Below are 45,638 nucleotides of genomic sequence, written 5' to 3' on the forward strand. Positions count from 1 at the left end.
GGCGAAGCCAATATCGCCTCCGTAAGCGCAAAGAGCGGTTGCATCTCGTTGAAGGCCTGTTGGTGGCCATCCTTGACATCGACGAGGTCATTCAAGTCATCCGCGCATCCGACGACACCGAGCAGGCGCGCGCGCGTTTGATGGAGGTCTTCGACCTTTCCCAGTTACAGGCCGAGTACATACTTGAGTTGCGATTGCGCCGGTTGACGAAGTTCTCTCGCATCGAACTCGAAGCGGAACGTGACAGCCTCCTCGCCGAGATCGCTGAGTTGGAAAAGCTGCTTGGTAGCGATGCACTGATTCGCGCTCAGGTAGCGCGTGAGCTCGAGGCGGCCGCAGACACCTACGGCACACCGCGTCGAACTGTTCTTCTCAACGGCGGGCCGGTACAGCCGCGCTCGCGCGCAGCCGCGGCAGCCGCCGAACTACAAATCGCTGACGCACCGTGCCGGGTTTTCCTGTCTGCGAGCGGGCGAATGGTGCGCGCGGAGCTCAGCCCCGACGCGGCCGCGGGTGGAGTGGTACCGCCAGCGCGTCGGTCGAAGCACGACGCTATCCTCGCGAGTGTCGACACCACTGCGCGCGGCGATATCGGCGCGATCACCACTCACGGTCGCCTGGTGCGCTTCACCCCCGTTGACCTGCCCTCCGTTCCGGGAAACTCGGTGCAGCTCAGCGCAGGAATGCGTGCCGACCAGTATCTGGGGTTGACTGGTGGTGAACATGTCGTATCGATCGTTCCGCTCGCTGATTCCCATGCGATTGCCATCGGCACAGCCATGGGGACGGTGAAGCGAGTAGCCGCGACCGAGCTCGGTGCCAAGCACGACATTGAGATCATCGCGTTGCGCGATGGCGACCGCGTCGTCGGTGCTGCTCCCGCGGCGGACGGCGACGAACTGGTTTTCGTAGCCAGCGACGCGCAACTGTTGCGCTTCGATGCATCCTCAGTGAGGTCACAGGGCCGAGCTGCCGGTGGCATGGCGGGAATTCGCCTCAGCGAGGGCGCAACCGTGATCATGTTCTCGGTTGTCGGAGCCGCTGCCTTCGATGCGGTGGTGGTCACGGTGGCCGGTGCGACCTCTGCGATTGCGGGTACCGATCCCGGCAGCGCCAAGGTATCGGTGTTCAGTGAGTTCCCCGCGAAAGGCCGCGCGACCGGCGGCGTACGCGCACAGCGATTGTTGCGCGGCGAAGACGCCCTCACCCTCGCTTGGGTCGGCTCCGACCCGCGCGCAATTGCCCCTGATGGAGCGGCGCGTTCGCTGCCCGAATCTGGCGCGAAGCGTGATGCATCGGGAATACCACTCGACGGCGTGATCGCCTACGTCGGTACGGGAGTGCGCTGAAGCGGAGTCAGGCGTCGATTCTGCCACGCTCCAACCGGCCGGATGCATCGATGATGAACTCGCGGCGAGGCGCAACCTCGTTGCCCATCAAGAGCTCAAAGACCGTTGATGAGGCCTCAGCGTCATCGACTCTCACGCGACGGAGCAGTCGACCCGAGCGATCCATGGTTGTCGTGGCCAACTGTTCAGCATCCATCTCACCGAGCCCCTTGTAGCGCTGGATCGGTTCTTGCCAGCGCTTGTTGCTTTTGGTGAGCTTCGCCAGGAGCGTTTGAAGTTCCTTTTCGGAGTATGTGTAGATGGTTTCGTTGGGCTTCGAGCCAGGATGCATCACGATGACCCGGTGCAACGGCGGCACGGCGGCAAACACGCGTCCTTCCTCAATGAGCGGTCGCATGTAGCGGAAGAAGAGCGTGAGCAGAAGTGTGCGAATGTGGGCGCCGTCAACATCGGCGTCACTCATGAGGATGATCTTGCCGTACCGGGCTGTAGTGAGATCGAATGAACGGCCAGAACCCGCGCCGATGACCTGAATGATCGACGCGCATTCGGTGTTTGAGAGCATGTCGCTGATTGAGGCCTTTTGGACATTGAGGATCTTGCCTCTGATCGGCAGCAGCGCCTGGTACTCGCTGTTTCGCGCCAGCTTTGCCGTACCGAGCGCCGAGTCACCCTCGACAATGAACAGTTCAGATTCCGCCACGTCACTGGAGCGACAATCGACGAGCTTCGCTGGCAGAGACGATGACTCGAGCGCGTTCTTGCGGCGTTGGGTCTCTTTGTGCGCTCGCGCGGAAACGCGAGCTTTCATCTCTGAGACAACCTTCTCGAGCAGCTGCGAGGCTTGGGCCTTGTCATCCCGTTTCGTCGAAGTGAACCGCGCGGTGAGCTCACGTGTCACGACGTTTGCGACGATCTGGCGCACCGCGGGGGTGCCGAGCACCTCTTTCGTCTGACCTTCGAACTGCGGTTCGGGGATGCGCACGGTCAGCACAGCGCTGAGACCGGCGAGAATATCGTCCTTCTCGAGTTTGTCGTTGCCCACCTTGAGCTTGCGAGCGTTCTGTTCCACTTGGGTGCGCAGAACCTTCATCAGTCCGGCCTCAAAACCCTGTTGGTGAGTACCGCCCTTAGGCGTGGCGATGATGTTCACGAACGAGCGCGACGTCGTCTCGTAGCCGATCCCCCACCGCACCGCGATATCGACTTCGCATTCGCGCTCCACCTCGGTGGGCACCATTGCGCCGCTCGGCTGCAACACCGGCACTGTTTCTTTGAACGTGCCCGTTCCGCTCAACCGCCAAGTATCGGTCACCGCGGTGTCGGGGGCCAAGAACTCGGCGAACTCCGAAATGCCGCCATCGTAGCGATAGCTCGTCTCGATCGGCTCGTCGCTACGCGCATCACGGATGACGATCTCTAGCCCCGGCACGAGAAATGCGGTCTGGCGTGCGCGCTGTTCCAACTCAGTCAGCGTGAACGCTGCATCTTTGGTGAAGATCTGGCGGTCGGCCCAGTAGCGAATCCGAGTTCCTGTGACGCCCTTGGGCGCACGACCCTTCATCCGCAACTCCGACGCATTCTGGAACGGCGCGAACGGGGAATCTGGTGCGTCGCCGTCGAAGTTTCCAGGTTCGCCGCGGTGGAACGACATTGCCCATGTCTTGCCCGCGCGATCTACCTCGACGTCGAGACGTTCCGAGAGCGCGTTCACAACAGATGCGCCGACGCCGTGCAATCCGCCAGAGGCAGCGTACGAGCCACCACCAAACTTGCCGCCGGCGTGAAGCTTCGTGAACACCACTTCCACTCCGCTCAAACCCGTGCGTGGCTCGATGTCGACGGGAATACCTCGAGCGCGGTCGCGAACTTCGACGCTCCCGTCGTCGTGCAAAATGATCTCGATATGGGACCCATGGCCGCCGAGAGCCTCATCCACAGAGTTGTCGATGATCTCCCATAGGCAGTGCATGAGACCGCGCGAGTCAGTCGAACCGATGTACATGCCAGGCCGCTTGCGGACGGCTTCAAGGCCTTCAAGTATCTGGAGGTGATGGGCGGAGTACTCGGAAGTCACAATCATCGAGCCTATCCGCGGCGAGCAGCAGGATGCCGCAGACACGCTCCGATGCGTCTTCGGCGTACGCGCTGAGCGAAATAAACCGGTTTCTGGGCGATTGCGGGCATCCCCCAAGCCAGGGCGTGGTTGTATTTCATGACAGCTACATCGCTCTACGCATACGAGGAGGCACCGAGATGACTACGCTATCGACCCCAGAGGCCGCCGTCCTCGAACACCGCCTGACCGCGTCGGACCGCTGTGATTCATGCGGCGCGCAGGCCTACATTGCCGCCGAGGTCAATGGCAGTGAGTTGCTTTTCTGCGCTCACCACGGTCGCAAGTACGAAGAGAAGCTTCGCGCGATCGCCACGTCATGGCACGACGAGACAGCGCGCTTGCACGAGGCGGTTTAGCGCTTCTCGCCCCTCGAGTACATCCGCGGGATAAGCGGCGAAACACGAAGAGCGATCTCTTCGCCGATCGTGTTGATTGCTTCGGCAAGATCCGTGGGAGATGCTTCTTGGAGATCACCAGGACCATAGATGCGAACGGTATCGCCGACTCCCGCGTCGGGCCACCTCGCAACGAATGACTGAGTATCTCCGACCCTCAGCAGTTCATGTGAGCCGTTTGCCGTGCCGACCTGAACCCGGCCCGCGAGCAGCGATGGAAGGCCGTCAAGGCTTCCGACCTCCACGGTGACCTCGTGCTCATCGACGGCGGTGACTTCAGCCTCAAGCCGTGAGGCAACCGTGAGTCCGAGCGACTTTTCGGAGGGCCCACCTGCCGAACGGATGCCGTAGCAGAAGGCTCCTACCCTGACGAGGTCGTATCGAAACTCGGGTCTTGCGAAAGATGCGGCGCTGGCAGCAAGATGGCGCACGCCAATCGTGAGTCCAGCCGCAGCCGCTTGTGAGAGGGCGTTGTCGTAGATCATCCGCGCGGCGTCGTCTTCGTCGTCGGATGCTTCGGCGATGTGACTCCACACCCCGATCACCTCGATCGATCCGGATCGTTGCAACTCTGCGGCACGCGCGACGAATCCTGGCCAGTTCTCAGGCCGTATGCCATTGCGATGAAGGCCCGTGTCGATCTTCAGATGTACGCGTGCCACCTGACGCGCTGACGCCGCTGCCTGGGCTACGTCTTCCAGCAGCGCTTCATCGCCGATACCTACCTCGAGTTGCTCGCTGATGATGCCGGCGACATCTGCCTGCGAGGCAGCCATCCAAACGAAGATGCGGACGCCATTACCCAACTCGGCTCGAACAGCACGTCCCGTGGTCACATCGAATGCGCCAAACCAGGTAATGCCCTCTTTCGCCGCCCGTCGAACCACAGCAGTGACACCGTGGCCGTACGCGTCATCCTTAACTACCAACATCACTTCAGCCGGACTGACCACCGCGCGAACTTCTCGGAGGTTGTTGGCGAAGGCATTCAAATCAACGTGCAGGGTTGCAGTCACAGGGAAAGCTCCCGACTCGCGCGCAACCCGACCATCGTGACAATCTCATTTACGCGCAGGCCGCTCGCGCGACTCCACTGCGTCAAGGATGGATCGCCGACATAAGGGTCGCCGAAGAACACGGCCCGATCTCCCCGCGCGACGCCGGCATCGCCGACGTCGACAACGCACACGTCCATGGCTACCCGCCCCACGACTGGATGGATGTCGGTGCCGATCCTCACGCCGATACTGCCCCCAAGGGAACGAATCACACCCTGCGCGTAGCCGCCCGTGACCAGAGCGATGTGCGTATCGCTCGTCGCGCGATAGAGGTAGCCGTACGACACGCCTTCACCACTGCGCAAGCGCTTTGTACTCAGCACTGTGCCGTGCAGGTGCAGCGCCGGGGTGCAAGCAGCGTCCCCACCGGGGAGCCCGAAGAGTGAATACGGATCCAGAACGTGAACTCCCTCTTCGCTTGGCAGGATTGCGGCTGCCGCGAGCACCTCGGCGACCATCGGCGCGCCATGGCCCCATGCATCCGCGCTCAACAGCGATGGCGAGTACGCACGGACGCCTGAAACGTACGCGCGTCGCGCGTTGTGCGCCAAGGCCTCGCGAGACACCCGCGCTGTTGGGCCGCTGGTGGACGCGCCATGCAGTGACACTCGTGCGTGCCCAGGGTTCGTCGAACTCACGCCGTCTAGACTATCCGGGTCCCCCCGTTTCTACCTCGGAGTATGCATGCCTTCTCAGCGCCTCGGTCTGAGCGACCGTCTTCGTTACCTTGTTGCTCGCGCGCGCCGCATCAATGTCGGCTCCGTGTTGGAACGCGCCAAGGAAGCGTCGGAACAGCACGGCAAATGGACCCCCCGCGTCGTGGTTGACATGCTTTGGTCTGCAGGATTCAAGAACGTTGGTTTCCAGGACTACATTGACTACGACTTCGCAATTCTGACGGGGGCAGAGCGAGCAACGTATATGACCCACCCCGTGTCGAACCAGCTGTCGCAGAAGTACGACCATCCCGACTACCGGTACATGTTTCAGGACAAGGTGGAGTTCAACCGTGTCTTCAGCGACTTTCTGCTTCGCGATTGGATGGTCGTCACCGACGGGAACGCTGACGAAGTGCAGGCTTTCGTGACCGCCCAAGAAACCGTGGTCACGAAAGAACCGGTGGGCCAGGCAGGAACCGGTGTTCATCGCTACCACGCGTCAGAGATCACCGACTGGGCGTCGTTTCATCGAGGACTGCTTGAACGCGGTGAACTCCTGATTGAAGAGGTGATTCGCCAACACTCCGATCTGGCCGCCGTGTGCCCCGGCACGGTCAATACGACACGAGTGACGGCATTTTTCGACGGCAACGAAACCCACATTCTTGCGATGGCGCAGAAGTTTGGTCGTGGCGCCGTCAGCGACCAAATGACCTTCGGCGGCTTCTACACGATGCTGGGCGAGAACGGTCATTCGATGGGCCCAGGCTACGACTCACACGCCCACGTGCATGCGAAGCATCCAGATAGTGATTTCGTGATCGCCGATTTTCAGCTCCCCATGGTCGAGGAAGTCAAGGCGTTTGTTGATCAGGTGGCGCGCGTCGTACCTCAGGTGCAGTACGTCGGTTGGGACATTGTTGTAACCCCTGACGGCCCGGTCCTCGTTGAAGGCAACTGGGGTGCGGGCGTGTACGAGAACAAGCCCAGCGTCACCGGAATCCGCACCGGCAACAAGGGCCGGTATCGAGCGGCGATCGGCTTCTAGACCACGACAGAAAACTCCTGCTGCGAAAGAGATTCGCAGCAGGAGTTCTTTGTACGGCGGCTAGACAGTGCGGATCACGCCGAGTGGTGTGGACTGATGTCCTTGACCGAGGGGGTTATCTTTCAAGATCGCCACAAGCCGCTTCTCAGCGGGCTTATCCAACGTGGAGCCGAGAATGTTGCCACCCAGATCATTGATATCAACGACCGCAACTTCGCAGACGTTGCCAATCAGTGTCTTGAGATGTTGAGCAACCTCATTTGGGCGTTCAGGCCCAAGCACAACAGCCTGGTTGTACGGCGGGATTGTGCCACTTGTTGGCCCATCAATGGCGCGCGCCTTATCGCCCGCGATGCGATAAAAGTCGCCCTTGCGACCGAACAGCTTTGTTACCGCTGAAACAGCCGCCGCAACGAGAATTCGGATGGTGCCGCATTCACGCAACGCCATTTCCATGGTCTCAGGCATGCCGAGACCGATGCCGTAGGGCGTGCGGGTTACGTACTTCGAGAGGAAGAGCGCGAGTTTGCGCGGCGTGATCTCGTCGATCGCAAACGAGCGTCCCTGCGTGATCGCGACGATCTTCTCGGTGACGAAGAGGATGTCGCCTTCGCGAACAACGCTCGTGGCGTACTCGGTGATGAACTCATCGAGATCGTCACCGGGCATGACAACCCGCGTGCGAATCGGAATGCGTGCGAATGACATCCCGTCGATGTCGACTGTGAGCGCCTTGCCGGCGTTAGCCTCACTCACTCGAGGTAGTCCCGCAATGACTGTGATCGGCTCGGGTGACGCAGCTTGGCCATTGTCTTCGATTCGATCTGGCGAATTCGCTCACGGGTGACACCGAAGGTGTCGCCGATCTGGTCAAGCGTCTTGGGCTGTCCATCGCCCAGACCGAAGCGCATGCGAATCACGCCAGCCTCACGTTCAGACAGGGAGTCGAGCAACGACTCAAGCTGACGCTGCAGCATGGTGAAGCCCACCGCATCGGCAGGAACGACCGCTTCGGTGTCTTCGATCAGATCACCGAACTCGCTGTCGCCGTCTTCACCAAGTGGCGTGTGCAGAGAGATCGGTTCGCGACCGTACTTCTGAACTTCGACGACCTTTTCAGGGGTCATATCCAGTTCGTGACTGAGCTCCTCGGGTGTGGGTTCGCGGCCAAGGTCCTGCAGCATCTGACGCTGCACACGTGCAAGCTTGTTGATGACTTCGACCATGTGCACGGGAATGCGAATCGTGCGGGCTTGGTCGGCCATTGCGCGGGTGATTGCCTGGCGGATCCACCACGTGGCGTACGTCGAGAACTTGAAGCCCTTGGTGTAGTCGAACTTCTCGACGGCGCGGATGAGCCCGAGGTTTCCCTCCTGGATCAGATCCAGGAACTGCATCCCGCGACCCGTGTAGCGCTTTGCCAATGACACGACAAGGCGGAGGTTGGCGCCGAGAAGGTGTGACTTCGCGCGCTGTCCGTCGCGGGCAACCCACTGAAGGTCAAGGCCCAGCTGACCAGTTCTCTCAGACGGCGACATCTGCGCGAGCTTGTCTTCAGCGAAGAGGCCGGCCTCGATGCGCATCGCCAGCTCGACTTCTTGCTCCGCGTTCAGCAGCGGAACTTTACCGATCTGCTTGAGGTAGTCCTTGACGGGGTCAGCCGTCGCACCGGTGATCTGGGTGGAGTAGACCGGCACATCTTCATCGTCACTCGACGAGATGACGATCGCGCCGGTGGGCAGAGGTTCAGTGAACGCCGGCTTGGTGCTCTCTTCTTCTTCGTCTTCTTCTGCTGGGGGTGCTTCTTCCGCTTCTGCGACAGGATCAGCAGCCTTGCGGCCACGCTTCGCGGGAGCCTTTGCCGCAGCTTTCGCAGGAGCCTTCGCGGCTGCCGCAACTTCGACGTCGTCATCGACCTTCTTGGTCGCAGCCTTCTTCGCGGGGGCCTTCTTAGCCGCAGTCTTCGCAGGAGTGCGCTTTGCGGGAGCCTTGCGAGCGGGCGCCGGAGCTGTGTCGACAGCGTCCTGTTCGGTGTCCGTCGCAGCCTTTTGGGCAGTTGTCTTCGCGCCTGGAGTCACGTTTCGCCTTTCACCGACGGGCACGAGCCGCACGCCCTCGGTATTCTTCGGACACTAGTAAGACCCTTGTCAAGTCCTCAGCCTCGCGCGGAACGCGAATCTCTCGGATTGACAACGGGTCAGAGTGTCTATTGTCTCACACATGTGCGGCACCTCTTGCAATTTCGCCGCCGTTGTGCATTTTGTCTCTCGCGAAGTCTTGGCGAGAGCACGCCATGGTGTGAAACACGCAGCGCGACGCGAAGATTCCCTATAGTCCGCGCTTGTCTTCTTCGCTGGGCGGGCGTGATGCCAGAAAACGCTCCAACTCGGCGCCGAGCTCGTCAGCGCTGGGGAGGTCGCCCGTGTGAATAATCGGCGTCGCATCGGTCGACCCTGCCATGTAGGCGTCGTAGCGGTCTTCCAGCCCCGAAACCATGCGCGAAAGCTCTTCGTTGTCTTTGATCTGATCGCCTACCTTCGCGAGATAGTCACGGTTCGCCTCGCGCAGGTCATCGCCTGCGAATACGAGCCCGGTTGCGATGGCAAGGCTGTCAAGGGCGGCCATCGCAGCCGCGGGATAGTCACTCTCGGCGAGATAATGCGGCACGAGCAGCGCGAACCCCGCTACCTCATTGCCCGCCTCAGCCAAGCGCAACTCGAGTAGGTGTGCCGCTGTCGCGGGCACTTGAGTGTGAGGCTGCCACACTGAGTGCGCTTTGGTCAGCTCCTTGCGCGTGCCGCTGACAGTCGTGCCGATTGGCCGGGTGTGAGGCACTGGCATCGGAATGGCGTGCACCCAGGTCGTCGACGAAGTTTCGTAGGCGCCTGCGAAATCCACAACAGCATCAGTAAACGCATCCCAGCCGAAGTCTGGTTCGTAGCCGCCAAGCAACAAGAAGGGTTGCCCCAAAGTGTCGTGTACGAGCGACAGCTCGAGACGTGGCGCACGGTAGTCGGTGAGATGGTCCTGGTCGAAAGAAATCATCGGACGTCGAGCTCGGTAGTCAAGTAGAGCGTCGTTTGAGAACACCGAGACGGGGGTGCCGTCGAGCTCATCACGCATGTAATCGAGAGTTTGACTCACCGCGTTGCCTGCATCGGCGAAACCGGTGAGGGTGATGATGAGAGGAAGGCCGGCGGGTACCGGCGGTGCCGAACTTGCGCGTTCAAAGATGGGACCGGACGAAGGCATATCACCATCGTACGAGGCGTCGTGTGTGAGCGGGTCGGGCACGTCCCGCTCACAGCGAACACATCGTCTCTAGGATGGAGTTCATGTCGTACCCCGACCTTGAATATTCGACCGAGTCCATACGAGACACTGATGCCGATGCGATCGTGCTCGCACTTCCGCCGCTCGACACCGATCCGGCTCCTGACCTGAGCGATTGGCCAGGGCTTGTCCAGGCACTGAAAGCCATCGGTTTCACCGGTGCGCCAGGCGTGATGGTGCGTGCGTACGCGCCTGACGTCACCACATTGCCTCTTGCTGTTGTTGGTACGGGATCAGATCCGGATGCGGATAAGATCCGCGACAGCGTGGGCGCGGCGCTTCGCGCACTTGTCGGTTTCGACAAAGTTGCGCTCGCTTTTCCCCTCGCCGACGACGCGCTCTGGCCCGCCGCAGCAGAAGGCGCAGCACTGGGCGGATACCGCTTCGACGGCTACAAGAAGACTGTCAAGAAGTCACGCGCATCTCACGTCACCTTGCACCTGTTGAGTGTTCCCGAGGACGCCGATAGGGGCCGCGTGCTCGCGACTGCTGACGCCGTCGCGCTCGTTAAAGATCTCGTCGCGACGCCTGCCGAATGGCTCGGCCCTGCCGATTTCGCCGAGCGTGCGGCGCAGAGCGTTGCAGACCTGGATGTTTCTGTACAGGTATTTGATGAGGCGGCCCTTGAGGAGGGCGGTTTCGGCGGGATTCTCGGTGTCGGGCAAGGTTCCGACCGCCCGCCGCGGCTGGTGCGATTGGAGTACGCGCCAGCAGCCGCCGACCGCCATGTCTCGCTCGTTGGCAAGGGCATCACCTTCGACACCGGTGGACTTTCTCTCAAGCCTGCGTCGGGCATGGTCGGGATGAAATATGACATGTGCGGCGCTGCGACGGTGCTCGCGGTGTTGCGTGCCGTGGCCACAGTCCAGGCACCGGTCAAAGTCACCGCATGGCTATGCATCGCCGACAACATGCCGTCGGGCCGTGCTACTCGCCCGGGTGACGTGCTGCGCATCGCAGATGGCACCACTGTTGAGGTGCTCAATACTGATGCCGAAGGACGACTGGTACTGGCTGATGGCCTTGTTGCAGCGAGCCGCGAGCAGCCCGACCTGATCGTTGATGTCGCCACCTTGACCGGTGCGGTGACCGTTGCGCTCGGCACGAGGCACGCGGGCGTCATGGGCGACGACGCTGCGGTCGCCAACTATTTGAAAGCCGCAGCCGACGTGAATGAATTGGCGTGGCAGTTGCCGCTTCCCGATCACATGGTTGACGAACTCGACTCACCGATTGCAGATATGCAGAACGCGAAGATCGGCGATCCTGCTGGCGGAACGATGTTCGCGGGATTGTTTCTGCGCCACTTTGTCGGACGAGTGGGCGGTCAAGACGACGCACCGCGTATCCCCTGGGTGCACGTTGACATCGCCGGTGTCGGCATGAATAAGGGTGCAGGCTTCGGGTTTACCGACAAAGGTGCCACTGGAGCATCGGTGCGAACCCTCATTCAGTTCGTCACCGGAGCAGCGAGCTGATGGCAGAGCACATCTTCGACGTCGTGATTCTGGGCGGCGGAAGCGGTGGCTATGCGGCCGCGATTCGCTCAGTGGAGCTTGGCAAATCCGTCGCCTTGATCGAGAAGGACAAATTGGGTGGAACGTGCCTGCATCGCGGTTGCATCCCCACAAAAGCACTTCTTCACTCCGCTGAGGTTGCTGACTCGGCTCGTTCCGCGGCAGACGTAGGGGTGCGAGCCACATTCGATGGAATCGACCCGCAAGCAGTGCGCGCGTATCGCGAAGGAATTGTTGCGAAGAAGTTCTTCGGGCTGGAAAACCTCATCAAAGCTCGGGGCATCACTGTGATCGCCGGCGAAGGGCGCCTCGTTTCTGCGACGTCCGTAGGCGTCGGTGAAGACGTCTATCACGGCACCGACGTCGTTCTGGCTACCGGATCACAGAGCCGATCGCTGCCAGGGATTGATATCGACGGGCGCATTCTCACCAGCGAACAGGCGTTGGCGTTAGACGAGATTCCGCAGTCTGTCGTCATCCTTGGCGGCGGTGTTATCGGCGTGGAATTTGCCAGTGTGTGGCGGTCATTCGGTGTCGATGTGACCATCATCGAGGCGTTAGATCATCTCGTTCCGAACGAAGACCTCGCATCGAGCAAGGCACTCGAACGAGCGTTCCGCCGTCGCGGTATCAAATCCTCTCTCGGGGTGCGTTTTGCATCATGCACCCAGACCGCCGACGCGGTTTCGGTGACGCTCGAAAACGGCCAAGAATTTGCGGCAGACTACCTTTTGGTGGCAGTCGGTCGAGGCCCGGTCACTGCCGGTCTTGGCTTTGAAGAAGTCGGTGTCACGCTGGATCGCGGGTTCGTCGTCACAGATGAGCGCCTGCGCACGGGCATCGACCACCTTTGGGCGGTGGGCGACATCGTTCCCGGCTTGCAGCTCGCTCATCGCGGGTTCCAGCAGGGCATACTCGTTGCCGAACAGATTGCCGGTCTCACTCCCCCACTGGTCGCGGACGTGAACATCCCGAAAGTCACATACTCGCATCCCGAGGTCGCTTCGGTGGGCTTTACCGAGGCTCAAGCTATTGCAGATCACGGCTCAGACCAGGTTGCGTCTTTCGAGTACAACCTGGCAGGCAACGGCAAGAGTCATATTCTCGGCACCGCCGGGATAGTCAAGGTCGTTCGAATCAAGGATGGACCCGTGCTCGGTGTGCATATGGTTGGCGATCGCGTTGGCGAACTCATTTCTGAGGCGCAGCTCGTGGTTGGTTGGGAAGCTCATCCTGAAGACATCGCACCGTTTATCCACGCGCATCCGACCCAAAACGAGGCACTAGGAGAGGCATTCTTGGCTCTCTCAGGCAAACCGCTTCACGCGATCTGACGTTCATGGTCGCAGTCGTCACTAAGCTAGAAAAGAATTCCATCTTGAAGGAGACATCGTCATGAGCACTTCCGTGGTCCTCCCCGCTCTCGGAGAGAGCGTTACTGAGGGAACGGTCACCCGCTGGCTCAAGCAGGTCGGCGACACGATCGAGGTGGACGAGGGACTCCTCGAGATCTCCACTGACAAGGTCGACACCGAAATCCCGTCACCTGTCAGCGGCGTAATCGAAGAAATCCTCGTCCAAGAGGATGAGACCGTCGAGGTCGGTGCCGTCCTCGCGAAGATCGGAGACGGCTCGGGAGCTTCCGAAGCGCCCGCTGAGTCGGCACCCGCTGAGTCGGCACCCGCTGAGTCGGCACCCGCTGAAGAAGCGCCCGCAGAGGCCGCGTCCGCTCAAGCGGCGCCTGCTGAACCTGCGCCTGCGCAGGCAGCTCCGGCCGCGTCTGGTGGCAAGGACGTGGTGTTGCCCGAGCTCGGCGAGAGCGTCACTGAGGGCACTGTAACCCGTTGGCTTAAGCAGGTCGGCGACGACGTCGCTGTCGATGAGCCATTGCTTGAGATTTCTACCGACAAGGTTGATACCGAGATCCCCTCACCGATCGCAGGGGTGCTTCAAGAAATCGCTGTCGGCGAAGACGAGACCGTTGAGGTCGGTGCTGTTCTCGCGCGCATTGGTGATTCGGCGCCCGTAGCGCAGTCCGAACCCGAGGCCGCGCCGGAACCTGAACCGAAGCCCGAGCCGGCGCCTGAGCCCGCTGCGAAGCCCGAGCCCGCTGCGAAGCCCGAGCCAAAGCCTGAGCCCGCTGCCCCAAGTGCTGCTCCTGCCGCGGCTGCGCTTACCGACGACTCAGAAACCGTCGCGTATGTGACGCCGCTGGTGCGTCGACTGGCGCAACAGCAGAATGTCGATCTTGCTTCCGTCACCGGAACCGGCGTGGGGGGGCGTATTCGTAAGGAAGACGTTCTCAAGGCTGCGGAAGCAGCGTCTGCGCCCGCCGCGGCTGCTGCCGCGCCGAGTGCTCCCGAACCGGCACCGCTTGAGGTCTCACCGTTGCGTGGCACCACACAGCCCATGTCGAGATTGCGCAAGGTTCTTGCCGAGCGCGCTGTGGCTTCGATGCAGTCGACGGCGCAGCTGACCACGGTTGTTGAAGTTGACGTCACAAAGTTGGCCAACTTCCGCGACGAGGTAAAGGGCGACTTCCTCTCAAAGACAGGCGACAAGCTGTCGTTCCTCCCCTTCTTCGCGCTGGCTGCCGCTGAAGCACTTCAGGCGTTCCCGATCGTCAACTCCACCGTTGACGGAGATAAGATCGTTTACCCTGCGAGCGAGAACCTCTCGATCGCGGTCGACACCGAGCGCGGCCTGCTCACGCCCGTTTTGCGCGATGCAGCTACGAAGAACCTCGCCGAGATCGCTCACGAGATTGCTGATCTCGCGGCCCGCACGCGTGACAACAAGTTGAAGCCCGACGAACTTGGTGGCGGTACGTTCACACTCACCAACACCGGTTCGCGTGGCGCGCTGTTCGATACCCCCGTGGTGTTCTTGCCGCAGACAGCAATCCTCGGCACAGGAATTGTCGTGAAGCGTCCCGGCGTGGTGTCGGTCGATGGAAAGGACGCTATCTCGGTGCGTTCCTACGTCTATCTGGCGCTCTCGTACGACCACCGTGTCATCGATGGTTCGGATGCAGCGCGTTTCCTCGGCGCTGTGAAGGCACGCCTTGAGGCAGCTTCATTCCGGGGTTCTCTCGGAATCTAGTCACCGTATGAATGGCTACTGCTCGGCGTCGTACACGTCGCGCAGTAGCCATTCATCGTTTCTTAGCTCGACAACAACGATTTGCGGTTCGCCGTCAGCGCGTGGTGCTACCCGAACGACGGCGACTCCCCCATACTCATCGATGAGCGTTTGAGTGCGTTGGTCGGAAGTTTGATCGATCACGCCGGCTGGCTGCAATAGTCCACTATTGACTGCAAAGGCGCTTTCGCAGGCTTCGTCCCCCTCGCAGCTGGCTCGTCGAGTGAGCAGCGTGTCGACGGCCATGGTGATGTCGGCATCGGAGCGTGCGTCAGTAGTCTCTGCCGTTTCGGCCCCAGCGCTGTCGAGCGCCGGGATGTCGCTCGGCGAATCGTTCGGATCCGAACCGTTCGATGTCGTCGTAGCAGTGCTCTCTGATGGCAGCTCAGCTGTCGCTGGATCTCCATCTTCCGAGGGCCACAAGAGCCCCCCAGCGAGCACCACTGTGGTGACCGCTGCCGCGACCAGCCAGGGTGCGCGTTTGCTGCTCATCTGGCGAGACCGCGTGAGCCAGCGCCAGACCGCGGTGGTTGCGCGCGAGAATGTGTCGGCGAGGTCTGCGTCGACATGGCGCGCGAGGCGATCAGTGAGTCCGCGTGAGCGCGGCATCAAAATCTCATCGAAGGTATTGGCTGTGTGGCTAGCCAGATCTCTCGCTGTGCGCGTGCTCCTGAGTGCAGAGGTCGCAAGTGGGCTTGGCTCGGCAATCGTGAAGAACAGCTCTTCGGCGCGTTCGTATTCACGCACATTGTCGACTGCGCCGCTGAGCGCGGCAAGTGCCTCCGTCCACACCGGGCCCGACGCATCGTCTTCTGTGATGTCGTGAATGAGCGAGAGCGACTTCGCTCTTGCTTCATCCGTGGATGAGCCGGTGGCCAGCACCGGTCGACCAGATGGCGTGAGCCACCACTGACCGAAGACAGCGCCGCTGCCCGTCACCTCGCTCAGTCCGCGTGTGACACTGACGGCGAGAGTCACCCGTTCCCCCTTCGACAGCCCCGCGCCGATGTTCCGGCGGCGTGCAACGAAGTCCTCGACACGCTCGGTGAGTGCAGGCAGTGCCACGTCGTGACCGTCGCTGCGCCTCACGATCGCAAGCGGTGCGACAAGGTGGCCACCGGGATCAGCAGACCACCCGTCCCATCGCGCAGGTAAAGACTGAGCGTCGACAAGCACGCACGTGTCCCCTGACGCCACGGTGGTGAGCATTCCTTCGAACGGAGCGTCATCGGCCGCTCGCACGGGTCTGATGCTGCGATATGGCACGCTCAACGCGGTGCGAGGCGTCGATGAGCTGGTAGGCATATCGGTCATCACCCCACACTCGCTACTGCCCAATGTGATCCGGTCGCAATGAGACGAGCTGTGCGCAATCCGCGAACGCGGAGTATCGGGGAGGAGTGGAACGGCGCGGCGACAAAGTAGGCTGTAGTTCATGTCCAGCCGCAGTTCAGTTCCCGAGAAGCGTCCCGGTTTCTTCTCTCAGCTTCGTACGCTCTACTCGTTCACTCAGAAGTCATTCCGGTGGCTCCCCTTCTTGCTGATCGCGATCATCCTGATTGGCATCGCTGCCGGCGTCGGGGTCGGCTTTTTGATTCCGCCTGTCGCCGTGTGGAGCCTGATCTTGTGGGGTGTCACCGGTCTCATGCTCGGAATTCTTGGCGCGCTCACGACGATGACGCGACTGTCCACACACGCGATGTACCGAAAGATCGACGGTATGCCCGGGGCAACTGGACATGTGCTCTCCACGTCTCTGGGTCGCAAATGGCAGGCCAGCGAGGCTCCTGTCGGGGTCAACCCCAAGACGCAGGAGGCGGTATATCGCACAGTCGGCCGCGGTGGCGTAGTGATCGTCGGTGAAGGAAATCGAAGCCGACTCACGAGGCTTATCGGAGACGAGCGCTCGAAGGTGAAGCGCGTCGCATCGGGTGTTCCGGTCACTGTGTTCTATGTCGGACACGGGGAAGACGAGGTGACGATCGCAAAGCTTGCATCCGCCATCAAATCTCTTCCCAAGGCAATCGATCGAACCACCATGGCCGCGGTGATCAAGCGTATAGATTCGGTGTCTCAATCGAAGTCTTCGTTGCCGATCCCCAAGGGCATCGACCCGACGAAGGCTCGTGCCCCGCGACCTCGTTGAGCGCTAGTCGCTGATCTCAGCGAGACGCATGGGTATATGCGGAATATCGTCTTCGATGAACGACTCCCCCGCTTGCGTGAATCCAAAGCGGCCATACCACTCGCCCAGATGCGTTTGTGCGTCGAGCACTATGGGCGCACCGGGACGAAGTTCGGCACATCGTCCAATCGCAAGGCGCATCAGGCGCGCCGAGTGCCCGCGTCCGCGTGCCGCTGGTGATGTTGCAACACGTCCGATGCGCATCTCTGTTGGTTCGGGCAGGATGCGGAGTGTCGATACCACCTGGCCGGAGTCCTCGATCCAGGCAAGTTCTGCGCCCGCCTCGATGTCTCGTCCGTCCAGCTCCGCGTAGGCCGCCTGTTGTTCGACAACAAAGGTGCTCACGCGAAGCCACAGAATGCGATAGAGAATCTGTGGGTCGATGTCAGCAACCGGGGCGCAATGAATAGCGATGGGCACCCCTCGACGGTACGGCATCGCGCGACAGGGCTCAGCGCGCCTGGTAGATCGACCCGGCACACTCACCTCGCACAACTCACGCAGGCTTCGCATGACACCCTGGGATGGGAAACAACCCGAGTATGAACAACGATGGAGGTGGGCCGTGAGAGCACCTTTGGCCTTGCTCCATGTTGCCATGGTGGTATCTCTCGCGCTGACGTCGGGCACCGCGGCGATGGCGCAGGTCTCCGATGACGCAGAAACAGTCACACCGACGCCAGGTATCGCTGCGACGGCGACACCTGTGCCAGAAATTGCCGAAACCGCTGAGCCCGACCCGACGCCGACGGTGCTGGAGACCCCCACGCCCGTAGTCACACCGACACCCACCGCGACGGCCGAGCCGACGCCGACCGCGACGGCGACAGCCGAGCCGACGCCCACCGCGACGCCTACGGCGAGCCCGACGCCCACCGCGACACCCGCCCCCGCGGTTGTGCCTGCGGTTCCACCTTCAGTGGCTACCTCGACCACATCGTGGCTCACGGTGCTTATCGCAGTGGGGGTGCTCGCCGCAGCGCTGATCATCTTCATCGTTCTCGTACGCCGTACGCCGCGGCTGGCACCGACAGCGTTCGTTGCCATGGACTCAGAGACCAAGGACGAGTCGGCAACAGTGGTCGTTGACGCCATGGCAGCAATGGGACAGGCCATGGTCGATAGTGGCTACTCAGTAGGAATGGTTCGCACCGCGATCGTGGAGATCGCCGCGGTGAACGGACACCCCGAAGCGGAGGTGATTGTTCTGCCGACCGCGTTGATGCTCACGCTCGATGACGACGGTCGCGCCATCACGAGGGTCGTCAGCGCAGGAGACTCGACCTTTCTGCTGCATCAGGTCGCGGCGGTAGATGCGCTCGTGCAGCGTGCACGTGTGCAGCAAGGCGCCGCGTCACAGCTGGCTGACGATGTGGCGAGAATCCGTCTCATGTCGCCGCCGTTCACTCATCTTCAGCGCGTGGTTGCTTACTCGGCGTTATCAGCGGGAATCTCTGTCTTATTGGGCGCATCATGGCTGGGCGTGCTTCTCGCAGTACTTCTCGGCGTCGCCGTCGGACTGCTGCTGCTATTTGCTGAGCAAGTGCCGAATAGCTATCGCGTGCTTGTCAACGTTGCTGCCGCATTTGCAGTCGGTGTCGTGGTGCTTCTGGTTGCGCGAACCTCGGCAGACATAGGCGTGGTGGCGACGGCGATCGCTCCCCTGGTCATTCTGCTGCCGGGAGGCCTACTCACCACGGCGGTTATCGAACTCGCGACAGGCCACATTATGTCGGGCGCTGCCAGAGCAGCGGCCGGAGCGATGCGCTTGCTGCTCTTAGCGGTCGGCATGGTCGCGGCTGCTGCGCTGATCGGAGTGCCCTCTTTCACGCTCGACGGCGACGCTTCCGGCATGAACTCGCTCGCGCCATGGATCGCAGTTGCGGTGTTCGGCATCGGGATATCTGTGTATCAATGTGCAGACCGATCCTCAATTCTTTGGATACTGCTGGTGTTGTATGTCGCCTACGGTGCTCAGGTTCTCGGCGACATCTTCTTCGGCGGTGTGCTGTCTGCGCTCATCGGCGCAGTCGCGATGGTGCCTGTCGCCGTCGCCGTCGCGCGACAGCGCACCGGTCCACCCGCCATCGTGAGCTTCTTGCCGGCTTTCTGGCTACTCGTGCCCGGGGCGCTCGGGCTGGCAGGGGTGGCGGCGGTGCTGGGCGGCGACTCGAGCGGTGTCGACACGATCGTCACTACGGTCGCCACGATGATCTCGATCGCCTTGGGTGTGCTGATCGGCTTGGCGCTTACGAACATTCCGCGCCACATGCGCAGTGACCGCGAAGGCCATGAACTCACTGATTCACGCGCACCAAATGATGTCATCGCCCCGGCGGGCGAGCGTCACGCGACGGATGAACTCTAACTAGCGCCGATTCGCATTCAGCGCCGTACGAGAACAGTGCCTGCGAGCTTGTCGTGGAAGCCTCTGTGATCGGCATCCCACACAACGGCCGGAATGACAACAATGAGCAGCAACGTGCGCACGATAGGCCGCCAGAGTCCGACCCATGCGCCATCAACCCGTCTGAGCGTGAGTCCAAACAGACGGTGACCAGGACTCGACTGCATCGTCGGTAGAAAGAGCACCTGAAGTACGGCAAACACAATCAACGGATAGAACAGGGTTATCCCCGCGTCGGTCGGCAGGGCGAACTGGTCGTACCCGAAGAATGTGGCGATGATCGTCGCCGCAATATAGTCGACAAACAGAGCACCTACGCGGCGTCCAAGCTTTCCGATCGAACCGCGTCCGTCCTTTGGTAGTCCCAGACGTTCGCCGGGAAATGTCTCAGGACTCGCGCTCATGCGACAAGAGTACCCAGGCCCCTGTAACATGCACGAAACAATGTGGTCACTGGTGGGCAACGCCTTACCGGTACCTTTCACGAAGGTCCGCGTTTAGCGCGGAGATCCCGAAGCCCTACCTCTGGAGCGTTAATGTTCAAAGATTCATCCGAGGTCCTGAAGTACATCAAGGACGAGGACGTCAAATTCCTCGACATCCGTTTTACGGATCTTCCTGGTGTGCAGCAGCACTTCAACATTCCCGCATCGTCTGTCGATGAAGAGTTCTTCACGGTCGGTCAGCTGTTCGATGGGTCGTCGATCCGCGGCTTCGCCAACATCCACGAGTCGGACATGCAGCTCATCCCTGATGTCACGACGGCGTACCTTGACCAGTTCCGCGACGCGAAGACGCTCGTTATGATCTTCGACATCTACAACCCGCGCAACGGAGAGATCTACCACAAGGACCCGCGCCAGGTTGCCAAGAAGGCCGAGAAGTACCTCGAGTCGACGGGTATCGCAGACACTGCGTTCTTCGCGCCCGAGGCCGAGTTCTACATCTTCGATGACGTGCGCTTCGAGGTCAAGCAGAACTCCAGCTTCTACTCGGTTGACTCCGAAGAAGGTGCGTGGAACTCAGGCCGCGCAGAAGAAGGCGGAAACCTCGGAAACAAGACCCCCTACAAGGGCGGCTACTTCCCGGTCAGCCCCGTCGACAAGACTGCAGACCTCCGCGACGACATCACGCTCAAGCTGATTGAAGCTGGTTTCATTCTCGAGCGTTCGCACCACGAAGTCGGTACCGGCGGTCAGCAGGAGATCAACTACCGTTTCGACACCATGGTGCACTCGGCCGATGACATCCTGAAGTTCAAGTACATCGTCAAGAACACCGCCGAGCTGTGGGGCAAGTCCGCGACCTTCATGCCTAAGCCGCTGTTCGGCGACAACGGTTCTGGTATGCACGTGCACCAGTCGCTCTGGCTTGACGGAAAGCCGCTCTTCTACGACGAGCAGGGCTATGGCGGTCTCTCCGATACCGCGCGTTGGTACATCGGCGGCCTGCTGAAGCACGCTGCGTCGGTGCTCGCGTTCACGAACCCGACGATCAACTCCTACAAGCGTCTGGTCAAGGGCTACGAGGCCCCGGTCAACCTGGTCTACTCGGCTGGTAACCGTTCGGCGGCAATTCGCATCCCGATCACGGGTAGCAACCCCAAGGCGAAGCGCATTGAGTTCCGCGCGCCGGATGCTTCGGGTAACCCGTACTTGGCCTTCGCCGCCCAGCTGATGGCTGGTCTCGACGGAATCAAGAACCGCATCGAGCCGCACGAGCCTGTTGACAAGGACCTCTACGAGTTGCCTCCGGAGGAAGCCAAGAACATTCCTCAGGTTCCCAACTCGTTGCTCGATTCGCTTGAGGCGCTTCGTGAAGACCACGAGTTCCTGCTCGCTGGAAACGTCTTCACACCTGAACTCATCGAGACGTGGATCGAGTACAAGATCGAGAACGAAATCAAGCCGATCGCAGCTCGTCCCCACCCGTTCGAGTTTGAACTGTATTACGGCGTCTGATTTAGACCGCTGAACAATGGGCCCCGGGAAACCGGGGCCCATTGTTGTGTTCACTATCCGTAAAAGAGCTTCTCGAATACACGACGTGATCGACGTGCGGTCGCGAGGTAATCTTCCTCAACGCGCGTAGCAGAGCGCGGCGGGTAGCCCAGCAGTCGACCGATGCCATCAAGTCTTTTGCGATCAGCTGGTAGCACATCGCTGGTCTGGCCTGACAGCAACGTATTCGCTGAGCGTAGCCGGCTCGACAGCCGCCACGCTTCGCCGAGTCGTTGCGCAGCAATCTCGGGAATGAGCCCCGCAGCACTCGCTGCCTCTAGCGTCGCTTGCGTTGAGGTCGTGCGCAGCTCCGGGTGGTCGTGACCGTGCTCGAGCTGAATAATCTGACACAACCACTCGACGTCACTGAGGGTCCCCGGGCCGAGCTTCAGATGGCGCGAGGGGTCTACGCCTTGCGGCAGCCGTTCATTCTCGACTCGTGCCTTGATGCGCTTGATTTCGCGCAGGCTCTGCGGGTCGACCGCGGCAGGGTAACGCACTTGGTCAGCCAGCTCCATGAACGCGGTGATCAGCTTGACGCTCCCCGCTACGCCACGAGCGCGTAGGAGCGCCTGCGCTTCCCAAGAGAGTGACCAACGGCGGTAGTACTCGGCGTAGGAATCCAACGATCGCACGATCGGACCATTGCGGCCCTCGGGTCGAAGATCTGCGTCAAGATCCAACGGCAGCCGGTGATCTTCCGAGTGCTTGCGAAGCTCAGCGACGATCTTTGTTGAAAGCGAGTGAGCGCGCTCAGCAGAAACGTCGTTCGCTCGGTAGACGTACATCACGTCGGCATCCGAGCCGAAGCCGAGTTCTGCACCCCCGAACCGGCCCATCGCGATGATGGAGAAATCCAACGAATCGTCTTCGGGCGGAACCACTTCACGTCGCACAGCGCGCAGCGTCGCCTGAATGGTCACGTCGGTGATGGTTGTGAGCGCGGCCGCGACTTCTTCGATCGTGATGTCACCGCCAATACCTGCCATGGCGGTGCGCAGTAGCTCACGCCGACGCAGCGCGCGCACTGCTCGCATAGCGTCGTCGATGCGAGTGTGGCGCGTCTGGATCGCACGCGCCTCTTGCTGCAACGCCGCTCCCGTGCGGGGTCGAAGTGCCGCCGGATCGTCTAGCCACGCGGCCGACTCCGGTATCCACTCCATCAGCTCACCGACGTAATGCGATCCCGATAGAGCGTGCGAGAGCGACTCTGCTGCGCCCGAGGAATCCCGAAGCATTCGCAAGAACCAATGGGTATCACCGAGTCTTTCGCTCAACCGTCTGAAGGCGATAAGGCCATAGTCAGGATCGACGCCGTCCGCAAACCAACGGATCATCACGGGCATGAGGTGGCGCTGAATGGTCGCCTTGCGGCTGAGGCCGGTGGTGAGCGCGGCAATATGGCGGAGCGCACCTGCAGGATCCACAAACCCGATTGCCGCCAGGCGATCGCGAGCCTGGTCAGTGGACAGGACTCGTTCTTCTGCCGGCAGAGATGCCACCGCAGACAGCAACGGTCGGTAAAACAGCCGCACGTGTATCTCACGTACCTCGCGTTTGACTCGCTCCCACTGATCCCAGATCTGTGGGCCTGTCTCGGCAAGTTTGGTGGCACGTGCAAGTATTCGCAGGTCGCTGCGATCCTCGGGCATCAAATGGGTCCGACGCAGGTGACGCAGCTGCACGCGGTGCTCAAGCAGGCGCAGAAAACGATAGTGATCCGAGAATGTGGATGCTTCAGTGCGTCCGATATACCCCTGTGCGACCAGCGAGTCAAGTGCATCCAAAGTGCCACGTTGTCGAATGCGCTCATCTGACAGGCCATGCACGAGTTGCAGGAGCTGCACCGTGAACTCGATGTCTCGAATGCCCCCGGGCCCGAGTTTGATCTGCAGTGGCACCTCTTCGCGAGGGATGTGTTCCGTTACCCGCTCTCGCATCCGTTGCACGTTGTCAACGAAGTTCTCGCGTGCAGCGCTGGTCCAAATCTTTGGCTGAACGGCATCGACGTACGCCGCCCCCAGCGCAGCATCCCCCGCGATGGGACGCGCCTTGAGAAGTGCTTGAAACTCCCAGCCCTTCGCCCATCGGTCGTAGTAGGCCAGATGGGAGTCAAGGGTGCGCACGAGGGCGCCTTGCTTGCCCTCGGGGCGCAGATTCGCGTCGACTTCCCACAGCGGAGGTTCGATCTCGATACTCGACACGCCTCGCATCGTCTGCAGCGCCAGCCGCGTGGCAATATCGACAATCCTGCTTTGCCCCAGCGCCTCTTCGGCCTCAGAATCTGCGCCGGCAACGAAGATTACGTCGACGTCGCTGATGTAGTTCAGTTCGCGGGCACCGGTCTTGCCCATTCCGATGATCGATAGCTGTGTGGCCGCGACGTCATCGCGCGGGAACAGCCCAACGCCCGCTGCTCCCCCAGACACTCGCGTACGAGCCACACACAGCGAAGCTTCCAAAGCGGCGCCGGCCGCATCTGCCAGTCGTGAGGCGACCCCCGCGATCTCGTTAATGGGAGAGTCGCTCAACAGGTCGTACGCTGCGATCTGAGCGAGGATACGCCGGTACCGCACGCGTAGCGCAACCCACGAGGTCTCAGAGCCGTCGGGGGCGAAGCCGTCTTTCGCCCCCACAGACTCAAGCATCGAGGCAAGCAGGTCTTCGGAGCTAGGGAGCGCGCCAAAGGTGTGGATCTGATTGATCTCTTCGGGATGCCTCAGATAGAACTCACCGAAGCCGGTAGATGCTCCCAGCAACGCCCAGAGCGTTCGCCATCCGAGGGTGCTCTGCTTCAAGGCGCGCACCGGAGCAGCGTCCCGTCGGACAATCGATACGAGCGCGCTGATCGCCCCGTCTGGGTCTGCCGCGACGCTGACGTCGCTGAGCAGTTCGTCGCGTGTCAGCCCGGTTTCAGCGCTGAGCTCTTCGAGATACTCGTCCGCATCTCGAAGATCGCCGAATCCGAGCCGTGCCAGTGGTGTGAGTGAAGAGCCGGGGCGTTCGCTGGGAGCCATACGTCAGTCGCGTGGCGTCAGAGCATCTCAAGGTTGCTCTTGAGCTCGAACGGGGTCACCTGCGAACGATATGCCTGCCACTCCTGGCGCTTGTTCAGCAGCACGTAATTGAACACTTGCTCGCCGAGCGTTTCGGCGACCAGTTCTGACTCCTGCATCAGTTCGAGAGCATGGTCAAGGCTCGCCGGCAGTGGATCGTAGCCGAGCGCGCGACGCTCTGAGTCGGTGAGAGACCAGACGTTGTCTTCTGCCTCGGGCGGGAGCTCGTACTCTTCTTCAATTCCCTTGAGGCCCGCTGCTAAGAGAAGCGCGTACGCGAGATAGGGGTTGGCGGCTGAGTCGAGCCCACGGTACTCGACGCGCGACGATCCACCCTTGTTGGGCTTGTACATCGGTACACGCACGAGCGCGGAACGGTTGTTGTGGCCCCAGCAGATGAAGCTCGGGGCCTCGTCGCCGCCCCAAAGTCGCTTGTACGAGTTCACAAATTGGTTGGTAACCGCCGCAATTTCGCCAGCGTGCTTCAACAGCCCTGCGATGAATTGGCGTCCAACCTTCGAAAGCTGGTATTCGCCACTCTCGTCGTAAAACGCATTGACATCGCCCTCGAAGAGCGACATGTGGGTGTGCATACCGCTACCCGGCTTGCCGCCCAAAGGCTTGGGCATAAACGTCGCATAGACGCCTTGTTCGATCGCAACTTCTTTGATGACCGTGCGGAAGGTCATGATGTTGTCGGCAGTAGCGAGCGCATCTGCGTAGCGAAGGTCGATCTCGTTCTGGCCCGGACCACCCTCGTGGTGGCTGAACTCCACCGAGATGCCCAAGTCTTCGAGCATGCGCACTGAGCGACGTCGGAAGTCGTGCGCCGTTCCGCCAGGCACGTTGTCGAAGTAGCCGGCCGAGTCCACCGGCTGTGGGCCTTCGGGTCCGTATGACGACGACTTCAGAAGGTAGAACTCGATCTCAGGGTGCGTATAGAAGGTGAAGCCGGCGTCGGCCGCTTTCGCCAGGGCACGCTTCAGCACATGACGCGGATCAGCAACTGCCGGTTGACCGTCGGGCGTAGTGATGTCGCAGAACATACGACCGGTGGGATCGATTTCACCGCGCCACGGAAGCGTCTGAAACGTCGTCGGGTCTGGATGGGCGAGCAGATCGGATTCGTATGACCGAGTGAGTCCCTCGATGGCAGAGCCATCAAAGCCGAGGCCCTCTGTGAAGGCACCTTCGACTTCCGCCGGGGCGATCGCCACCGATTTCAAGGTGCCGATCACGTCTGTGAACCACAGACGAACGAACTTGACTCCTCGCTCTTCGATTGTCCTCAGAACGAAGTCACGCTGCTTGTCCATCGCATCCTCTCCAGTGCCGGGCGCGGCCTTAGCCAGACTACTGGTCGCGCGTTACGAAACCTGACAATCAGGCAGAACCCCAGTTGTCTTCTTTTGACTCCTCGTCAGCCCACGCGCGCGAGCGCGCTTTCAGAGTTTCAGGAGCTGCCGCTGCTTCTTCGGCGGTATCGAACGGGCCAGCGCGGTCAATGGCGGGCGATTCGAAGCCCTTTTCGACCTCGCCGGTTTTCATGTTGTACCAATACTTCTCGTTGTCACCGGTCATCGTGGATCTCCTCCAATGAAGCGGGTTCCCGCCGTTGTTGTCATCCTAACGACCCGCGTTCAACCGATGGGGCCCTCGCTCGATAGGCTTGCAATATGGCATCTCAGGAGACCCGCGCGGTCGGCGTAGATATTGGCGGCACGGGAATCAAGGCAGGAATCGTTGACCTCGACCGCGGCGAACTGATCAGCGACCGTGTGAAAGTTGCGACACCGGCGGGTGCTGAGCCCAAAGATGTTCTCGCAGCCGTCACCCAAGTGCTTTCGATCCTTGAGGTAGAAGATGCCTCGATTCCGCTCGGGGTGGCTTTCCCCGCGATTGTGAAGCACGGTCGTACCTTGTCAGCCGCAAACGTGTCTGACAAGTGGATCGGGTTTGAAGCAGAGAAGTTCTTCGAGAAAGGACTCGGCAGAGATATCCATTTCGCCAATGACGCTGATGTCGCGGGCGTTGCTGAGCTTCGATACGGCGCAGCGAAAGACCAAGAGGGCTTAACAATCCTGACAACGCTGGGCACCGGTATCGGCTCGGCGCTCTTGTATGACGGCGTTTTGGTGCCTAACTCAGAGTTGGGGCATGTGCACCGGCCGGGCCACAAGAGCGACGCGGAAGCGTACGCTGCGTACTCCGCCATGGAGCGCGAAGAACTCTCATGGAAACAGTGGGCGAAGCGGCTGCAGTGGTACTACGGTCACATCGAGTTTCTCTTCAGCCCTGACCTGCTCGTGGTCGGCGGCGGCGTGTCCAAGCATTCAAAGCATTTCTTGCCGTTGCTCGACCTAAAGACGCCGATTGTCCCGGCGGTGCACCGCAATAACGCCGGTATCATCGGCGCGGCGGCGCTCTCGCTCGGCTGACATCAGGGGCGCAGCGGCGTCACCGCTTCCGCGATGAAGCTGCGGTAGTGAACGAATGGGCCGGCCTGTACGCCGGGTTCTGTTCGGGGGCTAGCGCCCCTCTGATGACCATCTATCTCGGCGACACGTTGCCGTGCCGCTCTAGCGGCCTACCCGGGGACTCGGCGAGCCGCGTCAACATCCCCTGTCTGGCCTTGCTCCGGGCGAGGTTTACCTTGCAGACCGTGTCACCACGATCTCGGTGGTCTCTTACACCACCGTTTCACCCTTACCGGGCACGCCCGGCGGTCTATTTTCTGTGGCACTGTCTCGCGGATTACTCCGGGTGGGTGTTAGCCACCGCCCTGCCCTGTGGAGCCCGGACGTTCCTCGGCGCGAAGCGGTGAACCGCTCACGACGTGATCATCCAGCCGACCCATTCGCAACAGCGATCCTATCTGGGTCGAGAGCGCTCTGAGACTGTCACTCCTTTGCCGCCGAGTCTGCAATGCTCACGTCGAGCGGAAAGTCGACCCGAAACTCGCCAAACAATAGCCGCCCGGCTGCTTCGGCGGCGGCTCGCACTGCTTCTGCGGCAGCGGCCGCTTGCGACTCGTGCGCATGCACGATCACCTCATCGTGCAAGAAAAATGCCAGGTGCGCTTGCCTGCCGAACACGGTGCCAGACGCCGTCGCCCGTTCGGTAGCCGGAGCTGGAGGCAAGCGAGCCAGCCTCGAGCGCAGATCTCCGAGCCACGCCAGGGCCCACTCGGCGGCCGTGCCCTGCACGATGTAGTTTCGCGTAAATCGGCCGCGGTCTCGTGCCAAGCGCCGTGCTCGAGCGACTTCGGCCTCGGATGCGGTTGAGTCGCTTGCTTGCGCTTGCGCGAGTTGCCAATCCACTGATGGCGGTGGGCAGGTGCGACCCAGCCAGGTTCTCACCGTGCCGCCGTTTTCCCCGGTTTGGGCCGCGCTGTCAACGAGAGCCATCGCGCGGGGATAGCTTCGCCGCAAACGCGGGACCAGCCGGCCAGATTCCCCCGACGTGGCGCCGTACATCGCGCCGAGCATAGCGATCTTCGCCTCTGACCGACTCGCAATCGTTCCAGAATTGACAATCCCTGCGTAGAGATCACGGCCAAATGCTGCGTCAGCGAGGTTCGTGTCGGCCGCCATTGCCGCAAGGACGCGGGGTTCGAGTTGTGCCACATCGGCGACAACGAGCTTCCACCCGGGATCGGCATGCACAGCGCTGCGCAGCTGACGGGGAATCTGCAGTGCTCCCCCACCCGAAGACGCCCAACGCCCGGTGACCACTCCACTCGGCACGTACACGGGACGGAAGCGCTCGTCATGCACCCATTCATCGAGCCATGCCCACCCGTTGGCCGATAGCAGGCGGGTCAGCTTCTTGTATTCAAGAAGGGGCGCAATGACAGGATGCTGTTGCTCGGCAAGTTCCCACCGGCTTGTCGATTCCACCAAGACACCCGCGCGATGCAATGCGCGTATTAGCTTGGGCTGGGAATCCAGGCTGACGCTGCTATCGCCGAGAAGCTCGCCGATCTGCTGTCGGAGCTGAAAGATTTGCGTGGGTATGCCAGTAGTTGTGTCGCGTGTGCCAAGGCTGTCGTGCAGAATCTGCTCATGCGCTTCGCGGCTCCAGGGGAGGCCAGCAACATGAAGCTCGCTCGCGACGAGCGCGCCCGCTGATTCAGCCGCCGTGAGTAGCCGCAAACGGTTGGGATCGGTGCTCTGTGTGATGGCGGCTTGTTGGCGTGCGAATTCCGCGACGGTCTCATCGACATCGGCGGGCAGTTCATCCCGCGCGGTGTCGGAATCCCAGTCGAACAGCGCAGGTTGGCGGGGCACAACAGCCTCGTACGGCGGCGCATGCCAGCGAGATGCGGCCCGTAGCGCCGCCGCATCCACTACGAGATCTGAAGCCGCTAGAACGAGGTGTGAGAGCCGAAGATCGTGGCACCGCGAAACTTGAAGGCCCGCTCGGAGCAGTCGCGGGTACCACCGTGGCGTGTCATTCCACACCCAGCGTGGGGCGGAGGTTGACTCGCGCTCGATCGCCCAGCCGGGAAAGTCTGCTGCGCTCAATTCGACGCGTTCTAGGGTGACGCCTGCGGCATCGAGTACGACAGCGTGTACACGCTCGCCGGATGTGCCGAGCGCTACCCAGCCGTGGCGGGCGCCGTCAGAGACCGGAGTCCTCACCGCGCACCAGAATGCACCCGCATTCGGGGCAATGTACGACGGCGTCTGGCGCGGCCGCGCGAACCTTTTGTAGGTCAGTGCCAGACAAAACCATGTTGCACGCGCTGCACGTGCGTCGAACGAGTTCGCCTGCTCCGTTGTCGCGCTGCGAGATGCTGTCATACAGCGCGAGCAAGTCGCCAGCTACGTTTTTCGCAACAGCGATGCGGTCTCTTGTCGCGGCCTCAACCTCGGCGGTGGCTTCTGCCACATGCCGCTTTGCCCCAGCGCTCAGCTCGGCGCCTTCAGCATTGGTGGTTGAGATGAGCGACTCTTGTTCGGCGACGGCAGCGTCGGCGGCCTCGAGCCGTTCCATTACGGCGATCTCGCCGTCTTCGAGCTCACTCTTGCGACGTGCGAGCGACTCAAGCTCATGTTCGAGCCCGGCGATCTCCTTCGTGTTGCTCGACACCGCGAGACGCTCGGTGTCGCGTACACGGCGAGCGTCGACTACTTCGACGTCGGATTCGATTCGCGACAACTCGGTGCGCAAGTCATCGCGAACACCGAGTCGTAGCGCCAGTTCTTGGGAGAGCACTTGGCGCTGTGCGAGCAGCTCCTTGATTCGCGCAGCCTGTGGAGCATTCGCTCGCGCGTGCTCGGCGCGACGGATTCGAGCATCGAGGTCGGAAACCTCAAGAAGGAGGCGCTGGTCTGCGGGGCTGGCATTCACGGATCAAACCTAACCGACGCGGGGGCCTACGCGTGAAAGGCAGGCGCTCGCGTTGCTCCGCCGCGCACAATTTCACAACTTCCTGCCAGCGTGCGTGAAATGCCGACTCGCACTTGGAGTGGGCCCTGCCGGGATCGAACCGACGACATCCACGGTGTAAACGTGGCGCTCTACCAGCTGAGCTAAAGGCCCTTCGCGACAAGTCTACGAGACTTCAGCCCGATTCCGCGAAACGAAGACATGTGTCTCCTTCGGTACCGGCCCGACACGCTCAAACTCGCTAGGCTTAGGATTGGCGTTTTGTGTAAGTCGAACAATGCCCAACCCGCTTTGATAGTGATTCCCTGGCACGATCTGCCAGACGACGAAAGGTCTTCTGTGACTGTCAACGATCAGGATCCGTATTCGCAGGCTCCCCTCGACAGCGATCCCGATGAAACTGCCGAGTGGCAGGAATCCCTTCAGCAGCTCGTGCAAGCCCGTGGCCACGGCCGTGGGCGCGAGATCATGCTGAGCCTGCTCCACACGTCACACGAGCTTCAGCTCAACGTGCCGCAGGTGCCGACCACTGACTACATCAACACGATTGCTCCCGACAACGAGCCCGATTTCCCAGGCGACGAAGAAATCGAGCGCCGCTATCGCCGCTGGGTTCGGTGGAACGCAGCTCTCACCGTGCACCGCGCGCAGCGCCCTGGTATCGGCGTGGGCGGGCACATCTCGACCTATGCGTCGTCAGCATCGCTGTATGAAGTCGGCTACAACCATTTCTTCCGCGGACTTGATGATCCAGAAGGTGGAGACCAGGTATTCATCCAGGGGCACGCGTCCCCCGGCACCTACGCGCGTTCGTTCCTTGAAGGACGACTCACCGAGAACCAGCTTGATGGGTTCCGTCAAGAGAAGTCGAAGGCTCCCGACGGGCTGCCGTCGTATCCACACCCGCGGCTCATGCCCGAATACTGGCAGTTCCCGACCGTTTCGATGGGGCTTGGCCCGATCAACGCCATCTACCAGGCGATGACGAATAAGTACCTCACCAACCGTGGCATCAAAGATGTCTCCGACTCGCACGTGTGGGCATTCCTCGGCGATGGCGAGATGGATGAAGTGGAAAGCCGTGGCCAGCTTCAGGTCGCTGCCAATGAGGGCCTCGACAACCTGACCTTCATCGTGAACTGCAACCTGCAGCGCCTTGACGGACCAGTTCGTGGAAACGGCAAGATCATCCAGGAGCTTGAGAGTTTCTTCCGAGGTGCGGGCTGGAACGTGATCAAGGTCGTCTGGGGTCGCGGCTGGGATCAGCTGCTTGCGAAAGACGACGACGGTGCATTGGTGCGTTTGATGAACAGCACCCCCGACGGAGACTTCCAGACCTTCCGCGCTGAAGACGGAGCCTACATCCGGGAGAATTTCTTCGGCCGCGACGAACGTACTGCGGCTCTAGTCAACGACTGGAGCGACGACCAGATCTGGGGCGACCTACGCCGTGGTGGTCTCGACTACCAGAAGGTGTACGCGGCATACAAGAACGCCCGCGAGCACAAGGGGCAGCCGACTGTCATTCTCGCGAAGACGATCAAGGGCTACGGTCTCGGCCACCACTTCGAGGGGCGCAACGCGACGCACCAGATGAAGAAGATGAGCCTGCAAGACCTCAAACACTTCCGCGACTCAATGCGAATTCCGGTCTCAGACGCGCAGCTCGAAGAAAACCCATACGAGCCTCCGTACTACAACCCTGGACCGCAAGACGAGACGATCCAGTACATGCAGGAGCGCCGCCGTGCTTTGGGCGGTTTCCTGCCCGAGCGTCGCACGCATCACGTCGGTCTGCAATTGCCCGGTGATGCGACATACGCTTTGCCCAAGAAGGGCTCCGGCACGCAGGAGATTGCCACGACGATGGCATTCGTTCGACTGCTGAAAGATCTGTTGCGAGCGAAGGACTTCGGGCACCGAATCGTGCCGATTATTCCCGACGAAGCACGCACCTTCGGCATTGACGCGTACTTCCCGACGGCGAAGATCTACAACCCGAACGGTCAGAACTACACGTCGGTCGACCGCGAGTTGTTGCTTGCTTATAAGGAGAGCCCGCAGGGTCAGATCCTTCACGTCGGCATCAACGAGGCTGGAGCAGTGGCGGCGTTCACAGCCACGGGAACGTCATATTCAACTCACGGCGAGCCCCTCATCCCCGTTTACGTCTTCTACTCGATGTTCGGATTCCAGCGCACCGGCGACGCACAATGGGCCGCCGGAGACCAGATGGCGCGCGGATTCATCATCGGCGCTACGGCGGGACGTACAACCCTCACGGGTGAGGGCCTGCAACACGCGGACGGTCACTCGCACTTGCTCGCATCGACCAACCCTGCAACCGTGTCGTACGACCCCGCTTACGGCTACGAGATCGCGCACATCGTGCGCGCTGGCATCGAGCGCATGTACGGCGGGGAGCACTCCGACCCCAACGTCATGTATTACATCACCGTCTACAACGAGCCGCTGGTGCAGCCCGCTGAGCCCGAAGACGTCGACGTCGATGGAATCCTGCGCGGTATTCACCGCATCTCGGTTGGCGAAGGAGAAGGGCCGCGCGCTCAGCTGCTCACTTCGGGCGTGGGCGTGCTCTGGGCGAAGGAAGCTCAGCAGTTGTTGCGCGACGATTGGGGCGTGATCGCTGACATCTGGTCAGTGACCTCATGGACCGAGTTGCGTCGCGACGGCCTCGCTGCCGATGAGCACAACTTCTTGCACCCCGAAGAAGAGCCACAGACCGCTTACATCACGAAGAAGCTCGCTGGCGCGGAAGGCCCTGTCATCGCCGTGAGTGATTTCATGCACGCTGTGCAAGACCAGATCCGCCCCTGGGTGCAGCACCAGTTCGCGACCTTGGGCGCAGATGGCTTCGGCTTCTCTGACACCCGTGCGGCTGCTCGCCGATTCTTCAAGATCGATGGGCCTTCGATGGTGGTTCGCACCCTTCAGGCGCTTGCCGCCGAGGGCAAGGTTGATCGCTCACTGTCCGCTCAGGCCATTGAGAAGTACAAGCTGCACGACGTAACCGCTGGCACGAGCGGCAACGCGGGCGGCGAGAGCTGATCGCATAGATGCCCGCCTCGATCGACCCACAGGCCAAGGCCGAGACTCTTGCCTGGCTCAGGCGAATCTCGGGCGAGATTGCCACAACGACGATCAAACGGCTCGACGATACCCTTCCGTGGTACGCCGAGATGCCGCCCGCGCGGCGATCGTCGGTGGGGTTGGTTGCACAGGCGGGCATCGCAGCGTTCATTCAGTGGTACGACGACCCCGGGGGCACACCCTGGATCGCCGCGGATATCTTTGCCGCAGCACCTCGCGAACTGCTTCGCAGCGTCAGCTTGCAGCAGACGTTGCAGCTCATTCGCGTGACGGTCGAAGTAACCGAAGAGCGCGTCCGTGGTCGCGGCGACGATCTGCGCGAAGCGATTCTGCTCTACTCGCGTGAGGTAGCGTTCGCGTCTGCCGATGTGTATGCCCGAGCAGCCGAAGCACGCGGACTTTGGGACGCTCGGCTTGAAGCGCTCGTCGTCGATTCGATTCTCACCGGCGAATCTGACGAAGAACTGCCCAGCCGAATCGCGGCGCTTGGCTGGCACGGACACGGCGAGGTCGCGGTGCTGGTGGGCACGACTCCTTCGCAGTTCGACATCGACCAGCTGCGGCGTACTGCTCGCAAGCTGGGCGTTGATGTGCTGATCGGCGTGCAGGGATCTCGCCTCGTCCTTGTCGTCGGGCGTTCTGTCGCACCGAACTCCTCTGAAGACCCCGAAGGTGAGTTGGCCTTCGTCGAGATCGCGAAGCGACTTGAGCCCGGCTTCGGTGCTGGTCATTTGGTGCTGGGACCGACGGTCCCCGCCCTCGTTGATGCCGGTCAAAGCGCGCGAGGCGCGCTTGCAGGTTTCGCAGTGGCACGTGCATGGCGACACGCGCCTCGGCCGGTAGAAGCAGACGACTTGCTCCCTGAACGCGCGCTCGCAGGTGATCCACTTGCAAAGCAGACGCTTGTTGAGCGCATCTATCGTCCGCTGCAGTCGCACAGCGCCGATCTGGTCACCACGCTGTGGAGCTACCTCGACAACGGCCGCTCACTGGAAGCAACGGCGCGCGAGCTCTTCGTGCATCCAAACACTGTGCGCTACCGTCTCAAACGAGTCTCGGATGTCATCGGTTGGGATGCCACCGGCCCGAGAGAGGCGCTGATCTTGCAGACTGCGCTGATCTTGGGCTCGGTGGGTTCAGAAGCGAACCGTCGGCGGATGCCGACACGCCGCCCGTCACATTAACTGTATGTCTCACACAAAGGTTCTTTGGATTCTTGTGAGAGCATCGCCAGAGCGAGCCTGACTGTGCCTGACAGGATGGATAGGTGAAGATCGCCGTATTCCCAGGACAAGGCTCGCAGTCTCCCGGTTTTCTCGCGCCATGGCTCGAGATTGATTCCGCTCGCGAGCAACTATCCCGTTACTCCGATTACGCCGAGATCGATCTCGTCGCAGCCGGGACTGAATGGGATGCAGACCGAATCCGTGACACGCAGGTCGCGCAGCCGCTTATTGTCGCAGCAAGCCTGTTGTCGTGGAATCTGTTGGCTGATCACGCTGCGATCGGAGCTGTCGCCGGCCACTCGGTCGGCGAGTTCGCCGCCGCGGTCGCGGCCGGAATACTGACCGACGAAGACGCGCTGCGCCTCGTAGGAATACGCGGACGAGCTATGGCCGAAGCCGCGTCACAGAGCGCCACCGGTATGAGCGCGGTCATCGGTGGAGACGAAGCCACAATTGTCGCCCGACTTGAAGAGCTTGATCTCACGCCGGCTAACTACAACGGCGGCGGCCAACTCGTCGTCGCGGGCTCCGTAGATGCGCTCGCCAGTCTCGCCGCCAGCCCTATTGCCGGAACGCGTGTCATCTCGCTCCCAGTCGCTGGAGCGTTCCACACCCGGTATATGCTCCCGGCTGTCGAGTCACTGCGCGCTGCTGCGGCCGCAACGGCGGTGTCAGAGCCCACGGTGACCATTCACACGAACAAAGACGGCTCGATCGTCAGCAGCGGAAGAGAGTTCATCGACCTGTTGGTGGCGCAAGTTGCCTCTCCGGTTCGGTGGGATCTCTGCATGTCGGCATTTGCGCAGGCCGAGGTTTCGGGCATTGTGGAACTATCGCCCGCAGGAGCTCTCACGGGCTTAGCGAAGCGTGCACTACGCGGTGTTCCCACCGTGGCCCTCAAGACCCCCGATGACCTTGAAGCGGCTGCGACGTTGCTCGGCGCCGTCAGCGAATAACAGGAAGCCGTTCCCATGAACCCCACCCTGACCCAATCCACCGGTCCTGCCCATACCCGGATCTACTCGTACGGCGCCGCTCGCGGCGAGATCGCAGTCGGGAACGACGAACTTGTCGGACCAATCGACTCAAGCGACGAATGGATCCGCCAGCGCACCGGCATCATCACACGCGTGCGCGCTACCGCCGATGTTGACGCCATCGACTTGGCAACCGACGCGGGTCGTGAAGCAATTTCACGATCCGGCGTGCCAGCGGACCAGATCGATGTCGTGATTGTGGCGACGATCAGCAACCCGAAACAGACGCCCTCGGTCTCGGCGATTGTGGCTGAAAGGGTGGGTGCGAACCCCGCAGCCGCCTACGACGTAAACGCCGCTTGCGCCGGATTTGCATATGCGGTCGCTCAAGCGGATGCGCTCATTCGTGCGGGAGCAGGACACTACGCGCTTGTGATCGGCACTGAGAAGCTCAGCGACGTGGTTGACCCCACCGATCGAAGCATCTCGTTCTTGTTGGGAGACGGGGCGGGTGCAGCCGTTGTTGGCCCAAGCGATTCTCCCGGCATCGGACCCACGGTGTGGGGTTCAGACGGATCGAAGGCAGACGCCGTCGGAATGAATCACACGCTGACAGAGTTCCGAGATGGCGTTTCGCCCTGGCCAACGCTTCGACAGGAAGGCCCGACTGTTTTCCGTTGGGCGGTTTGGGAAATGGTTAAGGTAGCGCGCGAGGCACTTGAAGTGGCGGGCGTACAAGCTGCCGACCTCGCAGCGTTTGTGCCGCACCAAGCCAATATGCGCATCATCGATGAGTTCGCGAAGCAACTCAAGTTGCCAGAAAGCGTCGTGATCGGGCGCGACATCGAAACCACTGGCAACACTTCTGCGGCATCGATCCCGCTCGCAACCCACCGGTTGCTCGAAGAGCATCCGGAGCTCAGTGGCGGCCTGGCTTTGCAGATCGGTTTTGGCGCGGGACTCGTTTTTGGCGCACAGGTCGTTGTGCTGCCGTGAGTTGAAGGCGTACGACTCTAGACTGATTCCCGGCCCGTCCGGGCAACCGACCCCAAAGAAAAACAGGAGAGATCATGGCATTCAGCACAGAAGAAGTTCTCGCAGGGCTCGCCGAGCTCGTTACGGACGAGACGGGAATCTCGGCTGACGAAGTTGCGCTCGAGAAGTCGTTCACCGAAGACCTCGACATTGATTCAATCTCGATGATGACGATCGTTGTCAACGCAGAAGAGAAGTTCGGCGTCACGATCCCCGACGATGAGGTCAAGAACCTCAAGACCGTGGGCGACGCTGTCACCTTCATTACGTCGAACCAGGCGTAGCGCCATCCCGGTGGGGGCAAACGCCCCCACCGGCACACAATCACGGAGAATCTTCATCTCATGACCATGTCTCGCATCGTTGTTACCGGCATCGGAGCTTCAACGCCGATCGGTGGTACAGCTAATGACAGTTGGGCCGCGCTGCTTGATGGCGTTTCCGGTGTCAGCAGCCTCGACTTCGACTGGGTAGCCCAGAATGATCTTCCTGTCACATTCGCGGCGCAGGCGGCGGTTCGTCCTGACAGCGTGCTTGAGCGTCCCGAGGCTAAACGGCTCGATCCGTCTGCGCAGTTCGCTCTGGTGGCCGCTCGTGAAGCATGGGCCGATGCCGGCAGCCCCGAAGTAGAGCCTGAACGCCTAGGTGTCGACTTCGCGACCGGCATTGGTGGACTCTGGACTCTGCTCGACGCGTGGGACACGCTTCGCGAGAAGGGGCCGCGCCGCGTCATGCCAATGACGGTCCCGATGCTGATGCCGAATGCAGCGGCTGCAGCTGTGTCGATGCACCTGAACGCCCGGGCGTATGCGCGCACGGTAGCTTCGGCGTGTGCCTCCAGCACGGAGTCGATTGTCAACGCCGTCGAGCATCTACGCCTCGGACTTGCCGATGTCGTCATCGCCGGTGGGGCTGAATCAGCCATTCACCCGCTGACGATGGCTGCGTTCTCGTCGATGCAGGCGCTGTCGAAGCGAAATGACGACCCTGCGACTGCGTCGCGACCATACAGCATCGATCGCGATGGATTCGTGATGGGTGAAGGTGCTGCTGCGCTCGTGCTTGAACGTGAAGATGACGCTCGCGCTCGCGGCGCCAAGATTTACGCTGCGGTAGTAGGCGGTGGGATCACCGCTGATTCGTACCACATCACGGCTCCCGAGCCTGAGGGCTTGGGTGCATCTCGCGCCGTGCGCCTCGCGCTCGAAGAATGTGGCGCTTCGCCCGATGACGTCACGCACATCAACGCGCACGCCACCTCAACGCCGACCGGAGACATCGCCGAATATCGCGCGTTGCGCAGCGTTTTTGGCGAGCGTGTGCACGACATTCCGGTCTCTGCGACAAAAGCATCCACCGGACACCTCTTGGGTGGCACGGGAGCATTGGAAGCGGTGTTCGCCATACTTGCTATCCGCGACAGGATTGCTCCCCCGACCATCAACATCTCGACTCAAGACCCAGAGATTCCCTTGAAGGTGTCAGGCACGGTCGCTTCCCTCCCTTCAGGTGACCAGCTTGTGATTAGCAACTCGTTTGGATTCGGCGGCCACAACGCTGTAGCAGCGTTCGCTTCGGTGTGAGAACCCCTCTCTGACAGACGAACGCCCTGTGCTCCTTGCGAGGAGTACAGGGCGTTCGTCGAGTCAGGCAACGATTCGTGTTTCCGCATCCCAGGACCTATGTCTTCCGAGTGGCGGTAATTGCGCCTCATCGCCTGAGGCTAGGTGAAGTCAACCAACTTTGTGAAGCCAGACCACGGACGCTTCGTCGCTGGCGTGACGGAATGGTTCGAGTTCCTCGTCCCACGCGGCACCGAGCGCGACATCAAGTTCGCGCTGGAGTTCAAAAGCATCGCCTGCCGCGAGTTCAATTGCATAGCGGATGCGATCCTCGCCGATGACGACGTTGCCCGCCGCGTCAGTCTGTGAATAGTGGATGCCGAGACCTGGCGTATGCAGCCATCTCCCGCCATCGCTTCGTGGCGTGGGGTCTTCGGTCACTTCGAAACGCAAATGCTCCCACCCGCGGATGGCGGTGGCTAGGGCTGCACCCGTTCCGGCGGCGCCCTCCCAGTAGAACTCGGCACGACGACTTCCCGCTAAGACAGGCTGTTCAGCCCAGTCGAAGTTCACCGCGCGTCCGAGGGCGCGACCAACAGCCCACTCTAGGTGTGGGCAAAGTGCTCTGGGTGCAGAGTGAACAAAGATCACTCCACGCGCCTGTGGTGTCGCCATCATCATCTCTCCGTTTCATCAGGTGCGTCTTCCCCTACGACCTGCCGGATTGGTGCGGCGACTGCTCTTAAGTTATGCCGCCATTATCGCTCAGCAACGCCACAAATAACAACAGTGTCATTCGGAAACGCCGAGAACGTGGCAAAAACAAAGTGCGGGACCCTGACATCCGGGCCCCGCACTGCTTTAGAAAGTGAGAATCAGGCTTCGCTCATCGCCTGAACCTCCACCTGGCCCTTGGCTGCGTAGTACGCGGCGCGCGCCGCATCCCGCCTTGCCTGTTCGACCTGACCAGCCTCGAAAACCTCCGGAGAAATCTCCACCTGGTCGGTGTGCGCCTTGCCGTTGTACTTCGCGATGTAGGCGTCGAGCTCGGGGCCTGAAGTCCACGAAGTGATCAGGCAGTAGCGCGGCTCGTCGCCGTTGTGTGTCGCGGCGTGCCAGAGACGCTGCGTGTCGACAATCAACTGTGCGCCAGCGGGCAAAGCGATCCGGTATTCCACGCTGGGATCAGTGCGGTTCTCGCGAAGCACGAAGTAGCTATCTTTGTCGTCGGTCAGGTTGAAGAACCCCCGCACGACCCAGCCGGTGCCATCAGGGTTCAAGCGATTATTGTCGTCTTGGTGCAGGTTGTACAGGCACTCGCCGTACGGCGTTGGCTGCAGCTCGATGATGCGGCAGCGCCCCACATTCGCTCCGGGCTCCTGCGCGCGGCGGGCCAGGTTCGGGGCCTTTTCAACCTGTGAATCGATCCAGACACCGTCTTTGTCGGTACGGGGCGGCTTGTGGTTCCAAAATCCATTGCATTCGATGGCGCCGAATGCACTCGCGAGTGGAGCGAAGCGCGTGTCGCCTGACGACTTCCAGTCGTTATATTCGACGTCGAGCCATTCCTGTGGATCGAGTTCCTGATTGTAGGAATCGAGCACTACAAAGCCGGTCTCTTCGAGAGCGGCAGACTTGATATAACCCATGAGTGAATCATGCCTTTCGTAGCGGGCCAGCACGTTTTTACAGGCCCTACTTAGGCAAGCCTACCTCTCGTGCATTAGCGGTTGCAGGGCAAGACACACCGTAGACTCAATCGACGGATGGGGTCTCCCTGCTGGGGATTCAGCAGCGCCAGGAGGGACGAAGACACACGATGCTCAACGCGACAAATATTGATGCCACCGCGACCAACACGATTACTTGGCTCGCGACAGGACAATGGAGCATCGTCGTTCCGGTGTATCAGCGGCAGTACCGCTGGGATATCGGTAGCTGTGAGCGGCTTCTCACTGACGTGCGTGCCGCCGCAGATTCTGATGCGAGACACATGCACTTCATCGGCTCCATACTCTCTAGCCTCAGCGGCGAGGCGACAGCAAACGCTGGTGCGGAACTGGTCTTGATCGACGGACAGCAGCGACTCACCACCCTTATGTTGTTGATCGCGGCGCTTCATCACACCGTGCGCGCGACGGATCCTGAACTGGCTGACGAACTGTTGCGGGTGTTGGTCATGTCCACCGACGCCAGCCGAACGAAGCTGCGCCCTCACAGCGCATGGGCCGAAGTTTTCGAGGACGTCGTGCTTAACCGGATGCCCGCGCAAGGCGCCCACCGTGAGTCGCGTTTCGATGACAATTATGCGTTCTTTCGCAGCCAGATAAGCGTTGAGGAGGCGCCTCGTATCTGGCGGGGGCTGCAGAAGCTTGAGCATGTCGCCATCACGCTGGGCGCCGGAGCTAACGCTCAGCAGATATTCGAGAGCCTCAACTCAACGGGCGAGCCGTTGCGCGACCACGAATTGATCCACAACTACATACTGATGGGCCTGTCTCACACGGAGCAGCGCGAAATCGAGAATGAGTACTGGATCCCGATTGAACTCAACACCGGAGATTCGATCGCCGCGTTTTGGCGACAATACTTGGTGATGGTTACAGGGCGCGAGGTCGCAGTATCGGGTGGGCGCGGCGTCTATGACACGTTTCGCCAAGTTTTTCCGCGCATCGAAGCTGCCCAATTGCGCGCATTCGCGCACGATTGGCGATCCTTCTCTGAGGTGTATCGAACACTGATGAATCCTGCGGAGGCGCCAGATTCAGAGCTTGCTCGGCAACTCCACTTTGCCAAGACTTTTGGCTCAAGCCTGTACCCGTTGATCATGCGTGACTACTCGGACTTGCTCGATGGTGCGCTTGCGCGTGAGGACTTCATTTCGCGGATTGAGAATGTGCAATCGTTGGCTCTGCGACGAGCGGTCGTTGGGCTGAGCAACGATCGAATCGTGGCTCGGCTCTGTCGCGCGAGAGAGAGCGGCGCGCGGGCGCTCGAGCGGGCGTTCGAACGCGTCACACCGTCGGATGCACGGGTGCGCGTTGCACTGAAGTACTCACCTCTCCCCTACCCCACCTACGTGCTTGCCCGGCTCGCTGATCTCAACACCACCAGTGGCCTGGGCATCGAACACATCGTTCCCGCTGCTCCAGCCGATTCATGGAGCGGGGACGGAGTTCGTACGTGGGCTCAACTCTCCGACGATGAGCAGAACAGCCATCGAGCTCTCGCCGATACCATCGGCAACCTCACCCTTCTCGAGGACGAACTTGCGCTCAGCGCGCTCGACAAGTCGTACACGGCAAAACGTCGGTTTTATGCGCGCAGCGCCGTGACTTTGACGGCTGCACTTGACGCTGTTCCTGCCTGGAACACGGCAGCGATCGCCGCCCGCTCCACGACGCTCATTGAGCGTTTCGTTGAAGTCTGGCGGCGTCCTGGTGAGCTGGCGATTGACGACGACGGTCTCACTCCGATCCTCGACGCCGTACGTCGGCGCGGCTGGCCTGCTGGGTGGGAAAGAGAGTTTGCCTATGTGGAGTATCGGGGCGAGCACTGGGAAGTGCCAGACATCAAGTACCTCTTCAACCGCGTGTTCAAGCGCCTTTGGGCCGATTCTCGTGACGCTGTGATCTCATACAACGCTCGACGCGGCGGTCCCGTCTATGAAGCCCGGTCATGGAACGGGCAGTGGGACAAACTCGACGACAGCCACCACCTCTATATGGGGTGGGATTCGAGCTATATGTTGACGGCCGTACAAGGGGTGTTAGAAGAAGCTGGCATTGCTCCGGAGGTCTTCATCAAATACTCCTATATCGGCAACGCGATGCGATAGCGGAAACATTGAAGGAGCCGTCCACAGGACGGCTCCTTCATCGGTAGGGCGGGTGGGACTTGAACCCACGATCGTCGGGTTATGAGCGTGTCCTATTCAGCATCCCGGTGAGGGAGCCGATTTCCCCTCGTGTACGAACCCGAATTGCGCTTCCACCCGCCCCCCTGTACACCGCTGTTTTGGACCTGTTTTCCGCATCTCCCGGCTGAGGAACGACCCGAGGCTTTGGCCGCACGATCGAGTCAGGCGATGACGCACCGATTGCCGTCTTCGTGCCCAACAGCGTGGGAAGTAAGTTCGGCGCCGACGCCGGCGGCATGGGCGTCAGTGCGGCGTTTGAACGTCTCGCCGAGCGCGCCGGCGTGCGGCTTATCGTGCCCGTAGGTGTCGAGGCGATGCGTTGCGGAACGCCGTGGAGCTCAAAAGGGTCGCGCACCTTGTGAACAGTGCGGGCATCGCCATCGAAATGCAAGATGCTGTCACGTTCGTCGACCGCGTCTTGGTGCCGCGCTCGGGTCCGGTGACTCCCCAGGTCGCGACGCTCACGTTGTATCCCTCCTGCTAATCGAATCGACTCGGCTTAGACCCTGCATTTCAACGCGTGGCAGAAGTCGTCTCTGAGCAGGTATCGGTACCCGATTCGTGCGTAGCAACCGCTTTGGCGCCGACCCCAAGAACACAAACTATGCGGGCGGCAACAAGTCGGCCAAGGGCATCGCCCGATCCCGTGACGGGTGAACCGGTCGAGCTGATGTGGGTCCAGGTGGCGATCTCGGCACGCTGCAAGAAAAGGCCTCGCTATGCTGCGCATGGAGCGCCTACGCGCGCTCGTCAACGTTTATCCCGGCATCGACCGAGAAGACGAAATGGTTGCGGCCTTTGACTACTGCCTGCACGGAAAGGGCGGCGCCGCGCCTTCGATTGACACCGCCATGCATGCGCTCGTCGATGCCGCTCACGTCGACCACCTGCACCCCGATGCCGGCATCGCCATTGCCACATCGGCCGATGGCCCGCGCGCTGACCTCGAATATCTTCGGCGACAAAGTGGTGTGGGTGCCCTGGCGTCGACCCGGCTTTCAACTCGGACTCGACATCGCCGAGATCAAGGCCAAAAACCCGGACGCTATCGGCTGCATTCTGGGCGGTCATGGCATTACCGCGTGGGGCAATACCTCAGATGCCGCAGAGAAAAACTCGCTCTAGATTATCGACACCGCCACGGCCTACATCGCCGAAAATGGCGCCGCCCAGCCCTTTGGCGCCAGCATTGCCGGTTTCGACGCGCGCCCCGAGAAGTCGAGCGCCGCGCGCGGGCCGCGGCCCTCGCCCCCACGATCCGTGGCCTTGCCCCGATCATTTCTTGCGCATCAAGGTGAAACCAATGGTGCTCGATCTTCCTAGCTCGGCAACGGAAGAAGAACAGATCGTGCGTTTGCATGAGCTACACCAGCAGTACCGCGCCGATTACCAGGCCTACTACGATGCCCATGCAACCGCCGATTCGCCGGCAATGCGCGGCGCCGAGGCGCTCTCTAGCTACGCCCCGATTTCTGAGACCGAGAAGTTTCGCATCGAGTACTGGGCGCTCGAAGAAGCGAAGCTGCAGCGGACGCCTCAACCCAAGAGCCATCAGGGGCGAGTAGCGTTCGTGACCGGCGCCGCATCGGGCATCGGCAAAGCGATCGCGACACGCCTGGCAGCTGAACGTGCATGCGTGGTTGTCGCCGACCTCGATCTTCAGAAAGCCCAGGCCGTTGCCGCAGAGCTAGGAAATACGGACGTCGCGATTGGTGTCGCCGCCAACGTCGCCGACGCCGACGGCGTTCGAGCGGCAGTTGATGCCACCGTGCTTGCCTTTGGGGGCAGCGATCTGGTGGTCAACAACGCAGGTCTGTCGCTGTCGAAGTCTCTGCTGGAGACAACCGAAAAAGACTGGGACCTGCAGCACGACGTCATGGCGAAGGGCTCGTTCTTGCTCTCGCAAGCGACCAAAGCCTTGATAGCGCAGAAGATGGGCGGCGCCATCATCTACATCTCCTCGAAGAACAGCATCTTTGCGGGCCCCAACAACATTGCGTACTCGGCAACGAAGGCCGATCATGCGCACCAGGTGCGCCTACTGGCGGTTGAACTCGGCGAACATGGTGTGCGCGTCAACGGCATCAACCCCGACGGCATCGTTCGAGGTTCCGGCATCTTCGCCGCGGGCTGGGGCGCGAACCGCACGATCCTCAAGCGCGAGGTCGTGCCCGAGAATGTTGCCGAGCCGTCCGCGTGCTTACCGGCCCGGAACTCACCCGCACGACAGACCTACAAATCCCCGTCGATTCGGGAGTTGCCGCCGCGTTTTTACGCTGACCAACAGCTGTCGCGCACGCGTAATCGAGCCCGGCTTGACCGGCGCGCGCAGCTCAAAGAGTAGCTTCAGCACCCGAACTCGCGAAGAGTGTGGGGGCTGAAGTGCTAGCGGCTTGAGTAGCCGCCATCAATCGGCAATGACACACCCGAGATCATGGCGGCGCCGTCGCTGAGGAGGAACACGACGGGCGCCGCGATGTCTTTCTCAGTCGCCCATCGGTGCAACGGCATGGCCTCAAGGAAGGGGCCCTCAATCTCGGGCCGACCCCAGTACCACGCCGACATGGGCGTCATGACGACGGTGGGGTTCACACTATTGACGCGGATGCCATATTCACCAAGCTCGAGAGCCGATACCCGCGTGATGCTATCGAGTGCCGCCTTGGATGACCCGTACGAAATATGCCCGGAAAGCGCAACCAGGCTTGCCTGGCTCGATACGTTCACGATCGCGCCGCCCAGTCCTCGACGTACCATTTCGCGTGAGGCATATTTCGTGACCAGAAGCGAGCCGCGGGCGTTTACGCTCATGACCTTGTCGAAGACCGAGATGTCTGTCTCCATCGGCGTCGCGATTTCGCCACCATAACCACCGCAATTAACGACACCGTAGAGGTCTTCTCCCTCAATCGCGCCGCGGATGCTCTCTTCGTCTTCGAGGTCGAAATCGAGCGGTTGCGCACCTGTTTCGTTCACAATCTCGGTCAGGCTCTCCGCGGTACGACCCGCGGCCAGAACATCGGCACCCGCCGCTATGAGCTGACGCACGATGGCGCCGCCGATACCTCCTCCCGCGCCCGTCACAAGAATTGTGCGACCGTCGAATTCACTCATGGACATACTCTCGTTTCACCGTTGAAAGAGGCCGAAGGAAGAACGCCGTTGCCTCGTGCTGATGTCATGCTAACCCGATGAATGCGCTTGTGACAACGGTGTCATCACGAATTGATCACTCAGCTTGACACCGGTGACATGGTCGCATTACGTTTCCTAAATGATCCCGCTTACTCAGGGGAGCATCCGCGTCATAGACGCAGCGCTCGACAGTGATGTCGACTCGAAAGAAGGAACTTTCACGTGACCCGTATGGTTGGCGACGAATCCTCGCCCCAGGCAAAGACCGAGAGCACGACGCAACTCGTTGAACGCGCTCGGTTGTGGGTGCAAAGCGGTGAGCGCAGAATCCTGGGCATCGTCGGTACTCCCGGCGCCGGAAAGTCCACGGTGTGCGAAGCACTCAAGACAGCACTCGGCGATAACGTCGTGATTGTGGGGATGGATGGATTTCACCTCGCCAATGCCGAGCTGGTGCGCCTGGGTCGCCGCAACAGAAAAGGTGCTCCCGATACGTTCGATACTGACGGGTACATTTCGCTTCTGGCGCGGTTGCGCTCGCAGACCGAAACGACAATTTATGCACCGCTATTTGAACGCTCGCTCGAAGAGTCAATCGGCTCGGCGGTTTCAATACGCGCTACCACTCCCCTGGTCATCACCGAGGGAAATTACCTGTTGCACGACGCACACGGCTGGGCCGGAGTAGCCGACCAGCTCGACGAATCGTGGTTTCTCGATGTCGACGGCGATGTTCGTCGCGACCGCCTTATCGCGCGACGCACGTCCTACGGCCATAGCCTCGCCGAGGCAACGACGTGGGTGCACGACGTCGACGAAGCAAACGCGGCCATCGCGGAAGGCTCACGCGAGCGCGCAGACCTCATTGTTCATCTCACCTATGAAGGAGATTCCGTATGACACTTACGACAACGACGCCGGTTTTGGAGGCGCGGGGTTTGTCTCGTCAGTTTGGTCATGTGCGGGCTTTGAACGACACGGACTTTGAGTTGTATCCGGGTGAGGTTACGGC

Annotated in this window: 35 protein-coding genes, 1 tRNA gene, 1 other RNA gene and 1 pseudogene (1 of these 38 cut by a window edge); 19 read left to right on the forward strand and 19 right to left on the reverse strand. The window is 61.1% G+C overall.

Annotated features, from left to right (window positions below):
• Positions 1-1,349, forward strand: the 3' portion of a protein-coding gene (locus AB0O81_RS11805; protein WP_363584466.1) for a DNA topoisomerase IV subunit A. 1,111 nt of this gene lie to the left of the window's left edge; only the last 1,349 of its 2,460 coding nucleotides appear in the window; its start codon lies off the left edge, out of view; it ends in the stop codon at positions 1,347-1,349.
• Positions 1,350-1,356: 7 nt separating this feature from the next.
• On the opposite strand, the gene AB0O81_RS11810 is transcribed toward AB0O81_RS11805, so the two are convergent.
• Positions 1,357-3,432, reverse strand: coding sequence for a DNA topoisomerase IV subunit B (locus tag AB0O81_RS11810; protein ID WP_363584468.1), 2,076 nt, complete (start codon positions 3,430-3,432; stop codon positions 1,357-1,359).
• A 173-nt stretch (positions 3,433-3,605) separates the two neighbouring features.
• Here AB0O81_RS11810 and AB0O81_RS11815 point away from each other — a divergent pair, with 173 nt between their 5' ends.
• Positions 3,606-3,824: a hypothetical protein gene (locus AB0O81_RS11815; RefSeq protein ID WP_337337954.1), complete on the forward strand. Its 219-nt coding sequence runs from the start codon at positions 3,606-3,608 to the stop codon at positions 3,822-3,824.
• Here AB0O81_RS11815 and AB0O81_RS11820 read toward each other — a convergent pair.
• Both AB0O81_RS11820 and AB0O81_RS11825 read right to left on the reverse strand, forming a co-directional pair.
• Entirely contained in the window at positions 3,821-4,879 is a 1,059-nt protein-coding gene (locus AB0O81_RS11820) for an alanine racemase (protein ID WP_363584470.1), read from the reverse strand. The genes AB0O81_RS11815 and AB0O81_RS11820 overlap by 4 nt on opposite strands.
• Positions 4,876-5,559 carry an alanine racemase C-terminal domain-containing protein gene (locus AB0O81_RS11825; protein ID WP_363584472.1) on the reverse strand — a complete coding sequence of 228 codons (684 nt, stop codon included), beginning with the start codon at positions 5,557-5,559 and terminating at the stop codon, positions 4,876-4,878. The genes AB0O81_RS11820 and AB0O81_RS11825 overlap by 4 nt, the downstream gene beginning before the upstream one ends.
• A gap of 46 nt (positions 5,560-5,605) precedes the next feature.
• On the opposite strand from AB0O81_RS11825, the gene AB0O81_RS11830 reads away from it, so the two are divergent.
• Entirely contained in the window at positions 5,606-6,628 is a 1,023-nt protein-coding gene (locus tag AB0O81_RS11830) for a sugar-transfer associated ATP-grasp domain-containing protein (RefSeq protein WP_363584474.1), read from the forward strand.
• Positions 6,629-6,688: 60 nt separating this feature from the next.
• On the opposite strand, the gene AB0O81_RS11835 is transcribed toward AB0O81_RS11830, so the two are convergent.
• The 3 genes from AB0O81_RS11835 to AB0O81_RS11845 all read right to left on the reverse strand — a co-directional run bounded on the left by AB0O81_RS11835 (position 6,689) and on the right by AB0O81_RS11845 (position 9,880).
• On the reverse strand, positions 6,689-7,384 hold the full coding sequence (locus AB0O81_RS11835) for a coenzyme F420-0:L-glutamate ligase (RefSeq protein WP_363584476.1): 696 nt from the start codon (positions 7,382-7,384) through the stop codon (positions 6,689-6,691).
• Positions 7,381-8,706 carry an RNA polymerase sigma factor gene (locus AB0O81_RS11840; RefSeq protein WP_363584478.1) on the reverse strand — a complete coding sequence of 442 codons (1,326 nt, stop codon included), beginning with the start codon at positions 8,704-8,706 and terminating at the stop codon, positions 7,381-7,383. The genes AB0O81_RS11835 and AB0O81_RS11840 overlap by 4 nt, the downstream gene beginning before the upstream one ends.
• A 250-nt stretch (positions 8,707-8,956) precedes the next feature.
• Positions 8,957-9,880, reverse strand: a complete 924-nt coding sequence (locus tag AB0O81_RS11845) for a PAC2 family protein (RefSeq protein WP_363584480.1) — start codon at positions 9,878-9,880, stop codon at positions 8,957-8,959.
• An 83-nt stretch (positions 9,881-9,963) separates the two neighbouring features.
• Between AB0O81_RS11845 and AB0O81_RS11850 the strand changes: the two genes are divergently transcribed.
• The 3 genes from AB0O81_RS11850 to sucB all read left to right on the forward strand — a co-directional run bounded on the left by AB0O81_RS11850 (position 9,964) and on the right by sucB (position 14,580).
• Positions 9,964-11,439, forward strand: a complete 1,476-nt coding sequence (locus AB0O81_RS11850) for a leucyl aminopeptidase (RefSeq protein ID WP_363584482.1) — start codon at positions 9,964-9,966, stop codon at positions 11,437-11,439.
• Positions 11,439-12,812, forward strand: a complete 1,374-nt coding sequence (lpdA, locus tag AB0O81_RS11855) for a dihydrolipoyl dehydrogenase (protein WP_363584484.1) — start codon at positions 11,439-11,441, stop codon at positions 12,810-12,812. The genes AB0O81_RS11850 and lpdA overlap by 1 nt, the downstream gene beginning before the upstream one ends.
• 61 nt (positions 12,813-12,873) lie before the next feature.
• On the forward strand, positions 12,874-14,580 hold the full coding sequence (gene sucB / locus AB0O81_RS11860) for a 2-oxoglutarate dehydrogenase, E2 component, dihydrolipoamide succinyltransferase (RefSeq protein ID WP_363584486.1): 1,707 nt from the start codon (positions 12,874-12,876) through the stop codon (positions 14,578-14,580).
• 15 nt (positions 14,581-14,595) lie between these two features.
• Here the strand turns inward: sucB and AB0O81_RS11865 are convergent, their stop codons facing one another.
• The gene (locus tag AB0O81_RS11865) at positions 14,596-15,933 is read right to left on the reverse strand and encodes a hypothetical protein (RefSeq protein WP_363584488.1); all 1,338 of its coding nucleotides are present in this window, start codon (positions 15,931-15,933) and stop codon (positions 14,596-14,598) included.
• Positions 15,934-16,054: 121 nt separating this feature from the next.
• On the opposite strand from AB0O81_RS11865, the gene AB0O81_RS11870 reads away from it, so the two are divergent.
• Positions 16,055-16,765, forward strand: coding sequence for a DUF4191 family protein (locus AB0O81_RS11870; RefSeq protein ID WP_363584490.1), 711 nt, complete (start codon positions 16,055-16,057; stop codon positions 16,763-16,765).
• Positions 16,766-16,768: 3 nt separating this feature from the next.
• Here AB0O81_RS11870 and AB0O81_RS11875 read toward each other — a convergent pair whose 3' ends face one another.
• A complete protein-coding gene (locus AB0O81_RS11875; protein WP_363584492.1) occupies positions 16,769-17,224 on the reverse strand; it encodes a GNAT family N-acetyltransferase in 456 nt (151 codons plus the stop codon).
• Positions 17,225-17,369: 145 nt separating this feature from the next.
• On the opposite strand from AB0O81_RS11875, the gene AB0O81_RS11880 reads away from it, so the two are divergent.
• Positions 17,370-19,172 carry a threonine/serine exporter family protein gene (locus tag AB0O81_RS11880; protein ID WP_363584494.1) on the forward strand — a complete coding sequence of 601 codons (1,803 nt, stop codon included), beginning with the start codon at positions 17,370-17,372 and terminating at the stop codon, positions 19,170-19,172.
• A 17-nt stretch (positions 19,173-19,189) separates the two neighbouring features.
• Here AB0O81_RS11880 and AB0O81_RS11885 read toward each other — a convergent pair whose 3' ends face one another.
• On the reverse strand, positions 19,190-19,615 hold the full coding sequence (locus tag AB0O81_RS11885) for an RDD family protein (protein ID WP_363584496.1): 426 nt from the start codon (positions 19,613-19,615) through the stop codon (positions 19,190-19,192).
• Between the two features lie 132 nt (positions 19,616-19,747).
• Between AB0O81_RS11885 and glnA the strand changes: the two genes are divergently transcribed.
• Positions 19,748-21,172: a type I glutamate--ammonia ligase gene (gene glnA, locus AB0O81_RS11890; RefSeq protein ID WP_363584498.1), complete on the forward strand. Its 1,425-nt coding sequence runs from the start codon at positions 19,748-19,750 to the stop codon at positions 21,170-21,172.
• A 53-nt stretch (positions 21,173-21,225) separates the two neighbouring features.
• On the opposite strand, the gene AB0O81_RS11895 is transcribed toward glnA, so the two are convergent.
• The 3 genes from AB0O81_RS11895 to AB0O81_RS11905 form a co-directional block, all read right to left on the reverse strand.
• Positions 21,226-24,228 carry a bifunctional [glutamine synthetase] adenylyltransferase/[glutamine synthetase]-adenylyl-L-tyrosine phosphorylase gene (locus AB0O81_RS11895; protein ID WP_363584500.1) on the reverse strand — a complete coding sequence of 1,001 codons (3,003 nt, stop codon included), beginning with the start codon at positions 24,226-24,228 and terminating at the stop codon, positions 21,226-21,228.
• Positions 24,229-24,245: 17 nt separating this feature from the next.
• Positions 24,246-25,583 carry a glutamine synthetase family protein gene (locus AB0O81_RS11900; RefSeq protein ID WP_363584502.1) on the reverse strand — a complete coding sequence of 446 codons (1,338 nt, stop codon included), beginning with the start codon at positions 25,581-25,583 and terminating at the stop codon, positions 24,246-24,248.
• A 67-nt stretch (positions 25,584-25,650) separates the two neighbouring features.
• Complete coding sequence (locus AB0O81_RS11905) at positions 25,651-25,848, reverse strand: SPOR domain-containing protein (RefSeq protein WP_363584504.1); 198 nt, start codon at positions 25,846-25,848, stop codon at positions 25,651-25,653.
• A gap of 95 nt (positions 25,849-25,943) precedes the next feature.
• Here AB0O81_RS11905 and ppgK point away from each other — a divergent pair, with 95 nt between their 5' ends.
• Entirely contained in the window at positions 25,944-26,705 is a 762-nt protein-coding gene (gene ppgK, locus AB0O81_RS11910; protein ID WP_363584506.1) for a polyphosphate--glucose phosphotransferase, read from the forward strand.
• A gap of 52 nt (positions 26,706-26,757) precedes the next feature.
• On the opposite strand, the gene rnpB is transcribed toward ppgK, so the two are convergent.
• The 4 genes from rnpB to AB0O81_RS11930 all read right to left on the reverse strand — a co-directional run bounded on the left by rnpB (position 26,758) and on the right by AB0O81_RS11930 (position 29,814).
• Positions 26,758-27,123, reverse strand: an RNA gene (gene rnpB, locus AB0O81_RS11915) — RNase P RNA component class A.
• Positions 27,124-27,167: 44 nt separating this feature from the next.
• Positions 27,168-28,910, reverse strand: coding sequence for a bifunctional 3'-5' exonuclease/DNA polymerase (locus AB0O81_RS11920; protein ID WP_363584508.1), 1,743 nt, complete (start codon positions 28,908-28,910; stop codon positions 27,168-27,170).
• Positions 28,891-29,622 (reverse strand): C4-type zinc ribbon domain-containing protein, encoded by a 732-nt coding sequence (locus AB0O81_RS11925; protein WP_363584510.1) that lies wholly within the window; start codon positions 29,620-29,622, stop codon positions 28,891-28,893. The genes AB0O81_RS11920 and AB0O81_RS11925 overlap by 20 nt, the downstream gene beginning before the upstream one ends.
• Positions 29,623-29,741: 119 nt before the next feature.
• Positions 29,742-29,814: transfer RNA gene (locus tag AB0O81_RS11930), tRNA-Val, on the reverse strand.
• 186 nt (positions 29,815-30,000) lie between these two features.
• Here AB0O81_RS11930 and aceE point away from each other — a divergent pair.
• The 6 genes from aceE (at position 30,001) to AB0O81_RS11960 (ending at position 37,593) form a co-directional block, all read left to right on the forward strand.
• The gene (gene aceE, locus AB0O81_RS11935; RefSeq protein ID WP_363584512.1) at positions 30,001-32,730 is read left to right on the forward strand and encodes a pyruvate dehydrogenase (acetyl-transferring), homodimeric type; all 2,730 of its coding nucleotides are present in this window, start codon (positions 30,001-30,003) and stop codon (positions 32,728-32,730) included.
• 8 nt (positions 32,731-32,738) lie between these two features.
• Entirely contained in the window at positions 32,739-33,956 is a 1,218-nt protein-coding gene (locus AB0O81_RS11940; protein ID WP_363584514.1) for a helix-turn-helix domain-containing protein, read from the forward strand.
• Between the two features lie 83 nt (positions 33,957-34,039).
• Positions 34,040-34,954 (forward strand): ACP S-malonyltransferase, encoded by a 915-nt coding sequence (locus AB0O81_RS11945; RefSeq protein ID WP_363584516.1) that lies wholly within the window; start codon positions 34,040-34,042, stop codon positions 34,952-34,954.
• Between the two features lie 15 nt (positions 34,955-34,969).
• On the forward strand, positions 34,970-35,971 hold the full coding sequence (locus tag AB0O81_RS11950; protein WP_363584518.1) for a beta-ketoacyl-ACP synthase III: 1,002 nt from the start codon (positions 34,970-34,972) through the stop codon (positions 35,969-35,971).
• Between the two features lie 74 nt (positions 35,972-36,045).
• On the forward strand, positions 36,046-36,294 hold the full coding sequence (locus AB0O81_RS11955; protein ID WP_337337981.1) for an acyl carrier protein: 249 nt from the start codon (positions 36,046-36,048) through the stop codon (positions 36,292-36,294).
• 60 nt (positions 36,295-36,354) lie between these two features.
• Positions 36,355-37,593 (forward strand): beta-ketoacyl-[acyl-carrier-protein] synthase family protein, encoded by a 1,239-nt coding sequence (locus AB0O81_RS11960; RefSeq protein WP_363584521.1) that lies wholly within the window; start codon positions 36,355-36,357, stop codon positions 37,591-37,593.
• 150 nt (positions 37,594-37,743) lie between these two features.
• On the opposite strand, the gene AB0O81_RS11965 is transcribed toward AB0O81_RS11960, so the two are convergent.
• The gene (locus AB0O81_RS11965) at positions 37,744-38,247 is read right to left on the reverse strand and encodes a DUF3145 domain-containing protein (RefSeq protein ID WP_363584523.1); all 504 of its coding nucleotides are present in this window, start codon (positions 38,245-38,247) and stop codon (positions 37,744-37,746) included.
• A 200-nt stretch (positions 38,248-38,447) separates the two neighbouring features.
• Positions 38,448-39,221, reverse strand: coding sequence for a hypothetical protein (locus AB0O81_RS11970; protein WP_363584525.1), 774 nt, complete (start codon positions 39,219-39,221; stop codon positions 38,448-38,450).
• A 170-nt stretch (positions 39,222-39,391) separates the two neighbouring features.
• Between AB0O81_RS11970 and AB0O81_RS11975 the strand changes: the two genes are divergently transcribed.
• Both AB0O81_RS11975 and AB0O81_RS11980 read left to right on the forward strand, forming a co-directional pair.
• Positions 39,392-41,410 carry a DUF262 domain-containing protein gene (locus tag AB0O81_RS11975; RefSeq protein ID WP_363584527.1) on the forward strand — a complete coding sequence of 673 codons (2,019 nt, stop codon included), beginning with the start codon at positions 39,392-39,394 and terminating at the stop codon, positions 41,408-41,410.
• Positions 41,411-42,037: 627 nt separating this feature from the next.
• Positions 42,038-43,771: pseudogene (locus AB0O81_RS11980) on the forward strand (bifunctional aldolase/short-chain dehydrogenase).
• A gap of 105 nt (positions 43,772-43,876) precedes the next feature.
• Here AB0O81_RS11980 and AB0O81_RS11985 read toward each other — a convergent pair.
• Entirely contained in the window at positions 43,877-44,605 is a 729-nt protein-coding gene (locus AB0O81_RS11985) for an SDR family oxidoreductase (RefSeq protein ID WP_363584529.1), read from the reverse strand.
• Positions 44,606-44,857: 252 nt separating this feature from the next.
• Here AB0O81_RS11985 and AB0O81_RS11990 point away from each other — a divergent pair, with 252 nt between their 5' ends.
• Complete coding sequence (locus AB0O81_RS11990; protein WP_363584556.1) at positions 44,858-45,526, forward strand: nucleoside/nucleotide kinase family protein; 669 nt, start codon at positions 44,858-44,860, stop codon at positions 45,524-45,526.
• Positions 45,527-45,638: the final 112 nt, after the last annotated feature.

This window comes from Microbacterium sp. NPDC076911 (genome assembly GCF_040687125.1).
In the GTDB taxonomy this organism is placed as follows: Bacteria; Actinomycetota; Actinomycetes; order Actinomycetales; family Microbacteriaceae; genus Microbacterium.

Bases quoted from the DNA above. Each gene is read 5' to 3' on its own strand.
- AB0O81_RS11810 (WP_363584468.1), bottom strand. From the start codon at position 3,432: ATGATTGTGACTTCCGAGTACTCCGCCCATCACCTCCAGATACTTGAA.
- AB0O81_RS11815 (WP_337337954.1), top strand. From the start codon at position 3,606: ATGACTACGCTATCGACCCCAGAGGCCGCCGTCCTCGAACACCGCCTG.
- AB0O81_RS11830 (WP_363584474.1), top strand. From the start codon at position 5,606: ATGCCTTCTCAGCGCCTCGGTCTGAGCGACCGTCTTCGTTACCTTGTT.
- AB0O81_RS11845 (WP_363584480.1), bottom strand. From the start codon at position 9,880: ATGCCTTCGTCCGGTCCCATCTTTGAACGCGCAAGTTCGGCACCGCCG.
- AB0O81_RS11850 (WP_363584482.1), top strand. From the start codon at position 9,964: ATGTCGTACCCCGACCTTGAATATTCGACCGAGTCCATACGAGACACT.
- lpdA (WP_363584484.1), top strand. From the start codon at position 11,439: ATGGCAGAGCACATCTTCGACGTCGTGATTCTGGGCGGCGGAAGCGGT.
- sucB (WP_363584486.1), top strand. From the start codon at position 12,874: ATGAGCACTTCCGTGGTCCTCCCCGCTCTCGGAGAGAGCGTTACTGAG.
- AB0O81_RS11865 (WP_363584488.1), bottom strand. From the start codon at position 15,933: ATGACCGATATGCCTACCAGCTCATCGACGCCTCGCACCGCGTTGAGC.
- AB0O81_RS11870 (WP_363584490.1), top strand. From the start codon at position 16,055: ATGTCCAGCCGCAGTTCAGTTCCCGAGAAGCGTCCCGGTTTCTTCTCT.
- AB0O81_RS11885 (WP_363584496.1), bottom strand. From the start codon at position 19,615: ATGAGCGCGAGTCCTGAGACATTTCCCGGCGAACGTCTGGGACTACCA.
- glnA (WP_363584498.1), top strand. From the start codon at position 19,748: ATGTTCAAAGATTCATCCGAGGTCCTGAAGTACATCAAGGACGAGGAC.
- AB0O81_RS11895 (WP_363584500.1), bottom strand. From the start codon at position 24,228: ATGGCTCCCAGCGAACGCCCCGGCTCTTCACTCACACCACTGGCACGG.
- AB0O81_RS11900 (WP_363584502.1), bottom strand. From the start codon at position 25,583: ATGGACAAGCAGCGTGACTTCGTTCTGAGGACAATCGAAGAGCGAGGA.
- AB0O81_RS11905 (WP_363584504.1), bottom strand. From the start codon at position 25,848: ATGACCGGTGACAACGAGAAGTATTGGTACAACATGAAAACCGGCGAG.
- ppgK (WP_363584506.1), top strand. From the start codon at position 25,944: ATGGCATCTCAGGAGACCCGCGCGGTCGGCGTAGATATTGGCGGCACG.
- AB0O81_RS11940 (WP_363584514.1), top strand. From the start codon at position 32,739: ATGCCCGCCTCGATCGACCCACAGGCCAAGGCCGAGACTCTTGCCTGG.
- AB0O81_RS11950 (WP_363584518.1), top strand. From the start codon at position 34,970: ATGAACCCCACCCTGACCCAATCCACCGGTCCTGCCCATACCCGGATC.
- AB0O81_RS11955 (WP_337337981.1), top strand. From the start codon at position 36,046: ATGGCATTCAGCACAGAAGAAGTTCTCGCAGGGCTCGCCGAGCTCGTT.
- AB0O81_RS11960 (WP_363584521.1), top strand. From the start codon at position 36,355: ATGACCATGTCTCGCATCGTTGTTACCGGCATCGGAGCTTCAACGCCG.
- AB0O81_RS11965 (WP_363584523.1), bottom strand. From the start codon at position 38,247: ATGGCGACACCACAGGCGCGTGGAGTGATCTTTGTTCACTCTGCACCC.
- AB0O81_RS11970 (WP_363584525.1), bottom strand. From the start codon at position 39,221: ATGGGTTATATCAAGTCTGCCGCTCTCGAAGAGACCGGCTTTGTAGTG.
- AB0O81_RS11975 (WP_363584527.1), top strand. From the start codon at position 39,392: ATGCTCAACGCGACAAATATTGATGCCACCGCGACCAACACGATTACT.
- AB0O81_RS11985 (WP_363584529.1), bottom strand. From the start codon at position 44,605: ATGAGTGAATTCGACGGTCGCACAATTCTTGTGACGGGCGCGGGAGGA.
- AB0O81_RS11990 (WP_363584556.1), top strand. From the start codon at position 44,858: ATGGTTGGCGACGAATCCTCGCCCCAGGCAAAGACCGAGAGCACGACG.